Source organism: Nocardia alba NBRC 108234 (genome assembly GCF_001612665.1).
GTDB classification, from domain to species: domain Bacteria; phylum Actinomycetota; class Actinomycetes; order Mycobacteriales; family Mycobacteriaceae; genus Nocardia; species Nocardia alba.
The window spans coordinates 1-41,434 of record NZ_BDAX01000047.1 but is presented as its reverse complement, the minus strand read 5'-3'; the positions used below and the strand labels follow the sequence as shown (position 1 = coordinate 41,434).

Below are 41,434 nucleotides of genomic sequence, written 5' to 3'. Positions count from 1 at the left end.
ACCCGAGCCCGCCGCGCAAGCGCCCGCCGCCGAGGCTCCCGCCCCGGCCGCCGCGCCTGCCGCGTCCGCTGGTTCGGGTACGCCCGTGAAGATGCCCGAGCTGGGCGAGTCGGTCACCGAAGGCACCGTGACCCGCTGGCTCAAGGCCGTGGGTGACTCTGTCGAGGTCGACGAGCCGCTGCTCGAGGTGTCCACCGACAAGGTCGACACCGAGATCCCGTCGCCGGTCGCCGGCACGCTGCTCGAGATCACGGCGCAGGAAGACGACGTCGTCGATGTGGGTGGTCAGCTGGGTGTGATCGGTAGCGGTCAGCCCGCGGCCGCCGCACCCGCACCCGCTCCTGCTCCTGCTCCTGCTCCTGCTCCTGCTCCTGCTCCTGCTCCCGAGCCCGCACCGGCTCCCGCGCCCGAGCCCGCACCGGCTCCCGCGCCCGCCGCCGCGGCGCCCGCGCCGAAGCCCGCACCGGCTCCCAAGCCCGCTCCCGCGGCCAAGCCCGCTCCGGCTCCGGCTTCGTCCAACGGCAGCACCCCGTACGTCACCCCGCTGGTCCGCAAACTGGCCGACGAGAACAACGTCGATCTGTCGACCCTCACCGGTTCCGGTGTCGGCGGCCGCATCCGCAAGCAGGACGTGCTCGCCGCCGCCGAGGCCAAGAAGGCGCCCGCCGCTCCGGCTCCGGCTCCCGCCGCTGCCGCAGCGCCCGCACCCGCGGCCAAGCAGTCCGCCGCGCCGAAGCTGGCCGCCCTCGTCGGCACCACGCAGAAGGCGAGCCGGATCCGGCAGATCACCGCGACCAAGACGCTCGAATCGCTGCAGAGCACCGCGCAGCTGACCCAGGTCCACGAGGCCGACGTCACCAAGATCGCGCATCTTCGTCAGCTCGCGAAGGCCTCGTTCAAGGCACGCGAGGGCGTGAACCTGACGTACCTGCCGTTCTTCGCGAAGGCCGTCGTCGAGGCGCTCGGCGTGCACCCGAACGTGAACGCGTCCTACAACCAGGACACCAAGGAGATCACCTACCACGCGTCGGTGCACCTGGGGATCGCGGTCGACACCGAGCAGGGCCTGCTCTCGCCGGTCATCCACAACGCCAGCGACCTGTCGCTGGCGGGTCTGGCCCGCGCGATCGCCGACATCGCCAACCGCGCGCGCACCGGTGGCCTCAAGCCCGACGAGCTGTCCGGTGGCACCTTCACCATCACCAACATCGGTAGCGAGGGCGCGCTCTTCGACACCCCGATCCTGCTCCCGCCGCAGGCGGGCATGCTCGGCACCGGCGCGATCGTGAAGCGCCCGGTGGTGGTGACCGACGAGGCCGGTGGCGAGTCCATCGGCGTGCGCTCGATGGTGTACCTGCCGCTCACCTACGATCACCGTCTCATCGACGGTGCCGACGCGGGCCGGTTCGTCTCCACCATCAAGCACCGCCTGGAAGATTCGGCGTTCGAGGCCGATCTCGGCCTGTAGCCGAGGAATTCGATGAAGGTGGTCATCGCCGGTTCGTCCGGCCTGATCGGGACTGCGCTCGTCGCGGCACTGCGCCGCGACGGGCACCAGGTCTGTCGTCTGGTGCGGCGCGCTGCCGCCGCACCGGACGAATTCACGTGGGATCCCGCGCACGCCCGCCTCGACGAGCGGGCGTTGCGCGGGGCCGACGCGGTCGTGAACCTGTGCGGCGCCGGCATCGCCGACCGTCGCTGGGACGGCCGTTACAAGCAGTTGCTGCGTGACAGCCGCATCACCCCCACCGACGTCCTCGCCACCGCGGTGGCCGCCGCGGGCGTGCCGACACTGGTCAATGCCAGCGGCGCGCACTACTACGGCAGCGAGACCGGTGACGCCGTCATCGACGAGACATCGCCCGCCGGAACAGATTTCCTGGCCAGGTTGTGTCAGGACTGGGAAGCCGCCACCGAAACCGCCACCGCGGCCGGTGTGCGCGCCGTGCTGATCCGCAGCGCCGTGGTGCTGGCCCCCAACGGCGGCATGCTCGCCAAACTGCACCCCCTGTACTGGGCCGGCCTCGGCGGACGGCTCGGCAGCGGCCGCCAGTACTTTCCCTGGATCTCCCTGGACGACGAGGTGGGCGCCATCGTTTTCGCGCTCACCCACCCCGAGATCTCCGGCCCGCTCAACGCTACCGGCCCAGCTCCCGTCACCAACGCGGAATTCACCCGCGCCCTCGGCCGCGCGCTGCACCGGCCGACCCCGTTCATCGTTCCCGGTTTCGCGGTGCGAGCCCTGGTCGGAGAGCTGGCCGACTCGATCCTGCACGGCCCACGCGCCATTCCCGCGGTGCTCGAGGACGCCGGGTACACCCACCGACACCCGACCATCGGCGCCGCGCTGTCCGCCGCCGTCGACCGAGGGTGAACCGATGCTGATCCGCGACGCCGACAAGGACGATCTGCCCGCCGTTCTCGTCATCCACAACACCAACATCGCCGAGTCGACCGCGATCTGGGACACCGACGAAGTCGACCTGGACGACCGCCTCGCCTGGTTCGACACCCGCACCGCCGCCGCCATGCCGATCCTGATCGCCGAGATCGACGGCGAGGTCGCCGGCTACGCCTCCTACGGCCAGTGGCGCCCCAAATCTGGCTACCGGTTCACCGTGGAGAACTCCGTCTATGTCGACAGCCGGTTCCACCGCCGCGGCGTGGCCACCACATTGCTGACCGAATTGATCACGCGCGCAATAGATTCCGGCCGCGTCCACGCCATGGTCGCCGCCATCGAAACCGGCAACAGCGCCTCGATAGTCCTGCACGAACGCTTCGGTTTCATCACCGTCGGCGAACTCCCCGAGGTCGGCCACAAATTCGGCCGCTGGATGGACCTCACCCTCATGCAGCGAAACTTCCCGATCGAACCGTGAATCGGCCCGCTCCCCACGAGTGCGCGGTGCCGGGCGCTCACCGGACAGGACACCTCCGCAGGGTCTGAGTGCCGCCAGCGGGCGGGCAGACCGGCCCGACCCCCGAGGCGTAACGTCACAGGCGTGAACGACACGCGCCCCACCGCGTCCGCTCGATTCGATACGACCCCGATCGTGGTCGAGGATCTCGGACTCATCGATTACCACGCCGCCTGGGAGCTGCAACGGCAGACCGCCGATCAGCGCGCCGCCGGAGCAGGTTCCGACCGGCTGTTCCTGCTCGAGCACCCGTCGGTCTACACCGCGGGCCGCCGCACCGAGGCCGAGGATCTGCCGATCGACGGCAGCCCCGTCGTGGAGGTCGATCGCGGCGGCAAGATCACCTGGCACGGTCCGGGTCAGCTCGTCGGCTACCCGATCATCCGTCTCGCCGAGCCCGTCGATGTCGTCCACTACGTCCGGCGCCTGGAAGAGGCACTGATCCAGGTCGTCAGCGGTTTCGGGATCACCTGCGGCCGCGTCGACGGCCGCTCCGGGGTGTGGCTGCCCGCCACCGACCTGCTCGCCGAGCGCAAGATCGCCGCGATCGGGGTGCGGGTGCAGCGCGGTGTCGCCCTGCACGGCATCTCCCTGAACTGCGATTCCGCCCTCGACGGCTTCCAGGCGATCGTGCCCTGCGGCATCAAGGACGCGGGCGTCACCACCCTGACCCGCGAACTCGGCCGCGAAGTCACCGTCGCCGAAGTCAAGCCGCTCGTCGCCGCCGCGATCGTCGCCGCGCTGGACGGTGAAATTCCCGTCTCGCCGCATGACATTGATCGCACCACCGCGCCGACGAACACGCAGGCCCCGAGCGTAGAGTCGGTGCGGTGAGTTCCGTAGACGCCTCTGCCCCCGCCGGACGCAAGCTGCTGCGCATCGAAGCGCGCAACGCGCAGACCCCGATCGAGCGCAAACCCCAGTGGATTCGCACCCGTGCCACCATGGGCCCCGAATACACCGAGCTCAAGAGCCTGGTGAAGTCCGAGGGCCTGCACACCGTCTGCGAGGAAGCGGGCTGCCCCAACATCTTCGAATGCTGGGAAGACCGCGAGGCCACCTTCCTCATCGGCGGTGAGCAGTGCACCCGCCGCTGCGATTTCTGCCAGATCGACACCGGCAAGCCCGCCGCCCTCGACCGCGACGAGCCCCGCCGCGTCGCCGAGAGCGTCCAGTCGATGGGCCTGCGCTACTCCACGATCACCGGCGTCGCCCGCGACGACCTCGACGACGGCGGCGCCTGGCTCTACGCCGAGACCGTGCGCGCCATCAAGGCGAGCAACCCCGCCACCGGCGTCGAACTCCTCATCCCCGACTTCAACGCCGACCCCACCCAGCTGGCCGAGGTCTTCTCCTCGCGCCCCGAGGTCCTCGCGCACAACCTGGAAACGGTGCCGCGCATCTTCAAGCGCATCCGCCCCGCCTTCCGCTACGAACGCTCCCTCGCCGTGCTCACCGCCGCCCGCGAGGCGGGCCTGGTCACCAAGTCCAACCTCATCCTCGGCATGGGCGAGACCCCCGACGAGGTCACCGAGGCGATGCGCGACCTCCACGCAGCGGGCTGCGACATCCTCACCATCACCCAGTACCTGCGCCCCAGCCCCCGCCACCACCCGGTCGACCGCTGGGTGAAGCCGGAGGAATTCGTCGAGCACTCCCGGTTCGCCGAAGAACTCGGCTTCGCCGGCGTGATGGCAGGCCCCCTGGTCCGCTCCTCCTACCGAGCAGGCCGCCTCTACGCCCAGGCGATGACCCATCACGGCCGCGAGATCCCCGAAGCCATGGCCCACCTCGCCAAGGAAGGCACCGCCTCCCAGGAAGCCAGCGCGGTCCTGGCCCGCTTCGGCAGCTGACCTAGACTAAGGGTCCCCTCACTCCCTCGGAAGGACCCATGTCGAAGTTCGAGAACGTCTCCGTCAGCAAGAAGGCCAACGTCTACTTCGGCGGCAAGTGCGTCAGCTACAGCCTCGAGTTGCCCGATGGCGCCTCGGTGTCGGTCGGCGTGATCCAGCCGTCCTCGCTCACCTTCACCACCAACGCTCCGGAGATCATGGAGCTGGTCGCGGGCGAGGCCAACGTGACCCTGGCCGGCACGACCGAGGCCGTCACCTACCGTGCGGGCGAGTCGTTCAAGATCCCCGGTGACAGCTCGTTCGACATCGAGGTCGTCGACACCATGCACTACGTCTGCTACTACGGCTGACGAACCGGTGCCGGGGCGACCAGCTCGGTCGCCCCGGATCGCCGACTACTTCACCAGGAACTCGTCCTTGTACAGCCGGTTGGGCCGCGGGGCCGTGGCCTCGCTCAATTCCACCTGAAAGTCACTCTCACGCTTGGTCCTCGGCCGGTAGCTGCCACCGAAGGTGACCATCACCGACCCGCCCACACCGTTCGCTCCGCGAGCCGACGTGGTTTCCCGGCCCGCGTTGAACACCGTCGCCACATCGCGACCGTCGTTGCCGACAGCGATCTTGCCGTCGTGGAAGAACTGCACGAACGTCCCGTTGTCCGCGCCGACGGTGGCAGCCACCGTGTGACCCTTCGCCGGGTCCAGCTCGAACTCCGCGTCACACTGCTGACGCCGATCCACGGGACCGGGCTCACCGAGTGTGCGCCCGATGCCGAGCAGCACGGTCTCACCGAGAGCGTTGTGCCGCTCGCGGCTTTCCTCGGTCCACAAGTGGGTGGTCGACCAAACCTTCACGCGCCCGTCATCGAAAAGCGACACCCGGTCGTCGGTGCCGTTGCTGATCAGATATTTCGCACTGTTGGGGGCCATACTCCCCATCTTCCTCGCTTTCGCGCGCCGAGATCACCCGTTCGGGTGCGCCGATCACCCACAAGCGCTACGCGCCAGGTCAGAAGCTCTTGTGCGGTACACCGACGGTGAGGCCGCCGTCCACCACGAACTCCGCGCCGGTCGAGTACGAGGACTCGTCCGATGCCAGATAGGCCACCAGCGTCGACACCTCGTCCGGCTCGGCCGCGCGCGCGAGCGGAATCTGCAAGAAGTCCGCCGGAATCCCCTCGGTCATCGGCGTGGAGATCATCCCCGGATGCACCGAATTCACCCGAATTCCCTGCGGCGCGAGCTCGAGTGCCGCCGACTTGGTGAGCCCACGCACCGCGAACTTCGTCGCCGTGTACCCGTGCAGACCGGGACTTCCCCGCATCCCCTCCACTGACGAGATATTCACGATCGAGCCGCCACCAGCGGCCTTCATCGCCGGAACAGCCGCCTGCATCCCGAGAAACGTCCCGGTCAGATTGATATCGATGATCCGCTGCCACTCGTCCAACGCGAAGTCCACCAGCAGATTCCCATTCACGATCCCCGCGTTGTTCACCAGCACATGCAGCCCACCGAACTCCTCGACCGCCGCCGCCACGATCCCCGCCCACTGCTGCGGATCACGAACATCGAGATGCCGATACGCCACCGCGTCCCCGAGTTCCTTTGCCACTGTGGCACCTTCGTCATCGAGCACGTCCCCGATCACCACCGACGCCCCCTCGGCGACAAACCGCCGAGCGTGCGCCGCCCCCATCCCCCGAGCCCCACCACTGATCACCGCGACCTTGCCGGCCAACCGTCCCATGTCCGCATGCTCCTTCGTCGAATCGAACCTCCTCCCACCGTAGGAGCAGGCCCGCCCGAATGGGCAGCATTGCTAGAACACGTTCCACTTTTGCTCAGTGGACTTCGACGCTCACCAGAGCGCCGACCACGAGTCGAGATCAGCAGGCGATATTGGCCGCGTGCGACGACTGGAACGAAATATGCACGTGGTCGTAGTGATTCTGCGTCGGGCTGCCGCGATCCTCCATGTAGGACCAGCCGTTACCGTCGTTGTACCGCTGCTGCCAGATCACATACGTGACACCGAAGCGCGCCTTGTTGGCCAGGACGAAATCCGCGATGGTGTTGCCGAGCGCGAGGTTTCCCGTCATCACATCGAGCGCCTGCCCCGCGCCGTGATCACCGTCGTAGCGACCGTGCGCACCACCGATATCGGAGACCCCGAACATCTTCTGCAACAGGTTTCCGACCTGCGCCACGTGCGGCAGGGTCCCGTTGAACTCCGTCCCGCACAACACCTTCACCTTCAGCGCCGACAACGCCGCCATCTCGTCGTCTGCCCGGACGATCGGCCCCGGCTGCGGAGCGTCGTGCATCGGCGCGGCGGCGATCGGGTCGAGCTCGATGGCCGACGTCGACAGCGGCTCGACCGAAGCCACCGCCTCGACCTCCGCCGCACCCGGTCGCATCACCATCATCAACATGCCGGGAACAGTCGCCGCGAGACTGCACACGGCCAGCGGCAGCCGGCTCTTGGGAGCCGACGGTTTGCGATGCGAAGCAGTCACGATGTAGATCACCAGTCGTTGTCGAGAACAGGTCACTGTAAGATTACGAAACGGTCGCGGAAATGTCACGCCCACACGCACACTACACAGTCGGACCAGCATCTATCACCCGAAGCGATCCCGCAATCCTTTCGCCGCGTGTCGTTATCAAGACGGCCTGTCGCGCCGACCGCCGACTACCTTCCCGGTTGGACCCGTCGGGGTACCGAGAATCGGTATCTCCAAGATCCCGCGCCCGCGCAGATGCCCATCGACCATCGCCGCGACCCCCTTCGGGTGAAGTATCCACAGGCAGATGAGAGCCGCCAACGTGCCTGTTCACCGGCCAGAAGGTTCGGTGCCGGTCGGACGGCATTCGTTCCATCCGCGGGCGACCGGATAGCCCGCGCGGACGAGCGCCGCGTCAATGTCGGTGCCCCTTGCTATTTTTCGTGCATTCGATCTCCACGAGCTCAGCGAGGACGCATGACCGCCGAAACCACCTATCTCGAACTGTCCGACGACGCGGGCTCCTCGCACAAGTTCTACGAGGTAGTCGTCACCGGAACGAACGTCAATATCCGGTACGGCCGGATCGGCGAGCAAGGCCAGTCCAAAGCGAGTTCCTTCGCCACCGAGGACAAGGCGAAGGCCGCCGCGCAGAAGAAGGTCGGCGAAAAGGTACGCAAGGGCTACGCCCCCGCTGTCATGGGCGCGCGCGAACGCCGCACCGTCACCCGCCGCACCATCACCAGCCAGCGCTCCACCGCCAAGTCGGCCCCCGTGCTGTGGCGCTTCGACTCCGGCGCCTCCGCCTTCGGCATCTTCGTCGACGACCAGCGCTGCTGGGTCGGCAACGAGGACGGCGAGGTCTTCACCCTCTCCCCCGCCGGCGTCGTCACCAACAGCTACAAACTGCCCGACGCGGTCAAATGCATCGTCGCCGACGACTTCTGGATCTACGCCGGCTGCGACGACGGCCGCGTCTACGACCTGTCCGGCAAGGTCCCCCGCGCCGCCTACGACGTCTCCGCCGACGACGTCTACTGGCTCGATATCCACGACGGCATCCTCGCCGCCTCCGACTCCGCGGGCGGCCTGACCGTCATCGACCACGAAGAGGAATCCCTCTGGTCAGCCCGCAGCAAGGGCAATTCCGGCTGGATGGTCCGCGTAGACCCCACCGGTGTCTACCACGGCCACAGCGCCGGCGTCACCAAGTACCACCTGGAAACCGGCCGCTCCCAGTGGAATTCGTCCACCCGTGGCGCGGTCCTGTTCGGCTGGCAGGAATCCGACACCGTCTACGCGGGCACCTCCCACAACCAGGTCGAGGAGATCACCAAACAGGGCAGCGCCACCCGCACCTACCAGTGCGACGCCGCCGTCTTCTCCTGCGCCGCCTCCCCCGACGGCCGCTACGTCTTCGCCGGCGACTCCCACTCCTCGGTCTACTGCTTCGACGCCACCGGCACCCGCCTGTGGAAACTCGCCACCGGCTGCGGCTCCGCCTACTCCATGCAGTACCACAACGAAAAGCTCTACCTGGTCACCACCTCCGGCGCCCTGGCCTGCCTGGACGTCAGCGAATCCGCCATCCGCGACGCCGACCAGGGCGTCCTCCCCACCACCCGCTCGGTGAAAGCCCCCGAATTCTCCGCCGTAGCCCCCAGCACCACCCTCGAACTCACCACCGACGCCGGCACCGGCGTCATCGTCGAATGCCTCCAACACGGCGACTCCCTACGCGTCCACGTCATCTCCCCCGGCTACGACCCCGCCTGGAACGTCCAATTCCCCCGCGACATCCGCCTCGCCGGCGCCCGCTACGTCGTCGACGCCGTCTCCGAATCCGCCCGCGGCGGCTTCTACCGAGTCCGCGGCGACATCCGCCGCCTGGGTTGAGTGCCCGGTGACATCCCCACCGCGGCCCAACCCCGCCGCCATGCCGAGACACCGCCCGTCACCCGTCGACAAGCCGGCGACGATGACCTGGACCCCGATCACCGAATCGGAACACAGCCACGAACGCCGCGGACTCGCCACCATCCTCGAACGATTACCGTCCACGAGCCCGTGGCGGGCCTGGTCCAATTTCGAGTTCCCGGCAACCGGCGCGAAGCCGTTCGAGATCGATCTGTTGCTGACCACCCCGAGCGGCCTGCACATGATCGAGCTGAAAGCCTGGTCCGGCTCGGTCGACGTCGAGACCGACCATTGGATTCAGACCGCGGCGAACGGTCGCCGAATCGACCACGGAAACGTGCTGGAGCTGGCACATTTCAAGAGCATGCTGTTGATGAAGCAACTGCAGCGTGCAGGCGAGGCCGCGATCGTGCGCACCGGAGTCTGTTTCACCGACAGCCGTGTCCACCTGAACCTGCCCGCGCTGAACCGCCGCCACGTCCACACCGTCGATGAATTGGTGAGTCGCCTGTCACGACCGACACACGACGCACGCCATCGCATGCCACCGGATCGTGTCGAGCGGATCGAGGAGGCGCTCGCGACATTCGCACTTCCCCACCGGCCGCGCGACTGACAAGATGACCCGTCCGGCGACTCGAAGTTCGCCGGGCGGGTTCCGGCATACCGCACCTGTGGCGGGTTCACCCGGCAGTCGAGCCCCGGGTTGTGCCACGTCGCCGATGCCTCAGACTTCGCCCGCTTCCGGGTTCAACGCCGCAAGGGTGACAAAGATCGGCACCTCTGGATCTGCCGCGATCCCCCGCCCGCGCAGAAACGCATCGATCATCCCCCACACCAATTCGTGCACCCTACTCATGAATTCACCGGAATCCGGCTCCGCGTCGCTCAACCACAGGTCTGTCAGCACGATCATCACACCGACGATCGCCCGCGCCAGATATTCGATCCCCTCGGCATCCACAGGAATCGAATCCGCCACAGCCCGAGCCCTTTCCGCGAATCGACCCGCCACAGCGCCGGCGAGGTCGTACTGACCCGTCACTCCCTCACGGTTGGCACTCGTCTGTGTCAGAAACCGGAAAACATTGGGGTGGGCAAGAATTCCGACGGAATAGTCGGTGAGCGCACGATCAATGGCGGCGCTGGGCGGCTGCAACAGCAGGGTCAGGTCGGTTCCCGTCGCGGCGAATGCCGAGTCGGCGAATCGTGTACCGATGGCGGCGTAAAGGTCACCTTTGTCGGTGAACTGCCGATACAACCGCGGCTTCGTGATCCCAGCCTCGACCGCGAAAGAATCCATGCTCGGATAAGGCCCGTCCCGATCGAGCACCCGAATCGCGGCGTCGACGATGACATCCCGGCTCACCGGCGGAGGTCGTCGACTGGCGCGGGTCACGGTCGGGAACATTACACGTACCAGCAGTACGATTGGGACTTCCAACATACTGCGCATAAATTGCTCTTTACATATGACATCGCGTACCGGCAGTATCGCTGCTCGTACCGGCAGTACGAACTTCCGGACATCGCATCGAAGGAGACGGTCCGTGTCGGATGCCCTGCGCCAACTCACCGCAACACTCGGCGCCCCACCACCACCCGACTTCGCCACCCTCACCCCCGACGAGCTGGCCCTCCTCGACAACTACGTCCGCGCCGCCCTCGACCACCGCAAGGCCGCCCTCGACGACGCCCTCGACTCCGGCATGCGTCTCATCCCCCGCCTAGCCCGCCCCGCCGTGAAGAAGGTGCTCGGACTATGACCGCGACCCACCACACCACCGTCGAACTAGCCAAACTGGCCCGCGTCCTAGACCGCGACCCCGCCGACCTGGACTTCCTCGCCGCCCTCCGACCCACGGCCCTCCGCGAATTCCGCGACCAGATCACCGATCTCACCGCCCGCCGCGAAGCCCGCCGCATGCAACGAGTCGGCGCCGCCGCCAAGCTCGTCCCCGCCCCCATCGCCGCCAAGATCACCGAAGCCGCCTTCGGCCCCGTTCTCGCCGCCGCGCTCGCCGGCTCCGTCGACCCAGCCCGCGCCGTAGCCATCGCCAGCGCCCTCTCCCCCAGTTTCCTAGCCGACGGCACCCTCACCCTCGACCCCCGCCGAGCAGTCGAACTGATCGCCCGAGTCCCCGGCCCGATGGCAGCAGCCGTCGCCAGCGAATTGATCAGCCGCGGCGACTATCTGACAATGGGCAACCTCGCAGGCTCGGTCCCCGACTCGGTCCTCCGCGCAGCCCTCCCCCACGCCTCCGACCTCGACATCCTCCAGGTCGGCTACTACCTCGAAGAAACCTCAGCAGCCGACCGCCTCCTCACCATCGTCACCGACCGAGTCCCCGGCGTCATCCGCGCAACCCACGACGCCGACGAATGGCCCAAAGCAATCACCCTGCTAGCCCTCCTCGGCCCCACAGAACGCTCCAAACTCGCCAACGTCGTAGCCGCCCAAGATGACGAAGTCATCGACGGCCTACTCGCCGCAGTAGAAGAAGTCGACGCCTGGGACACCCTCCTCCCCGTAGCAGCAGGCATGTCCCCCCAACCCCTACAACGCCTGGCCCAACGCCCAGCCATGCAAAACCCCACCCTCCTCACCAAAATCGCCGACCTAGCCTTAACCCAAAACCTCTGGCTCTCCCTACTCCCCCTAGCCACCCACCTCTCCCCCACCCAACTCCACACCGTCGCCGCCCGAGTAGCCACAGAACCCGACGAATCCCTAACCACCCTCATAGAACAAGCCCACACCGAAAACCACTGGCCCACCCTCCTCCCAGTAGCCCTCGCCCTCTCCACCCCGGACCGCAAACGCCTGGCCTCCCTCCCGGTAATGCACCGCCCCGCCTACCTCACCGCCGCCATAGAAGCCACCGCCACTCACAACCTCTGGCCCGAAGCCCTCCCCCTCCTCAACGACCTACCCGCCGCCACCCACGACACCCTCGCCACCGCCATAAACACCCTCACCGACAACAATTTCCGAGAAGCCCTCGAAGCCGCCCCCACCGCCGACTGCACCACAACCCTGATACAAATCGTCCTCCGCCAGGACGTCTCAGCCCGACTCCGCTCCCTGACTCTCCTCAACGAATCCGACAACCTGGAACTCTTCGTCGCCACCATCACGACGCAGGACCCGGCGATCTGGCAATCGATTTCCGAAGCCCGCGAGGAAATCCCCGAACCCCTCCGCACACTCCTCGCCACCCAGGCAACCCAGTGCGGCCGAACCGAACTCGGCATCGACCTGACCACCGGCTGAGCCGCCGCCAATTACCCTCTGCCCATGCACGCCATCGGCAGCCGCCGGCGAAGCCAACCCGCCCCACCTCACGCAGTCTTCGCCGCCCTCACCAACCCCGATCGCGACCCCACCCGCCCCTGGCTCATCTTGCGGACAGACGAGCAACGGCCCGAGGTCCTCGAAAGCACCTACCCCAGCCTCGTCATCTGGACCACCCTGTGGCCCAAACACCCCACCGCCCAACTACATTTCGACCTCCCACCTGACAACCACGGCGGCACTCACCTCCGCTGGACCCTCTTTGTCACCTCCCCAGACCTCGACACCTCAACAGTCGGCCACCTCCGCCACCGCATCAACACCCTGATCAACGCAAACCTCCGACGCTCATTCGGCCAATGATCCGAACATGTCGGCGACCCCTGTCACACTGCCCATATGACGGTCTACGGACGCAATGCTTACCCTGATGTATTGGCGGACAAGCACTCCCGCATCCGCGCACCCCACGTGCGCGCGCTGAACGACCTAGCCGACAGGATCGCAGACGCCGAGGGAATCCCGCACGGGCACGTGCCCTACATCGATCCCGATCTAGGTGGCATCAAGGCACGAGCACTCGTACTGCTCGACAACCCGTCCACGAAAGCCGAAGCTGCCCGCAACGGAGGTTCCGGCCTGATCAGCCCCGACAACAACGACGCGACGGCAAGAAACTGCCGCGAGGCCTACGCCGCCCACGGCGTCGACTGGCACTCAGTCGTCAACTGGAACGTCTGCCCATTCCCCACCGGCCGCGAAAACGGAGCGTCCCTGGCCTCCGAACGAGACCGAGGCACCCGATGGACCCGCGAATTCATCGCCCAGTGCCCCGACCTGGAAATCGTTCTGTGCCTGGGCAGAGCAGCCGAAGACGGCTGGCGCCGCGCCGCCATCCACCGCCCGGACCTGTACGTATTCCCGGAAGGCGTGCCGCACTGTTCCCAGCGGGGCTTGGCCCCAAAGGCTGCCCGACACCGCTTCGATGTAGCGATCGGCCAACTGGCCGCAATGTTGCGCCGCTAACCACCGAGAGCAAGGACCGTGCGGGTGTCCCAACGGTAGGTGTGGTCTTCTCGTCTGAGGACAACCAATTCGACTTGGTTCACCCGCACGTTCACGCGCTCGGCCCCGCGCAACTCTCCGACAGCGTCGACAACCTCAACAGCAGTACGGTCAATGTTGTTGTAGGCGATACCTAGATGCGGCCGGAATCGTGCAGCACTCGGAGCGCTCGCGACGCTCCGCAATACTTCCCCGGTACAGGTCGACAACAGCTGCTGCAGATCGAGGAGCGGGTCCCACGGTGCGACGGAGAATCTGATCGCACTACGTGAGCCACTGAGCGGCCCTACGGTTAGATCGAACGGCTTCACATCCGAAAGACGCTCACGCGCAACGGAGATCAACCCATCAATCTGCCCCTGTGCCACATCGTCCGTGGAGCCAATCCCCATCACGGTGATGTGCAGGGCATCCAGTGGAACTGGATCGATCCCGCCGATCGCCAGGGCCTGCTGGCATTCGGCAGCGAGTTGGGTCAGATCGGTGTCGTCGAAGGTCAGGTACCAGTAGTAGCCCGTGCGCCCCGGTGCCCACTGTTTCACGGTCCAGTGATCACGAAGGGCACTGATTTCGGAGAAGGCGCTCCAGTCGTTTCGCGCGATGGCTTCCGGATCCGATGTCGAGTCCGGCAGCAGTCGAGGGAACGGGCCGTTCGATGTCATGACCGGCTGCTCAACCTTCCCCGGTGACGTGCTGGTAAGCGAGTTTGCTGACCACCGGCCGGACGCAGCACTGAGGTGCTGAACACCCCGGCCCGGTAGTCACATTCGTTGCGGTGCAGCCATTCCCACTGACTCACACCCCGCTCCAACGTACGGGCAGCAATGACGTGGCCTCCGCGACAACGGCCATAAGTTATATGAGTCTCACCGCGCGGGCCACTCGTCGCGTGGTGGTCGGCGTGTCCATGGCCGCGAACGAGTTCGTCAGAGCGCGTTCCAGCGCCAAGGTCGGTCAATTTCGCCCCGCAAGCAAGCAAGACGATGGCGCACCTCATCTGCTGCGCCCTCGCTGGCCTCTGACAGCGACAGCGAGAAAACAGTCCAGCGTAGTTCTTGGATGTCGGCAAGCGGCCGAAATGCCGGATCCGTGGTGACGTCAGCGCCATAGGCATCGACGAACGCTAGGTAGTCGGCCTCCGATAGACGGTCGAAATCGGTGTGATCAGCTGCAATCTGAATGAGGTCCCACCCGGGTCGGCTCAGAGAGACGCGGTCCAGATCAACGAGTATCGGCCTTCCTCCAACCGGAACGACTAGGTTGCCTTGCCACGCGTCGCCGTGAATGACGGTTTTCCGAGCAGGCGGCTCGAGCTGAGAATACTGTTTCCACAGCCCGTCGTGGTGGTCGAGAAGCCAAGCACGGTCCTCAGCGGCCAGGCGACCTGTCGAAGTGATTGCTCGGCGAAGCCCGGCGAATGGTTCGTGCTCCGGGAGCACAAACGTTGTCGGCGGCGCGAGGGCGTGAAGTTGGCGAAGAGCGGTCGCCAACTCGGTAGTTGTCGCTGCGCGGTGGTCCGGAATCCGCTGCCACCAGGTGATCGGACGATCATCTACCACGGCCAAAGGATTGGCGACGTCGGCAACGTGAACCGTGAGCAGTCCAGAGGCATTGAGCCACTGCGAGATTCGCAGCTCTCGTACGGCCGCATCAGTTGTTCCCGTCTTGCCGACCCGCCCGATGATGTCGCCCACGCGGTAAATCGTGTTGGACCCGGCCCGGACGAGTTCCGCACGAGTTGGATCGATGCCGCTGATAGCCGCCGCTTTTTCGAGAATTGCCAGCGAGCTTTCCTCGATAGGATCGGGGCGGCTCATGAAGCTGGCTCCCTCGATGTCGTTGTGACGATGAGCGCGCGTAGCGCACCGACCTCGGTGATGCGGCGGTGTGTGCTCGCGACCGCTGCCAACCCGCGAAGCTCGGTCGCGATACGCGCTGATCTCAGTGCGCGGCTGCGGACCACCGCTTCCATTCCGATCGCGGCCGCGTCGCGGGGGTCTCCAACCGTCATCGTCAACACCGCTAACCGAATCTGTGAGAACGTTCGCGATCGAGGGTATTCGGAGCCTTGCATGTCGATGGCGTAGCGCAGCCGAGGCGCGGCGACGTCGATCGAGTTGAGTGCCTCGGCTGCCAAAGCGAGTGCCTTTCCAGTACTTCCGAGGTGTTCGGCTGTGTCGTAGAAACACATCCAGGGCGGGTCCGCGTCTGGTTCGCGGGCTTCGAATAGCTCATCTGCGCAGGCGACCTCCGAAACGACCTCATGGGTACGTCCCGAAGCGGCCAGATACTGCGCTCGCATGGCGCTCAGCATCGCACGAACGGTGAAGGTCAGGCGGTCGGACCGGACTTGGGCGAGTTCGATGAGGGAGAGAGCACTATCCGGATCCCCGACGAACGCCGATCGTCGCGCCATATCGGCAAGAGCGCTAGCGCGAAGATCCCACGATCCCGCCGAATCCGCGCACCACAGCGCGAATTGGAAGTATCGGTCCGCATCTGGAAACTCACCAGCGTCAAAAGCGGTATACCCCACGACACTGCTGAGATTGCCGACCGCCTCGAACAACGAGCGCCGCAGACTGGCACTGACGGCACCGTGCACCATCGGCGCGAACCTCGTCAGCGCTTGGTTTGCGGCCACGATCGCCGAGGAGCCGCCACCGTGTAGGTTTTCGGTCGATGCGGCAGTCTGTGTCGCCGCGCGGACAGCGTCGATCTCGGTATTGCCTACCCGACCGGATTGCGGTCCGGAGAAATCGGATCCTGGTAGGAAACCGATTGCCCCGGTCGACGGGCCGAACGGACTGAACAGATTCACCGCGAGAGCGCGGTCCGGTCGCTCATCGACGGGTTGGCGCCGGCGAGACCGAACAAAGCCGAGTTCCGAATCTGACGCCCCGAGGACATGGTTCATGGCGCGGCGATAGTCAGCACTCGGCCACCGCACAACTCCGCGTTCGTACCTGGCGATCGCGTGCGCGTCGAGATCTCGTCGGACGCCAGTCGTTCGCCACACGTGTTCGTTGATCGCGTCGGCGAGTTCAGCGCGGCTCATCGTCGTATTCGGGACGACCCGCGACGGCGTCCCTTCTCGACGTTGCTGTAGCTGGATGTTGGGTGACACGCCACCTCCGTATGACTACGGGACGTGACCGAGTGTAGTCGGCTGTCCCGTCGTGAGTGGCGGTCCTTTTTGCCCCATAACTTGCCCTCTTCCTTCAGCTTTCAGCGGCGGATGCTTGGACGTGCACTACCCCCGAACACTGGGGTTTCACGCAAACGCTCGCGACATCGACTGCTACGACATGCGACGTCGCCGCTGTACCTACCAGGGGGAATGATGAGCACGGCAAACCTGACCGATGTCGAGCGACAAGTGCTCGACGCCCCTGAACCCGGTGGCCTGATCACTCCCGACATCCGTGCCCTTCAAAGCTGGCCAGAGGGTGCAGGAGCGGCGCGCCACTACGTCTCGGCGGCTGAGGAAGTCTCCGTCGGTGGATCGGCGCGGGCAGTAGCGTGCCCGGCGACCGGCACGCCCGGCCGACTCGGAGACGGTCGATATGTGGCGCTGCTCGGTGCCTTGTCCGGCCTCGAAAACGAAGGTTTGGTCTGCGCTGTGCCACTGCCCCCGGCAGAACTGAACCAGCGCGCCAGCGATTGTGTCCGACCCAGACCAACAGCCCTGGCCGAGGGCGACCTCACGCCGTCGCTCGCCGACCTCGTAAAGGCGTTCGATGCGATGAAACAAGCCGGTTGGTTGCGATGACCCAGACCAACCCCACCGCGGCCTTTGCCGAGACACCCCGGACACGATGCGAGTTCTACCGGGGCATGTGCTCGCTACCGACCGTCATCGACCCGGCAACGGGGCGAATCACGATGCGGGCCGGATTCGTCGGGGCGGTGATGATGCCGATCGGTTTGGCCCAGCAGGTCAAAACCAACCTCGATGTGCGCGGTGTCGCGCCGTTGTCGATCATCGGGCACCCGCGCGCCAACATGTGGACCTTCCTAGCAAGGGCCGATATCCAGCCGATCGGCGACCCCGACGAGGTGGCGCGATTGTGGAAGGCGCGGGTGGTGGTAATCCGCGATGGCGATATCGCCTTGCCGTCCCCGGTACCCGACCCGCTGATGATCCGCACGTGGGTGTCTCCGGCTATCAGTGCGTTCCGCCCGTCGGGGGCCGTGGTGATCGAATGCGCGTTATCGATCTTGAGGCAGACTCGACGATGAAAACCGGCGGCCACTCACCATGCCCCGACGAACCCGACATTCGCATATCTGTCGAATTAGCCGGTGTGCGAATACATTTCGCCGCCTGCTTGGCCGCTGCACTGGTGTTCGTCTGCGATGGGCCACCAGCCGCCCCGGCACGGTCACCGTCTACCCCGGTCACTGCGCCGGAATGCACCGCCTTCCCAACGAGCGGCTGTTCCTACAGCCCTGACCAAGGCACCGCGTGCCTTTCGACAACCCACTGACCTTGGCACGGCCCAGTGAGACCACACGAATTCTCACTCGGCCTTCCCTACGGATTCAGCACCCAGCTGCCTGAAACCCGTGCGCCTACGCCGCCATCGGCAACTCGCCCTCTGAATAGTAGCAACTAGATACCCCTTAATGGCTTGCAGTACAGCATCTTTCGCTGGCACATCTCTATATAACGAAGCCGCGTCCAGCATCTCAACCGCTCGCGCCGCGGCAGACACCGCGATCCGGCACATGACAACGGAGGACTCGATGAGCATCCACCAACTGGTCGTTATCGGCTACGACGAGATCGTTCGCAACAAGTACATGCCCGTCATTCGGGACGCGATCGCTGAGGGCCACCTCGATTCCTGGTCGCTGATAGACCTCGAATCCGAGCGAGAGGTCGTCGAAGCGCGGCTTGTCGGCGCGGACCCGCAGCCGCGCACGAAGTTCTTCGTCCAGTCCGATCGGGGCGACCCCGCACTGGCTCTGGAAACAGCCCAGACAGCGCTGCGTTTCCTGCGGCTGCCTGGCCTGCCGATGCTGGCCTACATCGCCACCGAGGTCGGCTCGCACGAGCAATATCTGCGCCGGTGCGTAGCGGAAGGAATCAACTCGCTGGTAGAGAAACCGGTTCTGGCTCCGATGATCGATGGAGCGTTCGAACCCGCACTGATCTCTACCACCATGGCCGAGCTGATCGCCGACGCCTCAGGAAGGACAGCGCGGCACTCGGTGATGACCTTGAGCCGCTACCACAGCATCTACAACGACCGCCTCATCCAGCCGCTACGCGATCGGATGCTCGCGTGGAAGGCCCCACTGACCTCATTCCATCTGCGGGCCGCCGGCGGAGTCTGGAATCTGTCACACGAGTTCGTGACCCGTGATGACCACCCGTACCGTCATGGGTACGGGATGTTGATGCACGGCAGCTACCACTACGTCGACCTCGCGGTCCAGGTGCTCGCGCTCAACAAGCCGCTTTTCCGGGGCCGGCCGCTGCGATTGCAGGTGTGCTCCTTCGACGCTTTTCCCGCGGACCAAGGCCAGCGAGTGTCTGCCCCGGCAACGAAGATGCTCGGCGGACACTCGAAATGCGCTGCGCTGGCACGTGAACCGCGCCGCTACGGCGAAACCGACATCACCTCCACGTTCCGACTGATCGACGCCGAAAGCGATACCACGATCACCCTGGGCACTCTGTCTTTCGAGCAGACGACACCGTCGATTCGGAGCTGGCGAGCCTTCCCTGACGGGGTGTACAACAAGAACGGCCGGACCAGCAGCGTCGACTTGGAAGCGCAGCTCTCGACGCTGTACTCGGTGCACATCCACTGCTACGACGTCCCGCGCGGGCCCGATGCCGACAAGATAGGCGCGGTCGCGGAGATCCTCACCCGCGCCAATGCCTCGTTGCTCACCGACGATGAGTACGTCTCGCGTGAGACTTTCGACGGCCTCTTCCACAGCGATAGTAACCGAGCCTTGATGCAGAACTGGTTGCGCGGCACGGAAACCCGCAGCCGACTGCAGGACCACTACCTGCCGATGCGTGTCACCGAAGCTCTCGCCCTATCGCTGCGCATCCCTGGCCAAATCGTCGAAGTCGACGGATTCTAGGAACCACACGTGTACCTAGCACGCTCTCAAAAAGACGTCACCGCCTTCTATCTCGCGGCACTGGCCAGTGAAGCGCCGACCGCGGAGCGGCTATCGGCACCGGTTTCCGACAGGTTCGCCGAATTCCTGAACGCTATCGACGTCCGGGCTCCTCGAACCGCCCTCGACCTCGGCTACGGCAGAGGCACCTACGCCGTGGCCTTGGCCCGAGCCGGCTTCGAAGTCGTGGCCGTCGACCAGGTCCCGACCCAGATCCTGCGTTCACGGCTAGCGGGGCTCGCGGACCTGGCCGACCGGATCAATGTGGTCCAGCAGAGGATCGAAAACTTCTCCGTCGAAAGGCAATTCGGCGTGGTCGTCGCCAAAGATGTCCTGCACTACCTGCGCCAGGATCAAGTCCGCGAGACCCTGACTCGCTGCATCCAGCGTGCCCCGATCGGCACAGGGCATTTCCTCGAGGTGTTCACCGACATCATCCGCACCGACCGGCAAGGACGTCGAGTGTTGATCGAGGACGAAGCCGCCTACACCGCCGACACCTTCCGCACCACGATCGAACGCCTCTACACCGGATGGAACTGCCACATGAGCTTGACCCGACACCGCGAACGCAATACCGACTCTGCCCACAACTATTTCGAAGCCAACAGGATCACTGTCCACGGGCACCGCACCACCGACCATGAGCCCCGTCGATGAGAAAACACCCGCTCGGCCTCACGGTCATCGTGCCTTGCTACAACAGCGGACAGTTCGTTCTGGAGGCGGTCGACTCTGTTGCGCGACAACCGATGTCGAATCCGCTTGAGATCATCGTGGTCGATGATGGCAGCGACGACCCAGAAACGCTGACCAGCATCGACGCTTGCCGCGAGTTCCCCGATGTCCGCGTCGTGCGGCAAGGCGCTAACGGTGGCGCCCAAGCCGCCCGCAACGTCGGCCTCGACATTGCCCGCTACCCCTACGTCCTGCCACTGGACTCCGACGACCGGCTGTCCACCGATCCAGCCCTCCTCGTAAACGGCAGCTACCCCGAACAAGCGGTCCAGCTCCTGGCCTCCTCACCGCACCTAGCGTTCATCCACACCTACTCGCAGATGTTCGGCGCGTTCAACGGGCTAACGATCTCGGCCTATCCCTGCCGTGAAGAGCTGCTGGTCCGCAAACACCACGCACCGATGTCGATCGTCTACCGGCGCGCCGATGCCCTCGCCGCGGGCGGATATAACCGGGAAGTCCGCAAATGGCAGGACTGGGCGTTCGCGATCAGCCTCCTCGCCGCCCGCCACCGGCGCGGCGAAACGAACGAGATCAGCTGCATACCGCGCCCGTTCCACGGGTACCGCGTTCACAGCCGTTTCGCCCGTCTGTCCGCCGCCCAGGTCGATGAACTGGAATCAGTGCGCCTCGTGGTCGAGAAGAACCTCGACTACTTCCATGCGGTCCTCGGCGACGATCGCCCTTCCGCCGAAGTGGCAGCGTTCGTCTGCGCTAGCAAACCCGACCGGTTGACCGACCTGCTGCACATGGCCGCCGCCGACCTCGACCAAGCCCTGACGCTGGTTCGAGGTCGCAAAGCCACCCTCGGCAGTCCTGTCGACGTTCTGGGAATCCCATGACCGACACGAATGCGACGCCACCTCCCACCGGCACCGAGGAGACCAGCGATGGGCAGGCAATATGCTGGGCGACTGTGACCGATACCCACCGCCCCGACAGCGCCGACCCCACAACCCTGCCGACGACTTTCGTACCGGTAGAACTAGAGGGTGAGCTGTATGTACGGTGGGTAGCCAACGGCTACTTCAAAGCCGACGAGACCAGCGACAAACCCGCCTACACCGTCGTCATCCCGCCCCCTAACGTCACCGGCCGCCTGCATATGGGCCATGCCTACGAGCACACCCAGATCGACGCGATCACCCGCCGCAAACGCATGCAAGGCTTCGAGACCCTGTGGCAACCCGGTATGGACCACGCGGGCATCGCCACCCAGAACGTGGTCGAACGCGAACTCGCCAAAGAGGGCCTCTCCCGCCACGATCTCGGCCGCGAAGCGTTCGAGCAGCGTGTCTGGCAGTGGAAAGCCGAGTCCGGTGGCGCCATCTCCGATCAGATGCGTCGCCTCGGCGACGGCGTCGACTGGGACCGCGAGCGGTTCACCATGGACGAGGGGCTCTCGCGCGCCGTCCAGACGATCTTCAAACGCCTCTACGACGACGACCTCATCTACCGGGCCGAACGCATCATCAACTGGTGCCCGCGCTGCGCGACCGCGATCTCCGATATCGAGGTCGACCACAAGGACCTCGACGGCGAACTGGTCTCGATCCGCTACGGCGAGGGCGATGACCAGATCGTTGTCGCGACCACCCGCGCCGAAACGATGCTCGGTGACACCGCCGTGGCCGTGCACCCCGACGACCCCCGATACAGCCACCTCGTCGGTCGCGAGATCGAGCTGCCGCTGACCGGCCGCCGTATCCCCGTAGTCGCCGACGAGCACGTCGATCCCGAGTTCGGTTCCGGCGCGGTGAAAGTCACTCCCGCCCACGATCCCAACGACTTCGAGATCGGCCAACGCCACGACCTGCCCTCGCTCACGGTGATGGACGACCACGCGATCATCACCGCCCCTGGCCCGTTCCAAGGGCTCGATCGTCTCGAAGCGCGCAGCGCCGTCGTCGCCGCGTTGCGAGCCGATGGACGGATCGTCGCGGAGAAGCGCCCCTACTCGCACGCTGTTGGGCACTGCTCGCGCTGCGGCACGGTGATCGAGCCGCGCCTGTCGATGCAGTGGTGGGTCAAGGTCGCGCCGCTGGCCAAGGCTGCCGGTGACGCCGTTCGTGACGGGCACGTCGCCATCCATCCGCCCGAGTTGGCTGGCCGCTACTTCGACTGGGTCGACAACCTGCGCGACTGGAACATCTCCCGCCAGCTGTGGTGGGGACACCGCGTCCCGATCTGGTACAGCCCGACCGGCGAAACCAGGTGCGTCGGCGCTGACGAGACCGCCCCGGATGGTTGGACATCGGATCCCGACGTCCTCGACACCTGGTTCTCCTCGGCACTATGGCCGTTCTCGACCATGGGCTGGCCCGACCAGACCGACGCCCTGGCGAAGTTCTACCCGAACAGCGTGCTGTTCACAGGGTATGACCTGCTGTTCTTTTGGATCGCCCGGATGATGATGTTCGGTCTCTACGCCACAGGGCAGCCACCGTTCACTGAGATCGCCCTGCACGGCATGGTCCGCGACAAGCACGGCAAGAAGATGTCCAAGTCGTTCGGGAACGTGGTCGATCCGATCGAGTGGATGGACTCCTACGGCACCGACGCACTCCGCTTCGCCCTCGCACGCGCCGCCAACCCCGGCACCGACGCACCGATCGCGGAAGAGTCCGTTGCTGGCAGCCGCAACTTCACCACGAAGCTGTGGAACGCAAGCAGATTCGCACTCCTCAACGGTGCAACCACCGCCGGGCTACTGCCGCCGGTCGACAACCTCTCAGTCACCGACCGTTGGATTCTGTCGCGCCTCAACGTCGTGATCGCCGAGGCCGACGGCTACTACGAGGACTACCAATTCGCGAAACTGTCCGACCTGCTGTACCACTTCGCCTGGGACGAAACCTTCGACTGGTACCTTGAACTGTCCAAAGCCGTATTCGCCCAAGGCGGGCCAGCCGCAGAGGTATCGCGTCGGGTCCTCGGACACGTGCTCGACACACTGCTGCGGCTGCTGCACCCGCTCGTGCCGTTCGTCACCGAGAAGCTGTGGACCATCCTCACCGGTGGTGAATCGGTCGTGATCGCCGATTGGCCGCAAGATTCGGGCTTCCGGGACCCGGCCTCCGAGGCTACGGTGGCTCAGTTGCAGCAGCTCGTGACCGAAGTTCGGCGGTTCCGGTCCGAGCAGGGTGTACGAACCAGCCAGCGAGTGCCCGCCGAACTCACCCTCACCGACGCCATGGCGGGCCACGAACCGGCAATCCGGCAACTACTGCGCCTCGATCCCCCGACAACCCACTTCCACTCGACCGCGGCACTGCCCATAGGCGACTCACGGATCAGTCTCGACTTGTCGCAAGCGATCGACATCGATGCCGAGAAGCGTCGCCTCGAAAAGGATCTCGCCGGCGCCGTCAGAGAAGTCGAGGCTGCGGCTAAGAAGCTGAGCAACGACAGCTTCCTCGCCAAAGCGCCCGATGACATCGTCGCCGGTATCCGCACCCGTCACCAGAACGCCGAGCTGGACGCCCAGCGAATCCGCGAGCAACTCACCGTGCTGCTCGGATAGCCCTTCGACCGACCGCGAGGCCCGGACACTGTCTGGCCGTACCCTCGTCACAACACAGGACAGCGGGCCTCGCGGCACCCAAATCTGACATTTTCATACCGGGACCGAGTTTGGTCCGAGCAGGTTCACCGCCGAGCGTGTAACTAGTGGGCCGTATTTGAAGTTCTTCGGCGGTCAGCCTTGGCCAGGATCTGCTCAGCGGTCTTGGTCCAGACGAAGGGCTTCGCTCGTGGGTTCCAGCCGTTGATGAACTCGCGGATCTTGGTCGTCAGCTCGCGGACGTTGCGGAAGGTGCCGCGGTGGATGGCTTGGCGTTCGATGATGCCGAACCACACCTCGACCAGGTTCATCCACGAGGCCGACGTCGGGGTGAAATGCACCCGGATACGGGGGTTTTCGGCGAGCCAGTCGCGGACCTCGGCCTTCTTGTGGGCGGCGTAGTTGTCCATCACCAGGTGGAGCTCACCGTGGGGATAGGCGCGGGCGACATGGCGGAGGAAAGCGAGAAACTCCTGGTGGCGATGGCGGGGCTTGCAGACGCCGGTGACCTTGCCGGTGGCGATTTCCAGCGCCGCGAACAGGGTGGTGGTGCCGTTGCGGATGTAGTCGTGGGTTTGGCGTTCGGGGACCCCGATCTGCATCGGCAACGTCGGTGCGGTCCGGTCCAGCGCCTGGATCTGGGATTTCTCGTCGACACAGAGCACGATCGCGTTCTCTGGTGGGTTCAGGTAGAGCCCGACGATGTCGGTGACCTTGCCGGCCAGTTGCGGATCGGTGGAGAACTTGAACGTCTCCGACCGCCACGGTTGCACCCCGTACTCACTCCATACCTTCGACACGGTGCCGTGCGCGATACCGAGGTGATCGGCCAGCAGTCGCGAACTCCAGTGTGTGACACCGTATTTGCGGGGCGGAGGGGTCAAGGTTGTGGTGATCAGTTTGTCCCGGTCCAGGGTCCGCGGCCGCCCCGATCGGTGCTCGTCATGCAACCCGTCGAGCCCGAGGGCGAGGTAGCGGGACCGCCAGTTGATCACGGTCTGCCGCGAGATATCGAACCTGCGGGCGATCTCGGCATGGGCCACACCATCGGCGGCCAGGGTGATGATCCGGGCTCGTAAGACGAGTCCGGACTTCATCGTCGTCGACCGAATCCAGGCCTGCAGGATCTCTCGGTCACCACCACGCAACACCAGAGGGGCGGCTCGCACGCACCGATTCAACCAGACCACATACTGCCCAACAACTTTGGAATCACTCCACTAGGATGGAAAGTCTTGAAACGCGAGCCCTTTCCTCCGAGCTACCGGCTTCTCTTACTGACGCCGGTGCGATCAGAAGCGATGATTAATCGGCGTTCTCAGGGGTGACTCACATGGAGGATCATTTCAACGTCGAACCCTGGCCCGGCAGGTTCTCGGCGTACGACTGGTATCTGACATTCGAGGACGCCGAGCTGGTCTCCTTGGCTCGACATTACCAACAGAACTTGAGTTCTGCTGCAGCATCGCCTCCGGTCCGACACACTCAGATCACCAAGTTTCTGAGGCGCCATGCCCCGGAGAACTCGTGAATCGTCGATCCGACATGCCTACGGCCGCCGAAGCCGCTATCGGCCACCACACCGAGAAACTACGGGCGAGGCACCAAATGGGGTTGTGCCCTGCACGTCAGGCCGGACGCTCACCCGTTTGGTTGGCGATCCGGTGGCTCATGCGCCTTCCCGTAAGATTGGGTTGATCGGGCTCTTCTTTCTACGCACCTCCGTCGGAAGCCAGTCCAAAATACCGCTCGAAGAACCACACCAGTGTCTCGACGACGCGCTTTTTCTTGTCACTGTGGCCGGACTCGCGATTGAAGCGTGAGACCGGCGGGAGGATCTTCGTGATCTCCGTGCCTGTGGTGCGGACCTGCCCGTCTCGGAATGCTGCTTCTATAAATGCACGGGTCTTATCGGGCTTGAGCTTCTGCTCCTCAATTATCACTGCCAGCTCAGCGTCGCGCTTGGCATCGATGTATGCCTGCCACTGTTCATCCACAGCGCTGTCCACAGACAGAGAGTCGACGAAATCCTCGACCAAGTCGCGTTTGCTACGCAGACTAGGGCTGGCATCGACGGCGCGTGAGATCTGGGCGCGGATCTCCCTGTTCTCGCCGTCACCTCGCTCGGAGCGCATCTTCTCGACGAGCATCAGAATGTAATCGACGTTGATCTCGACCTGCTTGACGAGCTCGATCTCGAAGACAACATCTTCGTTGATGCGCTCTTTCTCCCCGTCGGTAGTCGCGCGGAATTCCGCATACAGGTTGAGGTAGACGCTGCGGTAATTCTGATGCTGGCGCTCCGTCAGCAAGTCCTGGCCTTCGAAGTCATCGAACTCAGTCAGGATGTTGTGCAGTCGAAGGACGGCACCGAACAGGTTGATGAAGTCCTTCTGTGCCTGCTCACCTTCGATTGGCGCATCAGCGGGGAACAACTGCAGCAGCTCGGTGACTTTCCCTGAGTACTCGCCGTAGTACTCGCCGTACGAGGGCACGACGACGATGCCTTGCGCATCCTTGTTACCAAACAACTCCAGCGCCGCGTTCGTCTCTTCCTCAAGACCACGGAAGACGACCACGTTGCCATGTCGCTTCACCGAGTTGAGGATGCGGTTGGTGCGCGAGTACGCCTGGATCAGGCCGTGCATGCGCAGGTTCTTGTCGACGAACAGGGTGTTCAGCGTCGTCGCGTCGAAGCCTGTAAGGAACATGTTGACCACTATGACAAGATCGATCTCGCGGTTCTTAATTCGCTGCGACAGGTCCTTGTAGTAGTTCTGGAACTTGTCTGCGCTGGTGTCGTAGGTCGTGCCGAACATCGCATTGTAGTCCTGGATCGCGCCTTCCAAGAACAAGCGCGCGTCGCCCGCCAGCCCATCGGTGTCGAACGCCTCGTCGTCGAGGATGCCATCGTCGGCAGCCTCGTTGGCGCCGTAGGAGTAGATGATGCCGACCTTGAGACACCTGTCCGGCGTGAGCGACTCCTGCCGCATTTTGAACTGCTGATAATAGCGCTGCGCCGCCTGGATCGAGGCGGTAGCGAACAGCGAATTGAAGCCACGGACGCGCTTTCGCTCCTTGAGCACCTCTGCCCGGCGTCGTGTGCGCGTAGACTCTGCCACGTTGGTGACAACGAGATGCTCGTAGCCGGTCTGGCGCTTCGTCTTCTGGTCGAAATGCTCCAGGACATACGCAGTGATATCGCTGATGCGGCGCGGATCGAGCAGCACCTTCTCACGGTCGATCGCCGAGATCTGCTTGTCGTCAGGATTGCCGACCTTGAACGTGTTGATGTAGTCGATCCGGAACGGCAGGACGTTCTTGTCCGTGATCGCATCCATGATCGTGTAGGTGTGCAGCTTGTCGCCGAATGCCTGTTCCGTGGTCTTCAATAGGAGGTTGCCACCACTGCCGGAGTTAGCCGCGAAGATCGGTGTGCCAGTAAAACCGAACAGATTATAGCGCCTGAATGCCCGCGTGATGTCCGTGTGCATGTCACCGAACTGCGAGCGGTGACACTCGTCGAAAATGATCACCGCGTGACCCGAGAACACCTCGTGGCCCTTGTTTGCGTTGATGAACGTCGACAGCTTCTGGATCGTCGTAATGATGATCCGCGCGTTCGGATCCTCCAGCTGCTTCTTCAGGATCGCTGTCGACGCGTTCGAGTTGGCCGCGCCCTTCTCGAAACGGTCGTACTCCCGCATGGTCTGGTAGTCCAAGTCCTTGCGATCGACTACGAACAGCACCTTGGCAACATCGGGCACCTTCGATGCCAGCTGCGCGGCCTTGAACGACGTCAGTGTCTTGCCGGAGCCCGTGGTATGCCAGACGTACCCACCGGCATCGACGGTGCCCAGTCTCTTGCAATTGGTGGATATATCAATCTTCTGCAGGATCCGCTCCGTCGCCACTATCTGGTACGGGCGCATTACCAGTAGATCGCGGTCTGCGGTCAGAACGCAATACTTTGTGAGGATGTTGAGCAGGGTGTGTTTGGCGAAGAACGTCTTGATGAACGCCGTGAGGTCGGCAATGGGTTTGTTGTTGGCGTCTGCCCACCAGGACGTGAACTCGAAGGAGTTGCTCGACTGCTTCCCCTTGGCCGTGCCCCTTGCCTTCTTGGCCTCGTCCAGGCGCTTCGCGCGGGTGCTATTCGAGTAGTACTTCGTCAATGTGCCATTGCTGATTACGAACAGCTGCACGTACTCGAATAGGCCCGAGCCAGCCCAGAAGCTGTCGCGCTGGTAGCGGTTGATCTGATTGAATGCCTCGCGGATATCGACGCCGCGACGCTTGAGCTCGATGTGCACCATCGGCAACCCGTTGACGAGGACCGTCACGTCGTAGCGGTTCGCATAGGTCGCGCCGCCCTCACCCTGCCCGACCTCGTACTGGTTTATGATTTGCAGGCCGTTGTTATGGACATTCTTCTTGTCGATCAGCGTGACGTTCTTCGTCGACCCGTCGTCCCGCTTCAGGATCTGGACGTGGTCCTCCTGGATACGAACCGTCTTCTCAACGATGCCATCGTTCTGGCTGGCGATTTTGGTCGAGAAGAACGTCTCCCACTCCGTGTCGCTGAACGTTATGTGGTTGAGCGCCTCAAGCTGGGCACGCAGGTTCGCGACTAGCTGCGCCTCGCTGGCGATGGGGAGGTACTCGTACGCCTGCGTCTCGAAGAGGCGAATCATCTCGCGTTCAAGCGCCGCCTCCGACTGATACGCCGAAGCCTTCGCAGGCTCCGGAACATATTCCGCGACGACCGTGCTCTCAGAGGAGATCGCGATCGGGTCGAACTTGCGTACGCTTGCCGCACTCATTCTGCCAGATCCTTGAACGTCAGAAGACGGTCGCGATAGTGTGCGTACTGCTTGCGGCGTGCGCTGAGCTCGGCAGGGAGGCCGATGCTGATGTCGTTAACGAGGGCGTGGAATCTGCCAAGTACCATGACGATCCGTTCCTGCTCCTGGATTGACGGAACAGGGATCTCGATCGCACCGAGCCCCGCTGCGGACAGCCGCTTGACCTTCGCTCGCGCCACATGGCGCTCCTTCTGCCTGTGAAAGTCGGCAGTCTGGACCGCGTATGCAACGTACGTGGGGTTGAGATCGGACGCGAAGATGAACGTGTCATCGTGCGCCGCGATCGGCTCGTTCCCGAGCCAGGCGACAGCCTTCCCGACGTCCTCCACAGTCTCTCCGACGCCGGCAAACACGACACTCCCGGGCTCCGCGTATCGAAGCTGGTCACGAAGCTCGGCTCGGACTTGGCGGAGGGCGCGGTCCGCCCACGTACCGTAATCCGTGTAGATCTCGCCGTAGTGAAGGCTCGGGATCCCCGACTCGACAACATCGCTCTTCGTGAATCGGCGCCCTCGGACGAACGTGCCAAGATCAGCGAGACGTGCGCGCTTGGATCCCCCATCGCGCACCAGTGTATCTCTGTAGTACGCGTACTGGCGGCGTCGAGCCTCCCGCTCCGCGGCCAGCTCCGCGGCCAGCTCCGCCTCCAGCTCAGTGAACCTATCCAATACTCGCACGATCTCCTGTTGCACCTTGAGAGGCGGAACGGGAATACGAAATCCCAGTAGCTGAGGGCTGTTGATCGATGTGACCGAACCACCCGACTTACTTGTCGTCCGAAGAATCTCCGCCCCACAAGCACGCAGCGTGTGAGCCAGATATGCAGCAAGCACATCCTTCCGCGGAACAACTGCCTTCATGTCCTGATTGAGCGCGACCGGCACCGGTACGAGTGCAGTCGGGAACGTATGGTCAAGGATGCTGGAACGCACAACCATTGCAACTGAGGTCGGCGGTACGAGCTTCGTCGCCGACTCCCTGATTGCGGCCTCCGTAATGGTGTCAACTGACGAATCGACGATTCGTCGTCCCATGTCTTTTGGCGACACCCACGGGATCGAGCCATCCAACCAATACTCCGGCTTAGTCTTCGACGGCGTACCTCCACCGTACCACTGCCCGATTGCCGAAAGTGGCTCGAACGGCACACCCCCTGGACACAACTCCTGGATCAGCTCGTTTATGCGGTTCATGCTCATACCTCCTCACCCGCAAGCGCACCAACGTTTTCAATGTTCCAGCCGAGTTCGTCAATTGCTTGAGCAAATACGTTGTCCCGGTTGACTTCGTCGACGACTCCAAGAACCAACTGTAGGCATGGCTTAAATTTCTGAAGTGCCTCAGCCTCACTAGAATCACCGTGAATGATGCCGCTCAACTCCCGAAACAGCTGATATCCATCACTTGAAAATCGTTGGGGAATAATATTACGAACACTGTTAACCTCTTCGAGAATGACCGCGAATGGCCGCGGATTCCCGTTCCGTTTCACGGTCTCCAATCCCAATATCTCTGCGACTTCCCACGTGACCTTCTCGAAGATCTTGCGCAAGTAGATCACCGAACCAGCACCAAGACCATTCTCGTATGCGAGATATGCACGCTTGACAAGGTCTGCGAACGGGCCAGCAGCGACATCGACACGTTCGGCTCGGTCCCTCAGGTTCTCGGTATATCTCTCGACTCGAACCTCTGGGGCTCTATGGTGGAGCAGCCCAGTCGAAGCAACCAGGAACCAGGTCTCTACCGATGAACGACATACCATGCAACGCAGAGTCGCGTCGATGCTGACCTGATTGTCCCCCACACCCAAACATGAGAGCTCATCAGCCGACTCGAATGGCCTCACATCACTGCATTCATGGCAATGAAAATTATGGATGACTTTTCCAACTCGAATCCTCTTGTGCTTCCCCCACCCGAGCGGGCGATCTGAAAGGAAGCCCTCAACCTGAGCTGCCGTAACATCGGGCGCCTTGGAAAGGAGGTCAGACAACCTCATATCCTCCTGCTTCCAGATCTGCCACGATCTCGTCGATCGACGTGCGTAGCTCCGCCTGACGTTTCACGATGCGCGCGATCTCTGCGTTCAACTCTGTGATGTCGACTTCCTCGCGCGTGTCCTCGGCCTCCACATACGACGACACGGCAATGTTGTAGTCGTTGGCGGCGATGTCTTGGTTGCTGACGAGTTTCGTGAAATGGTCCTCCGGCTCGCGCGTTGTGAACGCCTTGAGGATCCTGCCCTGGTGCTCTTCGAACATCTTGTTCTTGTTGCCGACACGATGGCACTCGCCAGAGGCGTTGATGAACAGCACGTCGTTGGTCTTCTTCGACTTCTTCAGGACCAAGATGCAGGTCGCGATCGTGGTGCCGAAGAACAAGTCGGGCGGCAGCTGGATAACCGCGTCGACGTAGTTGTTGTCGACGAGGTACTTGCGGATCTTCTTCTCCGCTCCGCCGCGGTACAGCACACCAGGGAACTCGACGATGGCCGCCGTCCCATTGACAGCGAGCCAGCTGAGCATGTGCATCGTGAAGGCGAGATCCGCCTTCGACTTCGGCGCCAGCACGCCGGCGGGCGCGAACCTCTCGTCGTTGATCAAGAGCGGGTTCGCGTCCCCCTCCCACTTGATCGAGTACGGAGGGTTGGACACGATCGCCTCAAACGGCTCGTCATCCCAATGCTGCGGGTCGATCAGGGTGTCACCGTGCGCGAGGTTGAAGTCGGCGTAGTTCACGTCATGCAGGAACATGTTGATCCGCGCGAGGTTGTACGTGGTCAGGTTGATCTCCTGACCGTAGAAGCCCTGGCGCACGTTGTTCTTGCCGAGCACCTTGTCGAACTTCAGCAGCAGTGACCCTGAGCCGACAGCTGGGTCGTAGACCTTATTGACCTGCTTCTTGCCGACGACGGCAATGCGCGCAAGCAGCTCGGAGACCTCCTGCGGCGTGTAGTACTCACCACCGGACTTGCCGGCGTTGGCGGCGTACATCTGCATCAGATACTCGTAGGCGTCGCCGAACAAGTCGATCGAGTTGTCCTCGAACCGCCCCAGCGGCAGATCACCAATTGCGTCGAGCAGCTTCACCACCTTCTGGTTGCGCTTGACGACGGTCGCTCCCAGCTTGTTGCTGTTGACGTCGATGTCATCGAACAGGCCCTTGATGTCGTCCTCGCTGTCGGTGCCAAGCGCCGAACCCTCGATATTCTTGAACACCCGCTCAAGTGTCTCGTTGAGGTTCTCGTCGGCAGCTGCACGCTTACGAACGTTGGCAAACAGGTCGGACGGCAGGATGTAGAAGCCCTTCTCCGCGACCACCTCGTCGCGAGCGAACTCCGCTTCCGAGTCGGACATTCGAGTGAAGTCGAACGACTCGTCACCTGCCTCATGCTCACCCTTGTTGATGTAGGCCGTGAGGTTCTCGGAGATGTACCGGTAGAAGAGCATGCCCAGCACGTAGGACTTGAAGTCCCACCCATCGACGCTGCCACGCAGATCGTTCGCGATCCGCCAGATCGTCTTATGCAGCTGGGCGCGCTGTCCTTCTTTGGTTGTGGTTGCCATGTTGCAGTTGTTCTCCTCCGCGCCACGGCGCGATTACGTTGCTGTGAGGTGGTGGGCACAGGCTACCGGCGGCCGCCGACACGACGTGACTGCCGCGCCAGCTCTGGACGCCTGGAGCCGCGATGCGGCCCGGGAGACCATGAACGCTGAGGCGACGCCCTGTGCGGTACGGGCTACGGACAACGCAGCGACGACGGGGCCCCGACGGGGCCCGATCCACGCCTACGGCTCGGCAGGGCACGTGTACGGGGTCGGCGGCCGCCTGGATGTCCACTCCATTGAAAGATATTGCCTACCTGCCGATTACGATCAACGATCCCTCACCCATCCCCGTATGATCGGTCCGTGGCCACCGCCGACTGGTGTACACGATCGGCTTGGGGGTACGGGGCGTCAGGGTCTACGGACTTGCGTTCATTGTTCAGCTCCGGTGGCGATGACGTCGCCGCCGTCGACGTCATCGCCAACCGCCACGACGAATAAGCTTCGGTCGTGGACAGCCTCCGCGCCCACGTCGCCTCACGGTCCACGGTGCGGGTCGACGACTTCGTCAGCCCCCGTACCAATGTCCTGGTCTTCTACGGCGTCGGCGGCATCGGTAAGACCACATTCTCGAAAAGCTCGAAGCCCAAATGTGAGGTTTCCCCGCTTTCTACTTAGCTGGTAACGATTGGATTCCGCGTGTCGTGTGGGTGCGCTGAGAGCGCGAACAACTCATCGGAGGCCAGCCCAAAGACTTCGTCATCGGTGCCGAACGACATGCCAGTATGGGGTCGATCCTTCGGCTTCGTCATCCCCCAGCATCGAAGGGCGCAATGATCGAGACCCTCATCCGGCCACGGCTCGAATCCTGATGCACCACAACAGTTAGAGCTGACAGATCCACTCCTGTCGGCTGGGCTCCGCGGCCGCGAGGTCGTACAGGTGAATTCCTTGAGTTGTGTCGCCTCTCGGCGGTCTGTGATCGTGGCCCAGCAGATCTCGGTTGGATTCACCGGGCAGACTTGCCATTCGCCGCGAGCCAGCCCTCCAGATCAGCTCGGGACGGCCGGTGCTCGAAAGCTTGCTCGTACGCCTGGGTCAGCGCCGCACTGTCGTCTGGTTCAGGGAAGTCGATCTCATCGACGGACACGTCCAGCACCCATGCTAGGCGCTCGGGCGAGACATCACCGTCTTCGACCCGGCGTTGTAGCGCCTCGGCGAGGATCGGCGGCATTGCGCGAGTTGAGGATTCCTGCTGCCGGAGAATGATCGCTCTTCGGCGCTCGAAAGTGCCCTGCTCAGCACCAGCGTCAGCTCGAACGGCAACAGGGGTTGACCGCTTCAACGCCACGGCCACCTCGGTGGAGTATCGAATCTTCAGCTTGGCCAAACGATTCTTCACCGCGATGGTCGACACACCCGTCTCCCACAGAAATCGCGCGAACCCCTTGCTCCCCCATCGCCTGCCAATCATGCTGCCTAACAAGCTCCTCCGGAAGCAAGGGGTTCGCCGCGAACTCGTCGGCAGGAAGCTCTTCTGCCTCACAGGGAAGCTGGTCGCCGTTGTGATGACCGAGCGCCAGATGTGCGAGCTCGTGTGCCAACGACCAGTTGCTCCGAAACCAATTGGGAGTGGTGGCGAGCGCGATGATCGCGCGCGAACCGATGGTCAGCGAGTAATCCGTGGAGAGCATCGGCAGGCGGATCACATCGACTCCCAGTCGCGACTCCACTACCGAACCGAACTGCCGCACAAAGCTCCCGCCAACGTGGTCCGCATGTCGGCGGGATCATCGGGCAGCGGCCTACTCGGCGGAGGACCGTCAGGAAAGGCTGCGTTGTACGCGTGAACCACTTGGCCGAGGAGCTTCTCGTCATGCGCCCGTCCGGGATTGACTCGCACTCCGCGGTTGCTATCCCATGTGTGCCGAGCCGCGATTCTGACCCGCCTCGGAGCCACCGCACCGGTGACGAGCCAGTGCAGATCAGCTCCGGTCTCATCGGCGATACGCGCGAGCTCCTGTGAGGAGAACCCCCGCTCCCCGACCGCCCTCAGCTCCTCGTCCATGTTGACGATCCGACCTGCGATATCGGGAAATTCCCAACGCTTGCAGGCCCAGGATTTCGTCATGCGACGATGGCAGCCATGTCCGAGACTGCAACGATTGCTCCCATCGAGGGAGGCTGGCTGGTCCGTAGCCCTAAAGGTGCGGAGGTGGTCGTCGAGGACATCCGTTTCGCGACTTTCGACATCGCCAGGCTGATCGATCCCGCTCGCTGGTACGAGATCGCGGGTGACCTCGTCCTCGTCGATACGAGTGGCACGCCAGTGCACGCCTTCACGCTGTTCTTCGACTGGAACAACGACGATTCGCGGCTCTCTGCGGTTACCGACGGGGCGCCGCCGGAAGGATGCCGGTGGTACTCCGCAGGACCCGGTCTGCACTGTCTGCGTCCGGGCGCGACAAAGCTGGACGCAATAGCTGTGCTCGCTGCGGAACTTCGCGAAAACTATGAGGTCACAGTCGACTTCGGTTACGAAAAGGATGAATGGGACAACCAGCCGGACCGTATCGCGCACCTCCTGCTGAACGCGATCAACCGGGCGGAGTCGAGTGGCGTCGATAAGAATCAATTGATGCGCTTCATCGCCACAGTGCTCGGCCCGCGGGAGCCCACTGGCGCTGTCGGTGGTGCGGCGTAGTGTCACGCATGTCGGCGTTGCGGTGACCAATCGGAGGTTCGCGATGGACGTACTGCTCGGAATCGGAACACGTAAGGGTTTGTTTCTGGCTCGTAGCCGGGACGGGCGGGCCAGTTGGACGGTGTCGCCGCCGCAGTTTCCGGTGGCAGATGTGAAGGCGTTGGCGATTGATACCCGGCAGGAGACGCCGCGGGTGCTCGCCGGGGTGTTGAACAGTCATTTCGGGCCCACGTTGGTGGTCAGTGATGACCTTGGGGAGACGTGGAGCGAGCCGGATGACGCGCCGCTGGCGTTTCCCGAGGAAACCGGGGCCGCATTGGGCGGCGTTTGGCAGATTACGCCTGCAACTGATGCTGAGCCGGATGTCGTGTATGCGGGCGTCGAACCGTCAGCCTTGTTCCGCTCGACTGATCGCGGCCGGACGTTCGATCTGGTCAGGGGCTTGTGGGAACATCCTCATCGGCCGCGGTGGGAGCCGGGCGGTGGCGGGCTGGCCATGCACACCGTGCTGCCGCATCCGGTCGATACGCAGCGGATGGCAGTGGCCATGTCCACCGGTGGGGTGTATCAGACATCCGACGGAGGCGAATCATGGACGCCCACGAACAAAGGCGTCACCGCGGATTTCATGCCCGGCGAATTGCCGGAATGGGGACAGTGCGTGCACAAAGTCGCCCTCGATGCTGAATCGCCGAGCACCATGTATCTGCAGAACCACGGTGGTGTGTTCAGGAGTACCGACGCAGGCGTGAGCTGGCAGTCGATCGACGGTGGGTTGCCGCCGTCCAACTTCGGCTTCCCGATCGTCGCGCATCCGCGTAAGCCCGGGGTTATCTACACCTTCCCCCTGGTCGCGGACATGGAGCGCTTCCGCTTTCCGCCCGATGCCACCTGCGCGGTGTATCGCAGCGAAGACGGCGGCGAGACATGGTCGAAGCAGAACGATGGGCTCCCGCAGGTTCCCTTCTGGGCGGCGGTCATGCGCGATGCCATGTGTGCCGACGACGCCGACCCGACCGGCATTTTTTTTCGGCACCCGCAACGGCGAAGTGTATTGCAGCGCAGACGAAGGCGACCACTGGCAGCTCGTGGCCGACAAGCTGCCGGACGTGCTGTGCGTGCGTGCCGCAGTCATCGGTTAGCGCGATGGCTCGTGTCTGTCTGCCTTCCACGCTCCGCACCTACGTCGACGGCGCCAAGGAATTGGACGTCGACGGTGCGACTCTGAAGCAGGTTCTCGATGCGCTGCGCGAACGGTCGCCCGGGTTGGAACGCCGACTCCGCGACGAGCGCGGGGCGTTGCGTCGGTACGTGAACTTCTATGTCGACGGTGACGAGTGCCGTCTGCTCAACGGCCAGGACACTGCTGTCGGTGCGGGCACCGAGGTGATGATCATTCCTTCGGTCGCCGGTGGATGATCCGTATTCTGTTGGAGCACGATGCTTACCGGAAATAGGGCGTGGCCTGCACCCATTGGAACCCTCGTGAGACAGCCGGGTACTGCGCGAGGTCGACCTGGTCCAGTTGCATTCGCACCGGTCGGCCGCCGAGCGAGCCCTCCAAGATCAGCCGATCCGGTTGTGGCTGAACGTAACTGAATGTCGCGAGCTTCCATTGGTGTGTCGTGTCTTTCGACAGCGTGATGGCGTGTTGGTCGGTGTCGATCCGGGCAGGGAACGAGACAAGTGAATCGTCGAGCAGCTGCATGGTTATCCCCTGGGGGATGTCGAAGATGATGCGGCGAAATCGGTCGGTGGCGTTCGGTATTCCGCCGTTGGGCCGTGATTCGCGGAAGTCGACCAAGGCGGGCACTTCCTCGCTGCCAATCGAGTACACGGTGACGTTCCAGATGCCGTAGAGCGGTGACTTGGGACGAGCGTTGCCGTAGGTGTGCCAGCCGTCGTATGCCTCGACGGTAGTCGCGCCGAGCAGCCATACCCCCATCAGTACCTGGGCTGTCAGAAGAATTCGGCCACCGCGTGGTGTGGAAAGCAGAGGTACCTGCGGTCGAGCTTCTACGGCCTGGCCGAGGAGGGCGCGAACGATGCGCACGATGTCGGGTGCGGCCAATACCGCTACGTACAGAAACAATTGCAGGGCGAACAGCTTCACCGGCACATCGAAGGTGAGATTCATCAGCAGCACCTGAAGTGCCACGATCACGGCGAGCACAGACCCGAGCCCAGCGGTCACCGGCAGGATCAGCAGCAGCGCCGCAGCGACTTCCGCCGCACCCAATGCCATCTCATACGGCTCCGACAGCGACGACTGCGCCCACAGCACCGCCATCGGGCTCATATGGCCGAACGGTTCGACCAGCCGCTCGAGGTTGAACGACATCTGGGACGGCAGCACTTTGATCATCCCGTACAGCAAGAGAGCGCTGACCAAGGAAATACGCAACAGCAGCCGGAACCACTCGTACAGTCGCACGTAGTTCGGGCGGCGCCGGTCGATGACCGACCAGGCAGCGGTGACCGGTACAGCGACCAGGAGCAGAGTGAAGACCGCCACCCACTTCGCAGCAGTGTCGCCACTGCCAGTGACCGTGTAATCGATACGCACATCGAAGATTTGGGTGCCGACCCAGTCTGTGAATGGATGCAACGCCGTCCATTTGGCGACCTCGCTCACCGTCTCCTGCGGCACACCGAAAGTACGTAGCAACGCGTGCAGCAGCCACACCCCTGCCATCCCGATTCCGAGAACAACGAACCCGAACCGGAAGAGCACTCGGACAACCGAATGCCACCGCTTTACGACTTCCGGTTCGACGTCGACGATGGGCTCCCGCTGAGCCAACACCCCTGTCACCATCCATCACTCCTACGGTCGAAAGCCGTGCGGGTGAAACGCTATGGCAGCAAGCATGATTCGGAAATCCAGCAAAGTCGTTGCCCCAGGCATTCGGGTCACGCGTCAATTCAGAACAGTCCACACATTGCTGTCCGGCCCTTGGCCGAGGCAGAACATTTCCTCACCGTCAGGTGACGTCGCTACTCCCGAGCCCACCTCACAGGGACTACCAGGGGTACGCGTGCCGAGCAGCGGCGCTGATTGCACCCATTTCGCACTCGGCCCGCCCGCCTTGGTGCATTTGAGGGTGCTGCCGTCACCGGCGGTGGCGTAGTTGTCACCGGGCGGGGTGCAGGGGACTCCGACGGCGGGAGTCGCCTTCTTTGGTGCGATCTTGGTAGTAGTGACCGCGGTGGTGGTGCTTTCGGGCACGAACTCCGTGGTGGTGGCGGAAGTCGGTGGAGCGGAGGTCGGCGGCCGAGTCGTTACGGTGGCGGGTACCGGAGCGGTCGCGAGTGCGATTGTGATCTGTGCCGGTGCCGGTGCCGAGGTGATGAAACGCGGCGCGTCCATCGGAGCGCTGACTTCTTGGACCAACGGAACGAACTGCAGCGCCACCATTTCAGGTAATGCTTGCACCACCGATCAGCCCTCGACTTTGGTTCCCGCCCTGGGAGACTCGCTGTACGAGTACGACTCGAAACAGTCGTCAATGAGGATGGCGTGCTCGGTCCGCTGGGCGATTCCGGCGCGGTCCACAGTACTGAGCAGCCACTGGTCGGGTTGCGACATCCGACTGATCCCGATGCTCTCGACCTGGGGCGCGAACCGTCAAAGCGACGCGGCCCGGAAGCAGCTCGGTCACGCACTCCGCGGGTGCGAGCGCACTTCGGTGAACGTAGTGACGCCCACTTTCGCGCCGTTGGACGCGTCGGTGAACGCGAAGGAAGTGCCGAGACCCGGCGTCGGCGCGGCACCGGCCGAGGTGGTGGTCGGCGAATCGGCGCTCCCGCACCCGGTGACACCGACCAGAACGACTGAGACGGCGATAGGCGCCAGGTAACGCTGCATGATTGAAACCTCTCGTACGGATGCGAACCGGAAAGCATTGCACGACGCGGCATTCTGCTGAAAATGCGCCGAACACATGACCAGGGTCAGGCCGAGGCTCGTATCGCACGACGCGCCGACAGCGGAAGACGTCATCGACGGTGACGAATGCCGTCTACTCGACGGTCTGGGGACGGCGGTGGACGCGGGCACCGAGGTCATGATCATTCCGTCGGTCGCCGGCGGATAGCGAAGCGACGCGACCGTTGTCGGGACCATAGACTCAGCCGGTGAGTTCGGGTCGAGTAGTGATCGACCAGCGTTTCGAATTGATCGAACCGCTGGGTAAAGGCGGCATGGGCACCGTGTGGCGGGCCTACGACGTCGCGTTGCATCGCGAGGTGGCGCTCAAGGAGGTCCGCGATCTCGACGAGTCGGGCGCCGACCCCGGCATCCATCGCGAGCGGGTGTTGCGGGAGGCACGGGCCTTGGCGCGGATCGCGCATCCGAATGTGGTTGCCGTGCACCATATCGTCGATTCCGACCAGTACGACCATCCGTGGATCGTGATGGAGCTGGTGCGGGGCCGCGCGCTGTCGGATGTGCTGGTGGCCGGTTCGTTGCCCCCGGCGCAGGTCGCCGAGCTGGGACGGGGAATTCTCGGAGCGCTGCGGGCCGCGCACTCGGTCGGCGTGCTGCATCGCGACGTGAAGCCGGCCAACGTGATCGTGCGCGACGACGGCTCGCCGGTTCTCACCGACTTCGGGATCGCCGCTATCCACGGGATGACCGCGCTCACCTCCACGGGCAGCGTGGTCGGATCGCTGGACTACGTCGCACCGGAACGGCTGCAGGGGATCGAAGGGAATCCGGCGTCGGACCTCTGGTCGCTCGGGCTGGTGCTGTATTACGCGGTGGAGGGGCATCAGCCGATGCGCCGGGAGTCCTCGGTCGCGACACTGGCTGCCGTGATCGGGGGTCAGGTGCCGACGCCCCAGCGGGCTGGACCGCTATCGGGGGTGTTGGGCGCGTTGCTCGTCACGGATCCGGCGCGACGGCCCGACCCCGCACAGCTCGACTTCATGCTGGCCGAGGCCGCTGGACGGAACGCGCTCGGCCAGAGCGGACCGTACTTCGCGGTACGTCCTCCAAGCTCGGGACAACACCGCATTGCGGGACCGCCACATCAGTCCGGATCGCACAGCGCCGTACCCTCACCGATACATTCCGATCCCCGATTCCCTACCCCACCAATGGCATTCGCGACACCGTGGCCAGGATCGAGCCAACCGAACCACCCAGCCACTTGGCCGGAACCAGCCGCGAGTGTGATGTCGGGGCAGCCGACGACCGGATGGCCCACACCGGCCTCCCCTGTGCCGGCCTCAGCAGGTGGGGTGATGTTCCGCGAACACACACCGACCGGCCGCCGATGGGGCATTTTCGCCGCGGTGGGCACGGTCGCCGCGGTCGTCGCATTGACAGCTGCACTGCTTCTGCGCCCGGACAGCGCGGTGTCAGCCGTCGGCACCTCTCCCACCGCGCCGACGCCCTTTGCGGCCCCACTCAGCACGACCCCGGGTTCACGACCTTCGACGGCCCCGATCGCGAGTCTGCACGATCCCAAGAACCTGCGCGCCGCGCTCACCGCACTCGAATCCGCTACAGGCGGTAAACAATTCACCAGAACCACGATCTATCCGACGTTCATCTCCACCGGCGCACCCGTAGCCGCCCGCCCGAGCGTGTACGACGAGTTCACCTTCCGCGACGGCCGCGCCACCCGCACCGGCCCCGGCGGCGACCTGTCCGAACCCACCGTGGCACTCGGCATCTTCAACTGGGACGCCGTCCCCGAATTGTTCCGCGTCGCCGAACGTGACCTCGGCGTACCCGCACCGACCGCCCGCTACTTGATCATCGAGCCAGCCTGGACGTTCAACGATGACCGCCCGACCCTGCTGGTCTACGTCAGCGATGACTACGGCGGCGGCTATCTCGCCGCCGACACCGATGGCACTATTACCGACAAAGTTCCCCGCTGAGAGTCTCGTCGACACACGAAGCCGAAGGCTGTCGACCGCCCGACAATTCGCGACAGCCCTTGCCCACTGCGTCGACTACCGCTGCCGCGTTGGGGTCGGTGGGATCAGCTCCCCCACTTCACCTTCACGGCATCGCCCCGCCGAGTCGGATGCGCCGCGAGACGGTTGTTGATATTGGTGAAGGTGCGAGCGGTGTAGTCGAGTCGGTGAGCCGTTTGTGCTCGAATTCCAGTGTCTCGATACGCGTTTCGATAACGCCCTTACGGGCGATCCGTTGTTGTTGATCCTCGCCCGATACCGCCCGCGCGGTATCGCCACCGCGGCCGCATCCTGCGTCAGCGGTGGACGGTCGATCGCGTCGCGTCTATCTGCGTGCCGATTCTTCTAGTAGCCACCGAACGCAAAAAGGCCCTCAACCAAT

Annotated in this window: 40 protein-coding genes; 23 read left to right on the top strand and 17 right to left on the bottom strand. The window is 63.9% G+C overall.

What is annotated here, in order from left to right; translation table 11 throughout:
* The 6 genes from sucB to ppnP all read left to right on the top strand — a co-directional run.
* A partial coding sequence (sucB, locus tag NA12_RS31985) for a 2-oxoglutarate dehydrogenase, E2 component, dihydrolipoamide succinyltransferase (RefSeq protein WP_067460250.1) occupies nt 1-1,468 on the top strand: 1,468 nt, incomplete at its 5' end.
* Between the two features lie 12 nt (nt 1,469-1,480).
* Entirely contained in the window at nt 1,481-2,374 is an 894-nt protein-coding gene (locus NA12_RS31980) for a TIGR01777 family oxidoreductase (RefSeq protein ID WP_067460232.1), read from the top strand.
* A 4-nt stretch (nt 2,375-2,378) separates the two neighbouring features.
* Nucleotides 2,379-2,882, top strand: a complete 504-nt coding sequence (locus tag NA12_RS31975) for a GNAT family N-acetyltransferase (RefSeq protein ID WP_067460230.1) — start codon at nt 2,379-2,381, stop codon at nt 2,880-2,882.
* Between the two features lie 123 nt (nt 2,883-3,005).
* Entirely contained in the window at nt 3,006-3,755 is a 750-nt protein-coding gene (gene lipB / locus NA12_RS31970; RefSeq protein ID WP_067460227.1) for a lipoyl(octanoyl) transferase LipB, read from the top strand.
* Entirely contained in the window at nt 3,752-4,774 is a 1,023-nt protein-coding gene (lipA, locus tag NA12_RS31965; RefSeq protein WP_067460224.1) for a lipoyl synthase, read from the top strand. Before lipB ends, lipA begins: the two co-directional genes overlap by 4 nt.
* Nucleotides 4,775-4,812: 38 nt before the next feature.
* Complete coding sequence (gene ppnP / locus NA12_RS31960; protein WP_067460222.1) at nt 4,813-5,124, top strand: pyrimidine/purine nucleoside phosphorylase; 312 nt, start codon at nt 4,813-4,815, stop codon at nt 5,122-5,124.
* 45 nt (nt 5,125-5,169) lie between these two features.
* Here the strand turns inward: ppnP and NA12_RS31955 are convergent, their stop codons facing one another.
* The 3 genes from NA12_RS31955 to NA12_RS31945 all read right to left on the bottom strand — a co-directional run bounded on the left by NA12_RS31955 (nt 5,170) and on the right by NA12_RS31945 (nt 7,292).
* A complete protein-coding gene (locus tag NA12_RS31955; protein WP_067460219.1) occupies nt 5,170-5,703 on the bottom strand; it encodes a hypothetical protein in 534 nt (177 codons plus the stop codon).
* A gap of 79 nt (nt 5,704-5,782) precedes the next feature.
* Nucleotides 5,783-6,523 (bottom strand): glucose 1-dehydrogenase, encoded by a 741-nt coding sequence (locus NA12_RS31950; RefSeq protein ID WP_067460216.1) that lies wholly within the window; start codon nt 6,521-6,523, stop codon nt 5,783-5,785.
* Between the two features lie 139 nt (nt 6,524-6,662).
* Complete coding sequence (locus NA12_RS31945) at nt 6,663-7,292, bottom strand: VldE C-terminal domain-containing protein (protein WP_067460247.1); 630 nt, start codon at nt 7,290-7,292, stop codon at nt 6,663-6,665.
* A gap of 465 nt (nt 7,293-7,757) precedes the next feature.
* Here NA12_RS31945 and NA12_RS31940 point away from each other — a divergent pair, with 465 nt between their 5' ends.
* Nucleotides 7,758-9,176: a WGR domain-containing protein gene (locus tag NA12_RS31940; RefSeq protein WP_067460213.1), complete on the top strand. Its 1,419-nt coding sequence runs from the start codon at nt 7,758-7,760 to the stop codon at nt 9,174-9,176.
* A 7-nt stretch (nt 9,177-9,183) separates the two neighbouring features.
* Nucleotides 9,184-9,813 carry an NERD domain-containing protein gene (locus NA12_RS31935; protein ID WP_132370310.1) on the top strand — a complete coding sequence of 210 codons (630 nt, stop codon included), beginning with the start codon at nt 9,184-9,186 and terminating at the stop codon, nt 9,811-9,813.
* Nucleotides 9,814-9,924: 111 nt separating this feature from the next.
* Here NA12_RS31935 and NA12_RS31930 read toward each other — a convergent pair whose 3' ends face one another.
* A complete protein-coding gene (locus tag NA12_RS31930) occupies nt 9,925-10,653 on the bottom strand; it encodes a TetR/AcrR family transcriptional regulator (RefSeq protein WP_243655137.1) in 729 nt (242 codons plus the stop codon).
* A gap of 94 nt (nt 10,654-10,747) precedes the next feature.
* Here NA12_RS31930 and NA12_RS31925 point away from each other — a divergent pair, with 94 nt between their 5' ends.
* From NA12_RS31925 to NA12_RS31910, 4 genes are read left to right on the top strand one after another with little or no spacing between them, the layout of a single operon-like run.
* Nucleotides 10,748-10,963: a hypothetical protein gene (locus tag NA12_RS31925; RefSeq protein ID WP_062991970.1), complete on the top strand. Its 216-nt coding sequence runs from the start codon at nt 10,748-10,750 to the stop codon at nt 10,961-10,963.
* The gene (locus NA12_RS31920) at nt 10,960-12,471 is read left to right on the top strand and encodes a serine/threonine-protein kinase (RefSeq protein WP_067460205.1); all 1,512 of its coding nucleotides are present in this window, start codon (nt 10,960-10,962) and stop codon (nt 12,469-12,471) included. The genes NA12_RS31925 and NA12_RS31920 overlap by 4 nt, the downstream gene beginning before the upstream one ends.
* A gap of 24 nt (nt 12,472-12,495) precedes the next feature.
* Entirely contained in the window at nt 12,496-12,855 is a 360-nt protein-coding gene (locus tag NA12_RS31915; RefSeq protein ID WP_067460202.1) for a hypothetical protein, read from the top strand.
* Nucleotides 12,856-12,891: 36 nt separating this feature from the next.
* A complete protein-coding gene (locus NA12_RS31910; RefSeq protein ID WP_067460199.1) occupies nt 12,892-13,518 on the top strand; it encodes a uracil-DNA glycosylase in 627 nt (208 codons plus the stop codon).
* Here NA12_RS31910 and NA12_RS31905 read toward each other — a convergent pair.
* From NA12_RS31905 to NA12_RS31895, 3 genes are all read right to left on the bottom strand, one after another.
* Nucleotides 13,515-14,219, bottom strand: a complete 705-nt coding sequence (locus tag NA12_RS31905) for a 2'-5' RNA ligase family protein (RefSeq protein ID WP_067460195.1) — start codon at nt 14,217-14,219, stop codon at nt 13,515-13,517. The two genes, NA12_RS31910 and NA12_RS31905, sit on opposite strands and share 4 nt — an antisense overlap.
* A 264-nt stretch (nt 14,220-14,483) precedes the next feature.
* On the bottom strand, nt 14,484-15,374 hold the full coding sequence (locus NA12_RS31900; RefSeq protein ID WP_243655138.1) for a phosphotransferase family protein: 891 nt from the start codon (nt 15,372-15,374) through the stop codon (nt 14,484-14,486).
* Nucleotides 15,371-16,615: an NsdA family TPR-like regulatory protein gene (locus tag NA12_RS31895; protein WP_067460192.1), complete on the bottom strand. Its 1,245-nt coding sequence runs from the start codon at nt 16,613-16,615 to the stop codon at nt 15,371-15,373. Before NA12_RS31895 ends, NA12_RS31900 begins: the two co-directional genes overlap by 4 nt.
* A 285-nt stretch (nt 16,616-16,900) precedes the next feature.
* Here NA12_RS31895 and NA12_RS34005 point away from each other — a divergent pair, with 285 nt between their 5' ends.
* From NA12_RS34005 to NA12_RS31865, 6 genes are all read left to right on the top strand, one after another.
* Nucleotides 16,901-17,329 (top strand): hypothetical protein, encoded by a 429-nt coding sequence (locus tag NA12_RS34005; protein WP_132370312.1) that lies wholly within the window; start codon nt 16,901-16,903, stop codon nt 17,327-17,329.
* Complete coding sequence (locus tag NA12_RS31885) at nt 17,326-17,799, top strand: hypothetical protein (protein ID WP_067460186.1); 474 nt, start codon at nt 17,326-17,328, stop codon at nt 17,797-17,799. Before NA12_RS34005 ends, NA12_RS31885 begins: the two co-directional genes overlap by 4 nt.
* 507 nt (nt 17,800-18,306) lie before the next feature.
* A complete protein-coding gene (locus NA12_RS31880) occupies nt 18,307-19,662 on the top strand; it encodes a hypothetical protein (RefSeq protein ID WP_067460183.1) in 1,356 nt (451 codons plus the stop codon).
* Nucleotides 19,663-19,671: 9 nt separating this feature from the next.
* Entirely contained in the window at nt 19,672-20,361 is a 690-nt protein-coding gene (locus NA12_RS31875; protein ID WP_067460180.1) for a class I SAM-dependent methyltransferase, read from the top strand.
* A complete protein-coding gene (locus NA12_RS31870) occupies nt 20,358-21,281 on the top strand; it encodes a glycosyltransferase family 2 protein (RefSeq protein WP_067460177.1) in 924 nt (307 codons plus the stop codon). The genes NA12_RS31875 and NA12_RS31870 overlap by 4 nt, the downstream gene beginning before the upstream one ends.
* A gap of 74 nt (nt 21,282-21,355) precedes the next feature.
* Nucleotides 21,356-23,962 carry a valine--tRNA ligase gene (locus tag NA12_RS31865; RefSeq protein WP_067460241.1) on the top strand — a complete coding sequence of 869 codons (2,607 nt, stop codon included), beginning with the start codon at nt 21,356-21,358 and terminating at the stop codon, nt 23,960-23,962.
* Between the two features lie 143 nt (nt 23,963-24,105).
* Here the strand turns inward: NA12_RS31865 and NA12_RS31860 are convergent, their stop codons facing one another.
* The 7 genes from NA12_RS31860 to NA12_RS34845 all read right to left on the bottom strand — a co-directional run bounded on the left by NA12_RS31860 (nt 24,106) and on the right by NA12_RS34845 (nt 34,111).
* Entirely contained in the window at nt 24,106-25,170 is a 1,065-nt protein-coding gene (locus tag NA12_RS31860) for an IS630 family transposase (protein WP_067460174.1), read from the bottom strand.
* Between the two features lie 543 nt (nt 25,171-25,713).
* The gene (locus NA12_RS31850; protein WP_067460168.1) at nt 25,714-28,824 is read right to left on the bottom strand and encodes a type I restriction endonuclease subunit R; all 3,111 of its coding nucleotides are present in this window, start codon (nt 28,822-28,824) and stop codon (nt 25,714-25,716) included.
* On the bottom strand, nt 28,821-30,059 hold the full coding sequence (locus NA12_RS31845) for a restriction endonuclease subunit S (RefSeq protein ID WP_067460238.1): 1,239 nt from the start codon (nt 30,057-30,059) through the stop codon (nt 28,821-28,823). The genes NA12_RS31850 and NA12_RS31845 overlap by 4 nt, the downstream gene beginning before the upstream one ends.
* Nucleotides 30,060-30,061: 2 nt before the next feature.
* On the bottom strand, nt 30,062-30,868 hold the full coding sequence (locus tag NA12_RS34000; RefSeq protein ID WP_132370314.1) for a hypothetical protein: 807 nt from the start codon (nt 30,866-30,868) through the stop codon (nt 30,062-30,064).
* Nucleotides 30,855-32,435, bottom strand: coding sequence for a type I restriction-modification system subunit M (locus NA12_RS31840; RefSeq protein WP_067460165.1), 1,581 nt, complete (start codon nt 32,433-32,435; stop codon nt 30,855-30,857). Before NA12_RS31840 ends, NA12_RS34000 begins: the two co-directional genes overlap by 14 nt.
* A 991-nt stretch (nt 32,436-33,426) precedes the next feature.
* On the bottom strand, nt 33,427-33,834 hold the full coding sequence (locus NA12_RS34850) for a hypothetical protein (protein WP_243655140.1): 408 nt from the start codon (nt 33,832-33,834) through the stop codon (nt 33,427-33,429).
* Nucleotides 33,728-34,111 carry an ImmA/IrrE family metallo-endopeptidase gene (locus NA12_RS34845; RefSeq protein ID WP_243655146.1) on the bottom strand — a complete coding sequence of 128 codons (384 nt, stop codon included), beginning with the start codon at nt 34,109-34,111 and terminating at the stop codon, nt 33,728-33,730. Before NA12_RS34845 ends, NA12_RS34850 begins: the two co-directional genes overlap by 107 nt.
* A 452-nt stretch (nt 34,112-34,563) precedes the next feature.
* Here NA12_RS34845 and NA12_RS31830 point away from each other — a divergent pair, with 452 nt between their 5' ends.
* The 3 genes from NA12_RS31830 to NA12_RS31820 are packed head-to-tail and all read left to right on the top strand — an operon-like array spanning nt 34,564 to nt 36,540.
* A complete protein-coding gene (locus NA12_RS31830; protein WP_132370316.1) occupies nt 34,564-35,121 on the top strand; it encodes a hypothetical protein in 558 nt (185 codons plus the stop codon).
* 43 nt (nt 35,122-35,164) lie between these two features.
* A complete protein-coding gene (locus tag NA12_RS31825; RefSeq protein WP_243655141.1) occupies nt 35,165-36,349 on the top strand; it encodes a WD40/YVTN/BNR-like repeat-containing protein in 1,185 nt (394 codons plus the stop codon).
* Nucleotides 36,325-36,540 (top strand): MoaD/ThiS family protein, encoded by a 216-nt coding sequence (locus NA12_RS31820; RefSeq protein ID WP_255284117.1) that lies wholly within the window; start codon nt 36,325-36,327, stop codon nt 36,538-36,540. Before NA12_RS31825 ends, NA12_RS31820 begins: the two co-directional genes overlap by 25 nt.
* A 25-nt stretch (nt 36,541-36,565) precedes the next feature.
* Here NA12_RS31820 and NA12_RS31815 read toward each other — a convergent pair whose 3' ends face one another.
* From NA12_RS31815 to NA12_RS31805, 3 genes are all read right to left on the bottom strand, one after another.
* The gene (locus tag NA12_RS31815; RefSeq protein ID WP_132370318.1) at nt 36,566-37,756 is read right to left on the bottom strand and encodes a DoxX family protein; all 1,191 of its coding nucleotides are present in this window, start codon (nt 37,754-37,756) and stop codon (nt 36,566-36,568) included.
* Between the two features lie 285 nt (nt 37,757-38,041).
* Nucleotides 38,042-38,350 carry a hypothetical protein gene (locus NA12_RS33995; protein ID WP_132370320.1) on the bottom strand — a complete coding sequence of 103 codons (309 nt, stop codon included), beginning with the start codon at nt 38,348-38,350 and terminating at the stop codon, nt 38,042-38,044.
* 429 nt (nt 38,351-38,779) lie between these two features.
* Complete coding sequence (locus NA12_RS31805; protein ID WP_067460150.1) at nt 38,780-38,989, bottom strand: hypothetical protein; 210 nt, start codon at nt 38,987-38,989, stop codon at nt 38,780-38,782.
* A 76-nt stretch (nt 38,990-39,065) separates the two neighbouring features.
* Between NA12_RS31805 and NA12_RS34365 the strand changes: the two genes are divergently transcribed.
* Both NA12_RS34365 and NA12_RS31800 read left to right on the top strand, forming a co-directional pair.
* The gene (locus NA12_RS34365; protein WP_174551153.1) at nt 39,066-39,218 is read left to right on the top strand and encodes a ubiquitin family protein; all 153 of its coding nucleotides are present in this window, start codon (nt 39,066-39,068) and stop codon (nt 39,216-39,218) included.
* Between the two features lie 40 nt (nt 39,219-39,258).
* Complete coding sequence (locus tag NA12_RS31800; protein WP_207905670.1) at nt 39,259-41,013, top strand: serine/threonine protein kinase; 1,755 nt, start codon at nt 39,259-39,261, stop codon at nt 41,011-41,013.
* Nucleotides 41,014-41,434 lie beyond the last annotated feature (421 nt).

Excerpts from the sequence above, each read along its gene's own strand:
- NA12_RS34000 (WP_132370314.1), bottom strand. The coding sequence starts at position 30,868 with ATGAGGTTGTCTGACCTCCTTTCCAAGGCGCCCGATGTTACGGCAGCT.
- NA12_RS31975 (WP_067460230.1), top strand. The coding sequence starts at position 2,379 with ATGCTGATCCGCGACGCCGACAAGGACGATCTGCCCGCCGTTCTCGTC.
- NA12_RS31880 (WP_067460183.1), top strand. The coding sequence starts at position 18,307 with ATGAGCATCCACCAACTGGTCGTTATCGGCTACGACGAGATCGTTCGC.
- NA12_RS34005 (WP_132370312.1), top strand. The coding sequence starts at position 16,901 with ATGAGCACGGCAAACCTGACCGATGTCGAGCGACAAGTGCTCGACGCC.
- NA12_RS31950 (WP_067460216.1), bottom strand. The coding sequence starts at position 6,523 with ATGGGACGGTTGGCCGGCAAGGTCGCGGTGATCAGTGGTGGGGCTCGG.
- NA12_RS31805 (WP_067460150.1), bottom strand. The coding sequence starts at position 38,989 with ATGCAGCGTTACCTGGCGCCTATCGCCGTCTCAGTCGTTCTGGTCGGT.
- NA12_RS31910 (WP_067460199.1), top strand. The coding sequence starts at position 12,892 with ATGACGGTCTACGGACGCAATGCTTACCCTGATGTATTGGCGGACAAG.
- NA12_RS31915 (WP_067460202.1), top strand. The coding sequence starts at position 12,496 with ATGCACGCCATCGGCAGCCGCCGGCGAAGCCAACCCGCCCCACCTCAC.
- NA12_RS31895 (WP_067460192.1), bottom strand. The coding sequence starts at position 16,615 with ATGAGCCGCGCTGAACTCGCCGACGCGATCAACGAACACGTGTGGCGA.
- NA12_RS31955 (WP_067460219.1), bottom strand. The coding sequence starts at position 5,703 with ATGGCCCCCAACAGTGCGAAATATCTGATCAGCAACGGCACCGACGAC.
- NA12_RS31980 (WP_067460232.1), top strand. The coding sequence starts at position 1,481 with ATGAAGGTGGTCATCGCCGGTTCGTCCGGCCTGATCGGGACTGCGCTC.
- NA12_RS31920 (WP_067460205.1), top strand. The coding sequence starts at position 10,960 with ATGACCGCGACCCACCACACCACCGTCGAACTAGCCAAACTGGCCCGC.
- NA12_RS31905 (WP_067460195.1), bottom strand. The coding sequence starts at position 14,219 with ATGACATCGAACGGCCCGTTCCCTCGACTGCTGCCGGACTCGACATCG.
- NA12_RS31870 (WP_067460177.1), top strand. The coding sequence starts at position 20,358 with ATGAGAAAACACCCGCTCGGCCTCACGGTCATCGTGCCTTGCTACAAC.
- NA12_RS31845 (WP_067460238.1), bottom strand. The coding sequence starts at position 30,059 with ATGAACCGCATAAACGAGCTGATCCAGGAGTTGTGTCCAGGGGGTGTG.
- NA12_RS31940 (WP_067460213.1), top strand. The coding sequence starts at position 7,758 with ATGACCGCCGAAACCACCTATCTCGAACTGTCCGACGACGCGGGCTCC.
- NA12_RS31825 (WP_243655141.1), top strand. The coding sequence starts at position 35,165 with ATGGACGTACTGCTCGGAATCGGAACACGTAAGGGTTTGTTTCTGGCT.
- NA12_RS31850 (WP_067460168.1), bottom strand. The coding sequence starts at position 28,824 with ATGAGTGCGGCAAGCGTACGCAAGTTCGACCCGATCGCGATCTCCTCT.
- NA12_RS31900 (WP_243655138.1), bottom strand. The coding sequence starts at position 15,374 with ATGAGCCGCCCCGATCCTATCGAGGAAAGCTCGCTGGCAATTCTCGAA.
- NA12_RS34365 (WP_174551153.1), top strand. The coding sequence starts at position 39,066 with ATGACCAGGGTCAGGCCGAGGCTCGTATCGCACGACGCGCCGACAGCG.
- NA12_RS31930 (WP_243655137.1), bottom strand. The coding sequence starts at position 10,653 with ATGCGCAGTATGTTGGAAGTCCCAATCGTACTGCTGGTACGTGTAATG.
- NA12_RS31840 (WP_067460165.1), bottom strand. The coding sequence starts at position 32,435 with ATGGCAACCACAACCAAAGAAGGACAGCGCGCCCAGCTGCATAAGACG.
- NA12_RS31830 (WP_132370316.1), top strand. The coding sequence starts at position 34,564 with ATGTCCGAGACTGCAACGATTGCTCCCATCGAGGGAGGCTGGCTGGTC.
- ppnP (WP_067460222.1), top strand. The coding sequence starts at position 4,813 with ATGTCGAAGTTCGAGAACGTCTCCGTCAGCAAGAAGGCCAACGTCTAC.
- NA12_RS31885 (WP_067460186.1), top strand. The coding sequence starts at position 17,326 with ATGACCCAGACCAACCCCACCGCGGCCTTTGCCGAGACACCCCGGACA.
- NA12_RS34845 (WP_243655146.1), bottom strand. The coding sequence starts at position 34,111 with ATGCTCTCCACGGATTACTCGCTGACCATCGGTTCGCGCGCGATCATC.